The sequence below is a fragment of the Nocardioides sp. genome (assembly GCF_031397825.1).
Lineage (GTDB): Bacteria > Actinomycetota > Actinomycetes > Propionibacteriales > Nocardioidaceae > Nocardioides.
In genome coordinates this window covers 1-55,327 of the sequence record NZ_JANNML010000091.1, presented here as the reverse complement: position 1 = coordinate 55,327, position 55,327 = coordinate 1, and the positions used below count along the sequence as shown (strand labels likewise).

The 55,327-nt window shown below is 72.4% G+C and carries 57 protein-coding genes (1 of these 57 cut by a window edge); 17 read left to right on the top strand and 40 right to left on the bottom strand.

Annotated features, from left to right (window positions below):
- The 8 genes from treY to RMN98_RS08110 all read right to left on the bottom strand — a co-directional run.
- Window positions 1-64, bottom strand: partial view of a malto-oligosyltrehalose synthase gene (treY, locus tag RMN98_RS08145; RefSeq protein ID WP_309648313.1) — the 5' end (the start) only. It extends 2,234 nt beyond the left edge of the window; only the first 64 of its 2,298 coding nucleotides appear in the window; it begins with the start codon at window positions 62-64; the stop codon falls past the left edge of the window.
- A gap of 6 nt (window positions 65-70) precedes the next feature.
- Complete coding sequence (gene glgX / locus RMN98_RS08140; protein ID WP_309648312.1) at window positions 71-2,245, bottom strand: glycogen debranching protein GlgX; 2,175 nt, start codon at window positions 2,243-2,245, stop codon at window positions 71-73.
- Window positions 2,246-2,396: 151 nt separating this feature from the next.
- Entirely contained in the window at window positions 2,397-2,696 is a 300-nt protein-coding gene (locus RMN98_RS08135) for a hypothetical protein (protein ID WP_309648311.1), read from the bottom strand.
- Between the two features lie 104 nt (window positions 2,697-2,800).
- Entirely contained in the window at window positions 2,801-3,520 is a 720-nt protein-coding gene (locus RMN98_RS08130; protein WP_309648310.1) for a glycosyltransferase family A protein, read from the bottom strand.
- Entirely contained in the window at window positions 3,517-4,851 is a 1,335-nt protein-coding gene (locus RMN98_RS08125; RefSeq protein ID WP_309648309.1) for a bifunctional PIG-L family deacetylase/class I SAM-dependent methyltransferase, read from the bottom strand. Before RMN98_RS08125 ends, RMN98_RS08130 begins: the two co-directional genes overlap by 4 nt.
- Window positions 4,848-5,897, bottom strand: coding sequence for an acyl-CoA dehydrogenase family protein (locus RMN98_RS08120; protein WP_309648308.1), 1,050 nt, complete (start codon window positions 5,895-5,897; stop codon window positions 4,848-4,850). The genes RMN98_RS08125 and RMN98_RS08120 overlap by 4 nt, the downstream gene beginning before the upstream one ends.
- A 94-nt stretch (window positions 5,898-5,991) precedes the next feature.
- Window positions 5,992-6,651: a hypothetical protein gene (locus RMN98_RS08115; protein WP_309648307.1), complete on the bottom strand. Its 660-nt coding sequence runs from the start codon at window positions 6,649-6,651 to the stop codon at window positions 5,992-5,994.
- Window positions 6,652-6,654: 3 nt separating this feature from the next.
- Window positions 6,655-7,338: a hypothetical protein gene (locus RMN98_RS08110; protein WP_309648306.1), complete on the bottom strand. Its 684-nt coding sequence runs from the start codon at window positions 7,336-7,338 to the stop codon at window positions 6,655-6,657.
- 261 nt (window positions 7,339-7,599) lie between these two features.
- Here RMN98_RS08110 and RMN98_RS08105 point away from each other — a divergent pair, with 261 nt between their 5' ends.
- Window positions 7,600-8,193, top strand: coding sequence for an NUDIX hydrolase (locus RMN98_RS08105; protein ID WP_309648305.1), 594 nt, complete (start codon window positions 7,600-7,602; stop codon window positions 8,191-8,193).
- Window positions 8,194-8,261: 68 nt separating this feature from the next.
- Here the strand turns inward: RMN98_RS08105 and lepB are convergent, their stop codons facing one another.
- A complete protein-coding gene (gene lepB / locus RMN98_RS08100; protein ID WP_309648304.1) occupies window positions 8,262-9,002 on the bottom strand; it encodes a signal peptidase I in 741 nt (246 codons plus the stop codon).
- Window positions 8,999-9,580, bottom strand: a complete 582-nt coding sequence (locus RMN98_RS08095; RefSeq protein WP_309648303.1) for a sigma-70 family RNA polymerase sigma factor — start codon at window positions 9,578-9,580, stop codon at window positions 8,999-9,001. The genes lepB and RMN98_RS08095 overlap by 4 nt, the downstream gene beginning before the upstream one ends.
- A 357-nt stretch (window positions 9,581-9,937) precedes the next feature.
- Here RMN98_RS08095 and RMN98_RS08090 point away from each other — a divergent pair, with 357 nt between their 5' ends.
- Window positions 9,938-11,194: a DUF222 domain-containing protein gene (locus RMN98_RS08090; protein WP_309648302.1), complete on the top strand. Its 1,257-nt coding sequence runs from the start codon at window positions 9,938-9,940 to the stop codon at window positions 11,192-11,194.
- 11 nt (window positions 11,195-11,205) lie between these two features.
- Here the strand turns inward: RMN98_RS08090 and RMN98_RS08085 are convergent, their stop codons facing one another.
- From RMN98_RS08085 to RMN98_RS08055, 7 genes are all read right to left on the bottom strand, one after another.
- Window positions 11,206-11,841, bottom strand: coding sequence for a helix-turn-helix domain-containing protein (locus tag RMN98_RS08085; RefSeq protein ID WP_309648301.1), 636 nt, complete (start codon window positions 11,839-11,841; stop codon window positions 11,206-11,208).
- A gap of 67 nt (window positions 11,842-11,908) precedes the next feature.
- On the bottom strand, window positions 11,909-12,805 hold the full coding sequence (locus RMN98_RS08080; protein WP_309648300.1) for a universal stress protein: 897 nt from the start codon (window positions 12,803-12,805) through the stop codon (window positions 11,909-11,911).
- A gap of 73 nt (window positions 12,806-12,878) precedes the next feature.
- Window positions 12,879-15,224, bottom strand: coding sequence for a phosphoketolase family protein (locus tag RMN98_RS08075; protein ID WP_309648299.1), 2,346 nt, complete (start codon window positions 15,222-15,224; stop codon window positions 12,879-12,881).
- Between the two features lie 22 nt (window positions 15,225-15,246).
- Complete coding sequence (locus tag RMN98_RS08070; RefSeq protein WP_309648298.1) at window positions 15,247-16,188, bottom strand: universal stress protein; 942 nt, start codon at window positions 16,186-16,188, stop codon at window positions 15,247-15,249.
- Window positions 16,189-16,302: 114 nt separating this feature from the next.
- Window positions 16,303-17,208 (bottom strand): carbamate kinase, encoded by a 906-nt coding sequence (locus RMN98_RS08065; RefSeq protein WP_309648297.1) that lies wholly within the window; start codon window positions 17,206-17,208, stop codon window positions 16,303-16,305.
- A gap of 31 nt (window positions 17,209-17,239) precedes the next feature.
- Window positions 17,240-17,686: a pyridoxamine 5'-phosphate oxidase family protein gene (locus tag RMN98_RS08060; RefSeq protein ID WP_309648296.1), complete on the bottom strand. Its 447-nt coding sequence runs from the start codon at window positions 17,684-17,686 to the stop codon at window positions 17,240-17,242.
- A gap of 73 nt (window positions 17,687-17,759) precedes the next feature.
- Window positions 17,760-18,647 (bottom strand): B12-binding domain-containing protein, encoded by an 888-nt coding sequence (locus RMN98_RS08055; protein WP_309648295.1) that lies wholly within the window; start codon window positions 18,645-18,647, stop codon window positions 17,760-17,762.
- A gap of 167 nt (window positions 18,648-18,814) precedes the next feature.
- Between RMN98_RS08055 and RMN98_RS08050 the strand changes: the two genes are divergently transcribed.
- On the top strand, window positions 18,815-19,126 hold the full coding sequence (locus tag RMN98_RS08050) for a hypothetical protein (protein ID WP_309648294.1): 312 nt from the start codon (window positions 18,815-18,817) through the stop codon (window positions 19,124-19,126).
- Here RMN98_RS08050 and RMN98_RS08045 read toward each other — a convergent pair.
- The 5 genes from RMN98_RS08045 to RMN98_RS08025 all read right to left on the bottom strand — a co-directional run bounded on the left by RMN98_RS08045 (window position 19,092) and on the right by RMN98_RS08025 (window position 26,234).
- On the bottom strand, window positions 19,092-21,668 hold the full coding sequence (locus RMN98_RS08045) for an AMP-binding protein (protein ID WP_309648293.1): 2,577 nt from the start codon (window positions 21,666-21,668) through the stop codon (window positions 19,092-19,094). The two genes, RMN98_RS08050 and RMN98_RS08045, sit on opposite strands and share 35 nt — an antisense overlap.
- The gene (locus RMN98_RS08040; protein WP_309648292.1) at window positions 21,665-22,711 is read right to left on the bottom strand and encodes an ABC transporter ATP-binding protein; all 1,047 of its coding nucleotides are present in this window, start codon (window positions 22,709-22,711) and stop codon (window positions 21,665-21,667) included. Before RMN98_RS08040 ends, RMN98_RS08045 begins: the two co-directional genes overlap by 4 nt.
- On the bottom strand, window positions 22,708-24,183 hold the full coding sequence (locus RMN98_RS08035) for an iron ABC transporter permease (RefSeq protein ID WP_309648291.1): 1,476 nt from the start codon (window positions 24,181-24,183) through the stop codon (window positions 22,708-22,710). The genes RMN98_RS08040 and RMN98_RS08035 overlap by 4 nt, the downstream gene beginning before the upstream one ends.
- A gap of 116 nt (window positions 24,184-24,299) precedes the next feature.
- On the bottom strand, window positions 24,300-25,304 hold the full coding sequence (locus RMN98_RS08030; protein WP_309648290.1) for an iron ABC transporter substrate-binding protein: 1,005 nt from the start codon (window positions 25,302-25,304) through the stop codon (window positions 24,300-24,302).
- A 180-nt stretch (window positions 25,305-25,484) separates the two neighbouring features.
- The gene (locus RMN98_RS08025; protein ID WP_309648289.1) at window positions 25,485-26,234 is read right to left on the bottom strand and encodes a fused MFS/spermidine synthase; all 750 of its coding nucleotides are present in this window, start codon (window positions 26,232-26,234) and stop codon (window positions 25,485-25,487) included.
- 159 nt (window positions 26,235-26,393) lie between these two features.
- Here RMN98_RS08025 and RMN98_RS08020 point away from each other — a divergent pair, with 159 nt between their 5' ends.
- Window positions 26,394-26,828: an SRPBCC family protein gene (locus RMN98_RS08020; RefSeq protein ID WP_309648288.1), complete on the top strand. Its 435-nt coding sequence runs from the start codon at window positions 26,394-26,396 to the stop codon at window positions 26,826-26,828.
- 126 nt (window positions 26,829-26,954) lie between these two features.
- Here RMN98_RS08020 and RMN98_RS08015 read toward each other — a convergent pair whose 3' ends face one another.
- Together RMN98_RS08015 and RMN98_RS08010 are read right to left on the bottom strand one after the other, a co-directional pair.
- Window positions 26,955-28,508: a hypothetical protein gene (locus RMN98_RS08015; RefSeq protein ID WP_309648287.1), complete on the bottom strand. Its 1,554-nt coding sequence runs from the start codon at window positions 28,506-28,508 to the stop codon at window positions 26,955-26,957.
- A gap of 57 nt (window positions 28,509-28,565) precedes the next feature.
- Window positions 28,566-28,988 (bottom strand): hypothetical protein, encoded by a 423-nt coding sequence (locus RMN98_RS08010; RefSeq protein ID WP_309648286.1) that lies wholly within the window; start codon window positions 28,986-28,988, stop codon window positions 28,566-28,568.
- Between the two features lie 116 nt (window positions 28,989-29,104).
- On the opposite strand from RMN98_RS08010, the gene RMN98_RS08005 reads away from it, so the two are divergent.
- From RMN98_RS08005 to RMN98_RS07990, 4 genes are all read left to right on the top strand, one after another.
- Entirely contained in the window at window positions 29,105-30,295 is a 1,191-nt protein-coding gene (locus tag RMN98_RS08005; protein WP_309648285.1) for an ATP-binding protein, read from the top strand.
- Between the two features lie 127 nt (window positions 30,296-30,422).
- The gene (locus tag RMN98_RS08000) at window positions 30,423-30,737 is read left to right on the top strand and encodes a hypothetical protein (protein ID WP_309648284.1); all 315 of its coding nucleotides are present in this window, start codon (window positions 30,423-30,425) and stop codon (window positions 30,735-30,737) included.
- A 32-nt stretch (window positions 30,738-30,769) separates the two neighbouring features.
- The gene (locus RMN98_RS07995; protein WP_309648283.1) at window positions 30,770-31,201 is read left to right on the top strand and encodes a VOC family protein; all 432 of its coding nucleotides are present in this window, start codon (window positions 30,770-30,772) and stop codon (window positions 31,199-31,201) included.
- 98 nt (window positions 31,202-31,299) lie between these two features.
- Window positions 31,300-32,547, top strand: a complete 1,248-nt coding sequence (locus tag RMN98_RS07990) for an acyl-CoA dehydrogenase family protein (RefSeq protein ID WP_309648282.1) — start codon at window positions 31,300-31,302, stop codon at window positions 32,545-32,547.
- A 104-nt stretch (window positions 32,548-32,651) separates the two neighbouring features.
- Here RMN98_RS07990 and RMN98_RS07985 read toward each other — a convergent pair whose 3' ends face one another.
- Both RMN98_RS07985 and RMN98_RS07980 read right to left on the bottom strand, forming a co-directional pair.
- Window positions 32,652-33,299 carry a hypothetical protein gene (locus RMN98_RS07985; RefSeq protein ID WP_309648281.1) on the bottom strand — a complete coding sequence of 216 codons (648 nt, stop codon included), beginning with the start codon at window positions 33,297-33,299 and terminating at the stop codon, window positions 32,652-32,654.
- Window positions 33,300-33,341: 42 nt separating this feature from the next.
- Window positions 33,342-34,073, bottom strand: coding sequence for an SDR family NAD(P)-dependent oxidoreductase (locus RMN98_RS07980; protein WP_309648280.1), 732 nt, complete (start codon window positions 34,071-34,073; stop codon window positions 33,342-33,344).
- A gap of 61 nt (window positions 34,074-34,134) precedes the next feature.
- Between RMN98_RS07980 and RMN98_RS07975 the strand changes: the two genes are divergently transcribed.
- Window positions 34,135-35,151, top strand: a complete 1,017-nt coding sequence (locus RMN98_RS07975; protein WP_309648279.1) for a hypothetical protein — start codon at window positions 34,135-34,137, stop codon at window positions 35,149-35,151.
- Here the strand turns inward: RMN98_RS07975 and RMN98_RS07970 are convergent.
- On the bottom strand, window positions 35,115-36,002 hold the full coding sequence (locus RMN98_RS07970) for a pseudouridine synthase (RefSeq protein WP_309648337.1): 888 nt from the start codon (window positions 36,000-36,002) through the stop codon (window positions 35,115-35,117). The genes RMN98_RS07975 and RMN98_RS07970 overlap by 37 nt on opposite strands.
- A gap of 197 nt (window positions 36,003-36,199) precedes the next feature.
- Here RMN98_RS07970 and RMN98_RS07965 point away from each other — a divergent pair, with 197 nt between their 5' ends.
- Window positions 36,200-37,348 carry a CDP-glycerol glycerophosphotransferase family protein gene (locus RMN98_RS07965; RefSeq protein ID WP_309648278.1) on the top strand — a complete coding sequence of 383 codons (1,149 nt, stop codon included), beginning with the start codon at window positions 36,200-36,202 and terminating at the stop codon, window positions 37,346-37,348.
- A gap of 17 nt (window positions 37,349-37,365) precedes the next feature.
- Window positions 37,366-38,238, top strand: coding sequence for a helix-turn-helix domain-containing protein (locus tag RMN98_RS07960; protein ID WP_309648277.1), 873 nt, complete (start codon window positions 37,366-37,368; stop codon window positions 38,236-38,238).
- 84 nt (window positions 38,239-38,322) lie between these two features.
- On the opposite strand, the gene bluB is transcribed toward RMN98_RS07960, so the two are convergent.
- Genes bluB through RMN98_RS07940 form a run of 4 tightly spaced genes read right to left on the bottom strand, consistent with a single transcriptional unit; the run spans window position 38,323 to window position 42,137 of the window.
- Window positions 38,323-40,059, bottom strand: a complete 1,737-nt coding sequence (gene bluB, locus RMN98_RS07955; RefSeq protein WP_309648276.1) for a 5,6-dimethylbenzimidazole synthase — start codon at window positions 40,057-40,059, stop codon at window positions 38,323-38,325.
- Window positions 40,060-40,104: 45 nt separating this feature from the next.
- Window positions 40,105-40,869: a hypothetical protein gene (locus tag RMN98_RS07950; RefSeq protein WP_309648275.1), complete on the bottom strand. Its 765-nt coding sequence runs from the start codon at window positions 40,867-40,869 to the stop codon at window positions 40,105-40,107.
- 1 nt (window position 40,870) lies between these two features.
- Window positions 40,871-41,488: a SatD family protein gene (locus RMN98_RS07945; RefSeq protein ID WP_309648274.1), complete on the bottom strand. Its 618-nt coding sequence runs from the start codon at window positions 41,486-41,488 to the stop codon at window positions 40,871-40,873.
- A gap of 31 nt (window positions 41,489-41,519) precedes the next feature.
- The gene (locus RMN98_RS07940) at window positions 41,520-42,137 is read right to left on the bottom strand and encodes a response regulator transcription factor (RefSeq protein ID WP_309648273.1); all 618 of its coding nucleotides are present in this window, start codon (window positions 42,135-42,137) and stop codon (window positions 41,520-41,522) included.
- A 217-nt stretch (window positions 42,138-42,354) separates the two neighbouring features.
- On the opposite strand from RMN98_RS07940, the gene RMN98_RS07935 reads away from it, so the two are divergent.
- The 3 genes from RMN98_RS07935 to RMN98_RS07925 all read left to right on the top strand — a co-directional run bounded on the left by RMN98_RS07935 (window position 42,355) and on the right by RMN98_RS07925 (window position 44,678).
- The gene (locus RMN98_RS07935; protein ID WP_309648272.1) at window positions 42,355-43,218 is read left to right on the top strand and encodes a hypothetical protein; all 864 of its coding nucleotides are present in this window, start codon (window positions 42,355-42,357) and stop codon (window positions 43,216-43,218) included.
- A gap of 78 nt (window positions 43,219-43,296) precedes the next feature.
- Complete coding sequence (locus tag RMN98_RS07930; protein ID WP_309648271.1) at window positions 43,297-44,067, top strand: DsbA family protein; 771 nt, start codon at window positions 43,297-43,299, stop codon at window positions 44,065-44,067.
- Entirely contained in the window at window positions 44,064-44,678 is a 615-nt protein-coding gene (locus RMN98_RS07925) for a vitamin K epoxide reductase family protein (RefSeq protein ID WP_309648270.1), read from the top strand. Before RMN98_RS07930 ends, RMN98_RS07925 begins: the two co-directional genes overlap by 4 nt.
- Window positions 44,679-44,731: 53 nt before the next feature.
- Here the strand turns inward: RMN98_RS07925 and RMN98_RS07920 are convergent, their stop codons facing one another.
- Window positions 44,732-46,390, bottom strand: a complete 1,659-nt coding sequence (locus RMN98_RS07920) for a bifunctional 3'-5' exonuclease/DNA polymerase (RefSeq protein WP_309648269.1) — start codon at window positions 46,388-46,390, stop codon at window positions 44,732-44,734.
- Window positions 46,391-46,507: 117 nt separating this feature from the next.
- On the opposite strand from RMN98_RS07920, the gene RMN98_RS07915 reads away from it, so the two are divergent.
- Window positions 46,508-46,630, top strand: a complete 123-nt coding sequence (locus RMN98_RS07915) for a hypothetical protein (protein ID WP_309648268.1) — start codon at window positions 46,508-46,510, stop codon at window positions 46,628-46,630.
- A 41-nt stretch (window positions 46,631-46,671) separates the two neighbouring features.
- Here RMN98_RS07915 and RMN98_RS07910 read toward each other — a convergent pair whose 3' ends face one another.
- Complete coding sequence (locus RMN98_RS07910; RefSeq protein WP_309648267.1) at window positions 46,672-48,111, bottom strand: HAD-IB family hydrolase; 1,440 nt, start codon at window positions 48,109-48,111, stop codon at window positions 46,672-46,674.
- Window positions 48,112-48,114: 3 nt separating this feature from the next.
- A complete protein-coding gene (locus RMN98_RS07905; protein WP_309648266.1) occupies window positions 48,115-49,923 on the bottom strand; it encodes a 1-acyl-sn-glycerol-3-phosphate acyltransferase in 1,809 nt (602 codons plus the stop codon).
- Between the two features lie 111 nt (window positions 49,924-50,034).
- On the opposite strand from RMN98_RS07905, the gene RMN98_RS07900 reads away from it, so the two are divergent.
- Window positions 50,035-50,859 (top strand): ceramidase domain-containing protein, encoded by an 825-nt coding sequence (locus RMN98_RS07900; RefSeq protein WP_309648265.1) that lies wholly within the window; start codon window positions 50,035-50,037, stop codon window positions 50,857-50,859.
- Between the two features lie 49 nt (window positions 50,860-50,908).
- On the opposite strand, the gene RMN98_RS07895 is transcribed toward RMN98_RS07900, so the two are convergent.
- From RMN98_RS07895 to RMN98_RS07885, 3 genes are all read right to left on the bottom strand, one after another.
- On the bottom strand, window positions 50,909-51,250 hold the full coding sequence (locus RMN98_RS07895; RefSeq protein WP_309648264.1) for an HPF/RaiA family ribosome-associated protein: 342 nt from the start codon (window positions 51,248-51,250) through the stop codon (window positions 50,909-50,911).
- A gap of 125 nt (window positions 51,251-51,375) precedes the next feature.
- On the bottom strand, window positions 51,376-51,837 hold the full coding sequence (locus RMN98_RS07890) for a hypothetical protein (RefSeq protein WP_309648263.1): 462 nt from the start codon (window positions 51,835-51,837) through the stop codon (window positions 51,376-51,378).
- A gap of 78 nt (window positions 51,838-51,915) precedes the next feature.
- Window positions 51,916-52,692 (bottom strand): DinB family protein, encoded by a 777-nt coding sequence (locus RMN98_RS07885; protein ID WP_309648262.1) that lies wholly within the window; start codon window positions 52,690-52,692, stop codon window positions 51,916-51,918.
- A gap of 211 nt (window positions 52,693-52,903) precedes the next feature.
- On the opposite strand from RMN98_RS07885, the gene RMN98_RS07880 reads away from it, so the two are divergent.
- Complete coding sequence (locus RMN98_RS07880; protein WP_309648261.1) at window positions 52,904-53,029, top strand: hypothetical protein; 126 nt, start codon at window positions 52,904-52,906, stop codon at window positions 53,027-53,029.
- A gap of 62 nt (window positions 53,030-53,091) precedes the next feature.
- Here RMN98_RS07880 and eis read toward each other — a convergent pair whose 3' ends face one another.
- The 3 genes from eis to RMN98_RS07865 all read right to left on the bottom strand — a co-directional run.
- A complete protein-coding gene (gene eis, locus RMN98_RS07875) occupies window positions 53,092-54,285 on the bottom strand; it encodes a GNAT family N-acetyltransferase (RefSeq protein ID WP_309648260.1) in 1,194 nt (397 codons plus the stop codon).
- Between the two features lie 155 nt (window positions 54,286-54,440).
- Window positions 54,441-54,884 (bottom strand): PA2169 family four-helix-bundle protein, encoded by a 444-nt coding sequence (locus RMN98_RS07870; protein ID WP_309648259.1) that lies wholly within the window; start codon window positions 54,882-54,884, stop codon window positions 54,441-54,443.
- A gap of 172 nt (window positions 54,885-55,056) precedes the next feature.
- A partial coding sequence (locus RMN98_RS07865; protein ID WP_309648258.1) for a hypothetical protein occupies window positions 55,057-55,327 on the bottom strand: 271 nt, incomplete at its 5' end.

Here is a 55,327-nt window from a genome sequence, read left to right as displayed (position 1 = left end):
CGAGCAGGTCGAAGTCGGCCGTGACCTGGAAGCGGTAGGTGTTGCGGGGAGCCCGAGCAGCCATCGCGCGTCAGCCCCGGTCGGCCTGGGCGGCCAGGGACGCAGCGACCGAGTGGTCCGGCTCCGCCTCGGGCTCGGCGTACTCGCGCAGGACCACGAGACTGCGGTGCTCCAGGGGCAGCGTCGAGCCCGCGGCGTAGGGCGTCTTGGTGTCGACTCCCCCGGCCGTGTCGACCACGACCTCCCAGGCTGCGGAGTACTCCTCCGGGGGCAGGGTGAGCTCGGTGCGCCCGTCGGCGTTGAAGTAGAGCAGGAAGTGGTCGTCGATGATCTCGCCGCCGCGGGCGTCCTTGCCGGCGATGCCGTGGCCGTTGAGGTACATCCCGATGGCCTGGTTGCCGCCGTCCCAGTCGCTGTCCTCCATCGGGCGGCCGTCGAGGTGCAGCCACACGATGTCGTTGAGCCGGTCGCCGTCACCGCCGGGGATCTCGGTTCTCACGCTGCCGCCGGTGAAGAAGCGCTTGCGGCGGAAGGTCGGGTGGTCCATGCGCAGCTTGATCAGCGCCGCGGTGAACTCGACGAGTGGCTTGTCCGCGTCGTCCCAGTGCATCCAGGCGATCTCGGAGTCCTGGGCGTAGGTGTTGTTGTTGCCGTGCTGGGTGCGACCCATCTCGTCACCGTGCAGCAGCATCGGCACGCCCTGGCTCAGCAGCAGCGTCGCGAGGATGTTGCGCTGCTCGCGGGCGCGGAAGCTGCGGATCTCGGGGTCGTCGGTCGGCCCCTCGACACCGTGGTTCCACGAGCGGTTGTGGCTCTCGCCGTCGTTGGAGTCCTCGCCGTTGGCCTCGTTGTGCTTCTCGTCGTAGGAGACGAGGTCGGCCAGCGTGAAGCCGTCGTGGGCGGTGACGAAGTTGATGCTCGCGACCGGGCGACGACCGGAGTGCTCGTAGAGGTCCGCGGAGCCCGCGAGACGCGAGGCGAACTCACCGAGCGACGGCTCGCCGCGCCAGAAGTCGCGCACGACGTCGCGGTAGGCGCCGTTCCACTCGGTCCACTGCGGCGGGAAGCCGCCGACCTGGTAGCCGCCGGGGCCGACGTCCCACGGCTCGGCGATCAGCTTGACCTGGCTCACCACCGGGTCCTGCTGCACGAGCTCGAAGAAGGTCGCGAGCCGGTCGACGTCGTAGAACTCGCGCGCGAGCGCGGAGGCGAGGTCGAAGCGGAAGCCGTCGACGTGCATCTCGGTGACCCAGTAGCGCAGCGAGTCCATGATCAGCTGCAGCGAGTGAGGGTGCCGGACGTTGAGGCTGTTGCCGGTGCCGGTGTAGTCCATGTAGTACTGCGGCTCGTCCTCCATCAGCCGGTAGTAGGCCGGGTTGTCGATGCCCTTGAAGCTCAGCGTCGGGCCCATGTGGTTGCCCTCAGCGGTGTGGTTGTAGACCACGTCGAGGATGACCTCGATGCCGGCGGCGTGCATGGCCTTGACCATGGACTTGAACTCCTGGACCTGCTGGCCGACCTGGTCGGTCCCGGCGTACTCCGCGTGCGGGGCGAAGAAGCCGAGGGTGTTGTAGCCCCAGTAGTTGCGCAGGCCCTTCTCGAGCAGCGTGCTGTCCTGGATGAACTGGTGGACCGGCATCAGCTCGATCGCCGTCACCCCGAGGCGCTTGAGGTGGTCGGTGATGGCCGGGTGGGCCAGACCGGCGTAGGTGCCGCGGATGTCCTCGGGCAGGTCGGGGTGCAGCTGGGTCATGCCCTTGACATGAGCCTCGTAGACCACGGTCTCGTTGAGGGGGTAGTTGAGCCGGCGGTCACCCTCCCAGTCGAAGAAGGGGTTGATGACGACGCCGAAGGTCATGTGCGGCGCGGAGTCCTCGTCGTTGCGCGAGTCGGGATCGCCGAAGTCGTAGCCGAAGAGGCTGTTGTCCCAGTCGATCTCGCGCGTTGTCGCCTTGGCGTAGGGGTCGAGGAGCAGCTTGGCGGGGTTGCAGCGCAGTCCCCTCTCCGGCTCCCACGGACCGTGCACGCGGTAGCCGTAGCGCTGGCCGGGCTGCACGTGCGGGAGGTAGCAGTGCCAGACGTAGGCGTCGACCTCGCTGACCTCGACGCGGGTCTCGGTGCCGTCGGCCTCGAAGAGGCAGAGCTCGACACGGTCGGCCACCTCGCTGAAGAGCGCGAAGTTGGTGCCGGAGCCGTCGTACGTCGCTCCGAGGGGGTAGGCGTGGCCAGGCCAGGAGTCGTGCACGGTGCCTCCGATGATCAGTCAGCTGGAAGGGGTGACTCGTCCTCGTCGACGACTCGTCCGCGGCCCAGTACCCCGGTCGCGGCTCTGCACGCATCATCCACCATCGACCCCGACGTGGGCTCCGGCACATGCCTCCGGGGCACGGAGTGCGTCAGCCGCGCGGGACCAGGCTCAGGTGGCGGCGCGGCGCGACCGGCTCGTCGGCCAGGAGCGCGAGCACGACCTTCTCCAGCAGCAGGAGGCCGACCTCGAGGGGGACGTCCTCGGCCTCGATCCAGGGGAGCGCGCGCTCGACCAGTGCGCGGAGGCGCTGCTCGTCGAGCTGCTCGGGACCCGCCGCCAGACGGCTGACGAAGATCCGCGCACCGATGCTCAGCGCTGTGGGTGGTCGGGCCGATGATGTCGCAGATGCTGTGTCCGGCGACGACGCTCGGGACCCGCTCGTGAGCACTGGTCCCTCCCTCGTCGCCGCCGGACCGGCCCCCGGACCGATCCTCCGGTTCTACGGCCGGCGGGCGGCTCGCGTCCACCCGCTCTCCCCCAGATCGGGGAGGCTCAGGCCTCGACCCGCCGTCCCTCGTCGAGGTCGCGCAGGTAGCCGGCGAATCCGCCGGGGGTGCGCCCGACCAGGCGCGCCGAGGTGACGACGGTCGGCGCGACCCCCTGTCGTACGCCGTGCGCCCGGAGCGCGCGGACCAGGGCGACGTCCTCGTGCTCGGCGAGCGCCGGGAAGCCGCCGACCGCGCGGTAGGCGTCGAGACGGAAGCCGAGGTTGGCCCCGTGGACGTGGTCGCCGGCCAGGGCGCCGCGGTGCCGCTCGCGCCACAGTCGAGCGACCGCCTCGTCGCCGTCGACCGGGTCGGGCACGACGGGCCCGACGACCAGCTGGACGCCGGCGCCGGCCTGGAGGACCTGGTCGAGCAACCACGTGGCCGGGACGACGGTGTCGGCATCGGTGCAGGCGACCCAGGTGGACCCCGGCCGGTCCGGTGAGCTCAGGACGGCGTGCTCGATCCCGGCGCGGCGCGCCGCGCCGACGTTGCCCCAGTGGGAGGAGACGACGTCGACGGCGAAGCGGCTCGCGACGGCTGCGGAGGCGTCGGTGCACCGGTCGAGGACCACGGTGACCCCGACGCGGATCTCGGGCCGTGCGTCGCGGAGGTGGCGCACGGCCCGCTCCACGGAGCGCAGGCAGGCGCCGAGGCGCGCCTCCTCGTCGCGGGCCGGGATGACGACCTGCACCCGGGAGATGCCCGTGGGGTGGTGGCCGGTCATCCGGTCGGGTCCGGCCGCGTCGTCTCCGCGCCGAGGACCACGATCTCGACGTCCCGGTCGGTCCAGCGCCCGAGCTCGGGTCGCAGGCCCGCAGCGCGTACGACGTCGTGGGCGTGCGGCCCGTCCATCGGCCAGCCCTCGACGTGGTGGCGCCAGTGCGCGAGGACGACGGTACCGTCCGGGGTCAGGCAGCCACGGATCCGCTCCACGAGCTCCTCCAGGGCGACGGGGCTGAGGAAGTAGGCCACCTCGGAGACGACCACCAGGTCGAACTCCCCCGCCGGCCACTCACGGGGCACCTGCGCCTCACGCACCTCGACGGTGGCAAGGTCGCTGAGCGCCTGGCGGGCCAGCTCGACGGCGCGCGGCGAGGCGTCGAGGGCGAGCACCTGCTGGGAGCGCGCGGCGAGCGCCCGGGTCAGGGTCCCGCGTGAGCAGCCGACCTCGAGCGTGCGGCCGTAGGCCGGTCGGGGCAGCGCGGCCAGGGTCAGGTCACGCTTGCGCTGCTCGAACCACCGCACCTGCGTGCCCCACGGGTCCTCGTCGCGCCCGTGCAGGTCGTCGAGGGCCGGGTCGGTCGGGGGCTGGGTCACGAAGACCTCGACGTCGCCCCCGAAGTGCTCGAGCAGGTCGTCGGAGAGCAGCACCTCGTCGCCGGGCAGCTCGGAGAGCCGCTGCACCTGGGTGACGTGCGCGGCGATCGCCTGCTCCTTGCGGCTCCTGGCGCCCTCGTCCAGCCCTACCGCGCCGAGGAGGTCCCACGGGGCGGAGTCGGGCGAGGACCAGTGCCAGAACCAGACGGGGTACTCCAGCAGGCGTGCACCCGTGCGCACCGCCACCGCGGCCGCCACGTGCCCGGCGGCCTCGTGGTCGGGGTGGCCGTCCCCGCGCCAGGGCGCGACCAGCAGCGTGCGCCGTGCGTCCCCGAGGACGTCGACCACTCGTCGTACGACGCAGGTGTGGTGGGCGGCGACGTCGCCGTCGGACAGCCCCAGGCGCACGACGTCGCCGGTGACGCCGAGGGCCCGGGCCGCGGCCTCGCCCTCGGTGCGGCGGCGTCGGGCGAGGAGCTCGGGGGTGTGGGTCGGCGAGCCGGGGTGGCTGCCCTCGCCGTCGGTGAGCAGCAGCAGGTCGACCTGGAGGCCGCGTCGGGCTGCCTCGGCGATGAGCCCGCCGGCTCCGAGCGACTCGTCGTCGGGGTGGGCGGCGAGGACCACGACGCGGTCCGGCTGGGTCTGCCAGAGGTCGAGCCGCGGGATCGACGTCCAGCGCGGGTGCGTGTGCCACTCCTTGGCGGAGGTGCCCGGGGTGTCGTGGGTGAAGTCGGTCATCGGGTCGCCTCCGGGGGCTGCGTGAGGGCGCGGCCGAGGACGGCGGCGTCACGCTCGGCGTGGTGCTGTCGGACGTAGAGCTGGAGGTCGGCCACCCGACGCGCGTGCTCGGCCTCCACGAGGGGCGCCGGGCCCAGCGCGTGCGCGGCGTGGAGCAGGACCGTCTCGACGGCGTCCGCGACGACCTGGCGGACCCGCAGCGCGGCGACCTGCCCGGCCGGCCCCGTGACGAGACCGGCGTCGATGGCAGCGGCCGACTCGGCGAGCACCCCCCGCGCGCCGTGCAGGCACGCGTCGGTCGCCCCGAGGTGCGCCAGCCCGACCTGGTCGGGCGCCCGGTCACCGGCCGCGCGGAGCATCCGTCGGTGGAGGGCCACCGCGCCGCCGTACCAGACGGCGGCCACGCCGATGCCGCCCCAGCTGAAGCCGTCGCGTCGCAGGTACCAGCCCGGTGCTCCGACCGGCTGGACGGTGACGTCGGCGAAGGCGAGGGGGCCGCTGTGGATGTCGGGGAGGCCGGTCGGTGCCCACGCGTGTGCCGTCTCGGCGGGACCCACGCGCGCGTCGGTGAGGTCGACGGCGAACATCGCGCGCCGCTCACCGTCGACCCAGGCCGTGACGAGGGCACGCTCGAGCTGCGAGCCGAGCGAGCACCAGGGCTTGGTGCCCGCCAGGGTCCAGGTGCCGTCGTCGTGCTGACGCGCCTCGAGGCGTACGCCGGGCCCCTCGGCCGCGAAGACGCCCCACCGCAGTCCCGGGCCGGCCAGGTCACCGCGGCCGGCCTCGTCGAGGATTGCCAGCGCGTCGAGGTGCGGCTCGGCGGCGCGGGCCACCTGGAGGTCGTGGGCACCGAGGGTGGCGAGGACCTCCCACCGGAGCAGGGTCTCCCCCGCCCCCGGTTGCGGCACGCCGTCGGTCAGGCCGTGGACGAGGGGCTGGAGGGGCCCGGTGGCGGCCGGGGTGGTGTGGAGGACGGTGCTCACGCGGTCGAGCAACGAGACGGTGCCGAGGTGCGAGGTGAGCCGGACGTCCTGGCGATCGGTCATCCAGCATCGATCGGCGTGTGCTCACCCATGCCGTCGAGTATGGGAGCCCCGGGGCCTCCTCCGGCTCGCCCCTACGGGTGGAAGCCTGTGTGACCTACCCCGGGTCCAGCTCGCAGCGGGCCTCGCGCTCGGCGGCGCAGACGTCCTGGCCCGCCAGTCCGAAGGCGCGGTCGAAGCCGGGTCCCCCGACGAGCGTCTCGCGGTAGGGATTGGCGCCGGTCAGCCGGTCGTTGCCGCGCTGCCCGATCGCGACGGCACTGCGGTCCTCGGGTGGCGGGCGGGAGAACTCGTCGAACGCCAGCGGGCTCACGTCGATGACGTCGGGACCGGAACCGCCCGTGACGAGCACGTCGCAGCCGTCGCCGGTGAGCCGGTTGGGGCCTGCGTCACCCATCACCCGCACCACCGGCGCGAGGACGTCCAGACCCTCGAAGGTCGTGCACGTCCAGGACGTCGCCGATGGCGACGGCAGGGGTGCTTCCCGCGCGGGGAAAGTCGTCCTGACCGTGCCGGCCGACAGGGACGCGACGAGACGCGCGAGGTGGTGGGGATTCTCGATCTCGAGCAGGTCGGTCCCGGCACCGCCGGAGATGCGCCTGCTCACCCCGGTCGTGGTGGCCGAGAGGAGGAGCTCGTCGTCGCCAGCGCCGAGGTCGGGGCTCGGGTCCCGGCGCTCCTCCATGACCACCCGCTCCGCAGCGGGGCCACCGAGGAAGGTCTGCCGGGTCCCGCCGAAGCCGCTCAGGAAGAACACCTCTCACCCGGACCAGGTGAGCCTGGCCTGTCCGTCCAGCGTGGCGCGACCGGCGACGTTGTCGATCAGCCAGTCGCCGGGGGTCAGATAGGCCTCACCCGACGACGTACGCCGAGCGTCGAGCGAGTCCTCGCCCGCCCCACCGTCGAGGCTCGCACCTGCTTGGTCCTCACCTGTCAGGAACAACCGGTCATCGCCGTCGCCGGGATCGACGACGTCGACGTTCGGCTCACCCTCGATCCCGGTGGTGACGACGTCGTCACCACCGCCCGTCGCCACCGTGTCCACGCCGGGTCCGGCTTCGACGGAGTCGTGGTGGTCCCCCGCCGCGGCCTCGTAGGTGTCGTCGCCCTCCCCGAGCCGGATGATGTTGTAGCCACCCGCACGGTCCTGGACCCGGTCGTCACCTGGTCCGGCTTCGACGGAGAAGCCTCGCACGCTGTCGTCGAGGCAGATCAGGTCGTCGCCGCCCAGCGCACGCACCGGCCCACCGCGGAGCGCCAGGATCACGTCGTCCCCCTCGGTGCCGTCGACGCCGCCCGAGCCGGTGATGGTCGGTGTCTCGCCCTGGCAGGTGGCAGCGACAGCCGCCCCAGGTCCCGCGGCGAGCCCGACACTCGCGGCGACGGGACCGGTCGCGTGCACCGCGCCCAGCGTGAGCAGGACAGACGTCAGGGTGCGTCTCATGCGGGTCCTCCGAGGCGGGAGCGGTCCCTCACTCAAGACGCCGGATATCGCGCTCACGGGATGCCGGCCGCGGCAGCGTCGGCCGCCTGGGGGCTTCCGCCGGTTGGCGAAGTCATTCGAAACACGCCCACCTCGGCGACAGGCCGGCCCCAGGTCGCCTTTCTCGCGACGAGCGCCACCTGTCCCGGGAGCAAGCATGCGCGGCGTCCATCTGCCCTGGCGGTCTGATGCGCTCGTGCGAACCGCGCTCATCGCAGCTAGATGAGTGCGTTCGATGCTGCCCAGCACATGCGATGCAACTACGGTGGCGACATGCCTTGGCCAGTCGTGTCGACCAAGAACACGTACGAGAATCCTTGGATCACAGTGCGCGAGGACGTGGTCATTACGCCGGATGGCGGTGAGGGCATCTACGGCGTTATCACCGTTCGGCACCCGGCCGTGTTCGTCGTCGCCCTCACTGAGGACGACGAGGTGCTGCTCGTAGAAGTCGATCGGCACACCGTGGGGCCTTCCCTCGAAGTCCCTTCCGGTGGGTCAGACGGCGAGGATCCACTTGCTGCCGCCCAGCGTGAGCTGCTGGAGGAGACCGGCCACCGGGCAGGGCGATGGGCACAAATTGGCCGACTCCAAGCCCTCAACGGGATCTGCGAGGCGCCCGAGCACTACTTCCTCGCCCGAGATGTGGCGGTCGTGAGTCGAGACCGATCCGCGCAAACCGCGGAGGGCATCACCGCCGTGCACCGGCTGCAGGTCTCTGAAGTGCTCTCGCGAATCGCTCGGGGAGAGATCAACGACGGCGAATCGGTCGCCGCGCTGATGCTCGCACTCAACTACCTCGGTCGTATTCGCTGAGGCGCACGGACATCCGGCTCTCGGCGGATCCCAGTCGACCTGATCGCGGCTAGATCCGGTCGATCTGATCAGCCCTGAGTCGAGGCCGGCGGGACCGGGGCCTCGAGATCGACCTCGTAGTCGTCCGGGATCTGGTGACCAGGGGCGCCCTCGACCGGCCACGCCTTGCCTCCCTGGTTGACGACGGCGACCACGACGCCGTTCACATCCGAGGCAGGCACTGGCCCGAGTGTTCGTGAGTCGACGGCGATGTTGCGCGCATCGCCGAGCAGGAAGAGGGCATCGTTGGGGACTGTCACCGTGTTGAAGGGCCGGGTACGCAGCCCGGCCACGTAGGGGTCGGCGATCGGTCGACCGTTGACGGTGACCGTGCATGATGACGGTGAGTCCGATGCGGGGCAAGCGACAGTGTCACCCGCGCTGGCGACAACTCGAAGCACCGATTGCACGTCCCGGCCGTCGATGTCGAGGGTGACCTGAACGACGTCGAGAGCTACGGGCGCGAGATCGCGGTTGACCACGACCGACGACCCCGTTGGCACTGCGGATTCCATAATCGCGCTCGGCTGCCGGTACTCGTAGTAGGGCCCTCCGCCGACGGTCGCCGCGGCAACGGATCCGGCGAGGACTGTGCCAATGGCGGCTGCACCAACCAGGCGGCGGCTCCGCAGGCGCTTCGCCGCGCGTTGCAGCACCGTGGCGGCTAGCCTCGGCGAGGTCGCGCTCTGCGAATAGGCCGTTCCAGCCAAGTCTCGAAGAGCCTGCTCGGCGTCGCTGCCGGGCTTCTCGATGCTCGTGTCGGCGCTCATGCTGAGGCTCCTTCGTACGGGTCGCGACAGTCGACGGGTTGGTGGTCGGTGGGTCGGTGGTCGTCCGGGTCGGGGCCCTCTTGATCAGCTCGATGCCGCTCGTGGTTGGCGCGGAGGCGTTCAAGTCCGCGCGCGAGGTTGCTCTTGACCGTTCCGGGTGCGCACCGCATCAGTACCGCGGTCTCCGCCTCCGAACAGCCCTCGACCACCCGGAGGACAACCGCTACCCGCTGGCGCGGCGGCAGACCGGCGAGGAGTTCCTCGATCGACTCACGCACAATCAACATGGACAGTTGGTCTTCAGCCGGGTGCTCCACGGTACGTCCGGACGTGGTGAGCATCGGGACCAGATGCCGGCGTCGCGCACGGTCGCGGGCGATGTTGACGAGCGTCCTGCGGACGTAAGCCGTGGGGGCGTCGATCTCGCGATGCCAGTGCCGGGTCAGCCGCATCAGCGCAACCTGGAGTGCGTCCTCGGCCTCTCCGCGATCGCCGATCAGCAGTTGCGCGAAGGCGAGCAGGCGCGGGCTGGAACTCGTCACGAACTCTGCGAACGCCTGCTCATCGTCCCTGCTCATGACCCCTTTCAACGAGATCCTTCCTGGATCGGTTGCACTGCGGATGCAACGACTTCAAAAGAGATGGTCCGCGATGATGACGGTCGACATGGATTGGCGCCGACTGGACCAGCTGTGCAAGTTGACCGGGGCTCGGAGGGAGACCCCTGCCTTCGCCTACCGCGTGAGGTGCACAGCCAGCTCGATTGAGCTCGGCCGACTCGCCTGTGGTAGCAAGCCCGTCGGCATGATCGGACGCCCGCACATCGGCTAGATCCGGTACCTGGCGTCGCCAATCGGGACTCACCCAGTCAGATGGGGCAACCCGCGCGTCTTCAGTGGGTCGGACTGTCGGTGGTCCCTGTTTCGATAGGTCCCATGACCAGCACCAGTCAGCTCGTGGACCGGGGACGCCCGGTCGTCGTGGGCTTGGGGCACCTCAAGGACCGGGTCGCGTTGCTGGGGCAGGGGCCGGTGTGGTCGATGCGCGACGCGGAGGTCCGCCAGGCGGTCCTGGACCTGACCCAGCTCGCCTCCCAGCTCGCCTCCCAGGTCGCGGCCCTCGAGGTCACGCTGTTGGCCCACGCGCGCCGCACGGGTGCGGTGGAGGAGGTCGGGGCGACGTCGGTGGCGGCGTGGTGGGCGCACGAGTCCCGGTTGACGGTGGTGGAGGCGCACCGGCGGGTCAAGCACGCGGTGGCGGTCGAGGACCGCCACACCGAGGTCGGCGTGGCGTTGGCCGCGGGTGGTCTGCGTCCCGAGCAGGCGCGGGTGGTCGTGGACGCGGTCGACGCACTGCCCGATGTCGTCGACCCGCGGGTGGTGGAGCAGGCGCGGGCGCACCTGCTCGCGGAGGCGGCGCACCATGACGCGAGGGCGTTGCGGGTCCTGGGCAAGCGGGTCCTGGACGTGGTTGCCCCCGAGGTCGGTGAGGCGCGGCTCGCGCAGCAGCTGGATGCGGAGGAGAAGGCTGCGGAGGCGGCGCAGCGGTTCACGATGCACGACGACGGTCACGGCAGGACCTATGGCCGGTTCACCCTGCCGACGTGGAAGGCCGACGTCCTGCGCAAGGCACTGCAGGCGCACGCCTCGCCCAAGCGTGGCTGCCGCGGTGGCGGGGGCGGTGCGACTCCGGAGGGGATGGGGAGAGCGTTCGGTGACTACGTGACGCGCTACCCGGTCGACAAGCTCCCGAACGCCGGTGGGGTGTCCGCGACCGTGGTCGTGACGATGGACCACGAGGCGTTGATGGGCGGTCTGGAGGCTGCCCAGCTCGACACGGGCACGATGATCAGCCCCGGCCTGGCGCGGCGGCTGGCCTGTCAGGCGGGGGTGATCCCCGTGGTGCTGGGCGGGGACTCGCAGGTCCTCGACGTCGGGAGGAGGCGCCGCTTCCACTCCGAGACCCAGCGGATCGCTCTCGGGGTGCGTGACGGGGGCTGCACGACGGTGGGCTGTGACAGGGCGGCGTCCTGGTGCGAGGCGCACCACGAGGTGCCATGGAGTCGTGGCGGCGGCACGTCGGTCGACGACGGCCGCCTGCTGTGCTCGCGACATCACCACCTCGCCCACCATCCGGCCTACGAGATGACGCACCACCCGGGCCGGAAGGTCTCCTTCACCAGGCGGGAGTGAGGAGGTCGCGCTTAGCCGGAGAGCGAGACACCGGGCCCGTCGACGCACACCGGCAGCCCGTAGCCGAAGAAGGTGACCGGCTCCCGTTGCTGCCCGTCGTCGCGAGTGATGCCGCCCAGCCACTCCTGGACGGTCGCGTCCAGGCGCTCGAGCAGGGCGGCGAGCTCCGGGGCGGTGGCGCGCGTCGTCACCTCGGTGGAGAAGGCTGCACGGCGCCACTCGGCCTCGTGCTCGCCCTGCCGGGCGGCCCAGGCGTTCAGCACCTGCCCCTGGTGGCGAGCCGCCAGGCGCTGGGCAGCCCGGGCCCGGTGCCGGTCGGCGGGCTGGTCGAAGTCCTCCGGGGACCAGTGCCAGGTGCGGTCCACCAGACGCCACCAGGACGTGCGGCCGTCGGTCGCCAGCTCGGGAGCGGGCTCGACGAAGCCGGCTCGCTCCAGGGTGCGCAGGTGGTGGCTCACGCTGCCGACCCGGAGGTCCAGCGCCCGGGCGAGGCTCGTCACCGTGCTCGGGCCGTGGCCGGTGAGGACGTCGACGAGGCGGCGCCGGACCGGGTCGTGGAAGGCGACGAGGTCGCTCAGGTCAGTGGTGTCGCCCGTGGTGTCGCCGATGGTGTCGCCCGTGCTGTTGCCTGCGGTGTCGTCGCTCATGCAGCGACGGTAAGGAGGACCACAGGAGCCGGCAAGGCCTCTTGTACATCTCCCCCGGCGGGCCGGATCAGCCGGACTCGGCGTCGCGGACGACGGCGACGGGACACACCGCGTGCTGGAGGACCCCGTGGCTGACGGAGCCCAGCAGCAGACGCTGGAAGCCTCCCAGGCCGCGGTGCCCGACCACCAGGAGCTGGGCCCCGGTGCCTGCCGCCACGAGCGCGCCGACGGTCGGCGCCATGGGGACGGTGACCCGGACGGTGACGTCGGGGTACTTGTCGGCCCAGCCCACGAGCGTCTCCGAGACGGCCAGGCGCTCGGTGTTCTGGAAGTCGACCTTGAGGTCGTGGAAGAGTCCGGCGCTGGAGGTCCACCACGCCTTGAGGACATGGAGGTCGCAGCCGCGGGCGGCCGCCTCCTCGAAGGCGAAGCCGACAGCTGCCTCCGCGCCCTCGGAGCCGTCGACGCCCACGACCACGCCTCCGGTCACCGCGACCGGGGAGCCAGCCGGGCCAGGAGTCCGGACCACGACCACCGGGCACGACGCGTGCGCCGCGACCTGGTGGGCCACCGAGCCGAGCAGGGCTCCGACGAGGACCCCGTGCCCGCGGTGGCCGACGATGATCGTGTCGGCGTGGGCGGAGTGCTCGACGAGCACGCCGGCGGGTGAGCCGAGGACGCTCTCGCGGGTGACCTCGAGCTCCGGCCAGCCGTCCTCGACACGGCCGGTCGCGGCGTCGAGCGCCCTCTCCGCGCGGGCGATCGCGTCGGCCTCGGCGAGCTGGAGGATCTCGCCGACGTAGAGGGCCGCGTCGCCACCCGGCAGCTCCCGCTGCCCCACAGCACACAGGTGGAGACGACGCCGACGGCGGACCGCCTCAGCGGCAGCCCAGTCCAGGGCTGCGTCGGAGGAGGGCGAGCCGTCGACGCCGACGACGATGCTGTTCTTCACGTGAATGGTCATGCTCCGATCGTGCTCCCGGGGCGGACCCCGGAGCAGGGTCCAAGGGCCCGACCTGGCCGGGCCTTCGCCCCGCTCAGCGTGAGCCGACGCGCCAGTCGCTGATCTCCGGGAGGTCCTCGAGGTGCTCACGAACGTAGGCCCGGTGCCGGTCGAGCTGGTCCTCGCACCAGGCGTAGAGCTCCTGGGCACCCCGCGGGGTCGTGCGGGCGTTGTTGAGGGCGTCCATGACGAGGTGGTAGCGCGAGATCTTGTTGAGCACCGTCATGTCGAAGGGCGTCGTCGTGGTGCCCTCCTCGATGAAGCCGCGCACGTGGAACCGGTCCGCGTCGGGGCGTCCGTGCACGAGCTGGTGGATGGCACCGGGGAATCCGTGGAAGGCGAAGACGACGTCCGCGGTGTCGGTGAAGAGCTCGGAGAAGCGCAGGTCGCTCATCCCGTGCGGGTGGCTGCGCGGGCGCACCAGCGCCATCAGGTCGACGACGTTGACCACCCGGGTCCGCAGCTGGGGCACCCGCTCGCGCAGGATCTGCGCGGCGGCCACGGTCTCCAGCGTGGGGGTGTCCCCCGCGCAGGCGAGGACGATGTCGGGCTGCGCCGTGCCGTCGTCGTGCCCTGCCCAGTCCCAGACCCCGGCACCGGCTGCGCAGTGCGCGGCGGCCTCCTCGATGGAGAGGTACTGCAGCTGCGGCTGCTTGTCGATCACGATCAGGTTGACGTAGGAGCGCGAGCGCAGGCAGTGGTCGGCCACCGACAGCAGGCAGTTGGCGTCGGGCGGGAAGTAGGCGCGCGTGACGTCGCCGCGGTGGGTGAGCATGACCTGGATCAGGCCCGGGCCCTGGTGCGAGAAGCCGTTGTGGTCGTTGCGCCACGCCGTCGACGTCAGCAGGATGTTGAGGCTCGGGACGGGGGCCCGCCAGGGCAGGGACCTCGCCTCCTCGAGCCACTTGCTGTGCTGCACCGTCTGCGAGGCGCTCACCATCGCGAACGCCTCGTAGGTGGCGAAGAGGCCGTGCCGTCCCGTGAGGGTGTAGCCCTCGAGCCAGCCGTGGCAGTTGTGCTCCGAGAGCACCTCCATCACCCGGCCGTCCGGCGAGAGGTGGTCGTCGCCGGGCTCGACCCGCTCCATGAACGCCCGGTCGGAGACGCTGAGAACGTCGCCGAGCCGGTTGCTGTTGGTCTCGTCGGGGCAGAAGAGCCGGAAGGTCTCCGGGTTGTCGCTGTAGACGTCGCGCAGCAGGTGACCCAGGCGTCGCGTCGACTCCACCCGCTCGCCCCCGGGGCTCGGGACCTCCACGGCGTAGTCACGGAAGTCGCGCAGCACCAGGTCCTGGGTGAGCACCCCGCCGTTGGCATGCGGCGACGCGCTCATGCGCAGACCACCTCCCGGACCGAAGCCGGTCGTCGTCGGGCGGCCGCGCTCGTCGAACAGCTCGTCAGGTCGGTAGGACCGCAGCCAGGACTCCAGCCGGGCCAGGTGCTCGGGGTTCTCGCGTACGCCGGACAGCGGGACCTGGTGCGAACGGAACGTGCCACCGACCTGCACGCCGTCGACGACGTCCGGCCCGGTCCACCCCTTGGGGGTGCGCAGCACGATCATCGGCCAGCGCGGACGCTCGCCGGACCACCCCCCGCTGCGAGCAGCGTCCTGGATCTCCCGGATGCGGCGCCACGCCCCACCGATGGCGGCGGCGAAGCGGTGGTGCATGCCCGGCAGGTCGGAGCCCTCGACCTCGATCACCTCGTAGCCGTGGCCCTCGAAGAGCGAGCGCACCTCGGCCCGGTCCTTGCGGCCCAGGACGGTCGGGCCGCTGATCTTGGCGTCGTTGAGGTGCAGGACCGGCAGGACGGCACCGTCGCGCGAGGGGTTGAGGAAGGAGATGCCCTTCCAGGACCCCTCCAACGGGCCGGTCTCGGCCTCGCCGTCACCCACGACCGCGATGGCCAGCAGGTCGGGGTTGTCCATGACCGCACCGAAGGCGTGCACCAGCACGTAGCCGAGCTCGCCTCCCTCGTGGATCGAGCCGGGCGTCGTGACCGACACGTGACTCGGGATGCCACCCGGGCTGGAGAACTGCCGGCACAGGCGCCTCAGCCCGTCCGCGTCCTGGGTCACCCCTGGATAGGTCTCGGTGTAGGACCCCTCGAGCCAGGACGCCGCGACCAGGGCGGGCCCGCCGTGACCGGGGCCGGCGAGGTAGATGGCGCGGTCACCCGTCTCATGGACGAGCCGTGAGGCGTGGGCGTAGACGAAGGCGAGGCCGGGGCTGGTCCCCCAGTGCCCGAGCAGCCGCGGCTTGACGTGCTCCGGGCGCAGCGGCTCACGCAGGAGCACGTTGTCACGCAGGTAGATCTGGCCGACCGTGAGGTAGAGGCTGGCCCGCCACCAGGCGTCCAGTGCCTCGACCTCCACGCCAGTCATGGCGCTGAGGTCGCGCCGCACCTCAAGCATGGGCGCCGGTCCGCTGCTGCTGGACCTCCCGCTGTGCGGCGCCGTGCCACAGGTGGGAGGTCCCACCGGGCACCGGGAGCAGCACGGGGCAGGAGGCCCGCGCGACGACGGACCGGGCCACCGGCCCGATGCGCGAGCCGCGAGGGACGAGCGGGTCGTGACGCCCGACCACGAGCAGGTCGGTGCCGTGCGAGGCGTCGACGAGGAGGTCGGCAGGACGCGCGTGCTGGACGTCGACGGTGACCGGCACTGCCGCCAGACGTTCATCGCCGGCCACGATCGTCGCCACGACCCGCTCGAGGTCGCCACGCACCGAGCGCGGGTCGATGCCGTTGGTGGTGGCTCCGGTGTGGTCGTTGTCGCGCGCCATCCACCAACCGCAGACGATGCGCAGCCCCGCGCCGCGGCGGCTGGCTGCGGCCAGGGCCTCTCGGAGGGCAGGCTCGCTGGTCTCGGCGTGGTCGACGCCGACGGTGACCGTCGTGGCGCCCTCGACACCGTGCCAGTCGTGCGGGACGCAGACGACCGGGACGCGGGAGCGCGCGGCCACCTTCAGGCAGACGGCCGGGGGCTGTCCTCCGGACGTGAGCGGTGGCCGGCTACGCAGCACCAGCAACGCCGCCTCCTGGCCCGCCTCGAGCAGGCCGGGGATGACCTCGCCGTGGAAGAGCTCGCTGGTCACCAGCACGCCCTCGCCGGCGAGGGAGCGCGCGTAGGTGACGGCGTCCCACAGCGTCTCCTCGCCCATCCGGGCGCGCCGCTCCGCCACCCCCAGCACCGCTGGCTCGCGCCACGGCACCAGGTCGATGACGTGCACCAGGTGCACCGTCGTACGGCGACGGGCGGCTTCGGCGACGCCGTAGCGGACGGCGGACTCGGAGCCGTCGCCGGCGACGGCGACGAGGACGGGGCGGGACTCGGTGGTGTCGACCATGGCTCGACTCTGGCCCCCGTCGCACCCGGGCCCTAGTGCCGAAGGTCCCAGGGCACCAGTGACCTCGGCCCGCAACCAAGGACCACGGCCTGGGTGTCCGCTGCGGTGGGCGACTCAGTCGGCGCGGACCTGGGTGCCGGCGGTGCCGGCCACGACCGCGGCCGCCTCCGGCAGCGAGCCGATGGCAGCCCGCCCGCCGGTGCGGGTGGCGAACGCGCAGGCCGCCTCGACCTTGGGCCCCATGGAGCCGGCAGGCAGGTCGAGAGCGTCGAGATCGGCGACGCTCACCCGGTGCAGCTCCCGCGCCTGCGGCGTGCCGTAGCCCGTCTGCACCGCGCTCACATCGGTCAGCATCACGAGCAGGTCGGCGCCGAGCGTCTCCGCGACCAGTGCTGCGACGTAGTCCTTGTCGACGACCGCCTCCACGCCCACCAGCCCCCGCGGTGTGCGCACGACGGGCACGCCGCCGCCCCCGCCGAGCACGACGGTGGTGCCGTGCTCGAGCAACGAGCGCGCGATCTCGATCTCCACGATCCCGCTGGGGCGTGGCGACGCCACGACCCGACGCCACCCGGCGCCGTCCTGCTTCACCGTCCAGCCACCCGCCACGGCGAGCTCGCGGGCGCGCGACTCGTCGTAGACGCTTCCGACGAACTTGGTCGGGTCGTCGAAAGCCGGGTCGTCGGCCTCGACGAGGGTCTGGGTCACGAGGGTCACCACCGGGGTCGCCAGGCCGGCGTTGGCGAGGCCCTGCTGCAGCCAGTAGCCGATGACGCCCTGGGTCTCGGCGACCAGGTCGCTGAACGGGTAGGGCCTGGTCAGGGTGGTGTCCGCCGCGCTCTCGAGGGCGAGCATCCCGACCTGCGGGCCGTTGCCGTGCACCAGCACGAGCTGGTGGTCACGAGCGATCCGCGCGAGGGCGGGCGACGCCTCGGCGACGTGCTCCTGCTGGATCGCTGCGTCCGGCTTCTCCCCCCGGCGGAGCAGCGCGTTGCCCCCGAGGGCGACGACCAGGCGCACCCTCAGGTCCCCGGCATCAGGAGGTGGGCGATCACGTCGCGAGGGTACGCCGGTAGACCGCCTGCGCCTTCGGGTCCCAGCCTCGACCGAGGGTGCGACCGGTCACCTCGCTCCACGGGATCCGGATCACGAGCGGCCGGTTGCCACCGGCCCAGGGCCGGGGTGGCCACACGGCCTCGATGTGCTCGAGCTCTGCGGGCTCGGTCACGACCTCGGCGCGGCCCCGGACCACCACGCTCCAGCCGTGCTGCTGCTCGAGGTCGAGGTGGTCGACCTCGAAGGCGACGACCTTGTCCCGCGCGAGCCGGCCCAGCACGCTGTAGGACGTCGTCCGGAGCAGGACCTGGTCGTCCACGACCGAGTAGTTGACCGGCACGAGGTGCGGTCCGTCCTCGGTGCAGACGGCAACCCGGCCGACGACCCCGATGCGCAGCAGGGCCTCAGCCTCGGGTCGCGACATCTCGATGGACTCCAGCACGACAGCCTCCTCCGGGTGGACTGCCTCCAGCCTCGCCCGGGGCCGGCTCGTCCGGTAGGGCCGTTGGTCCTGCTCAGGCCGGCAGCAGCCGTTGGCAGAGGGTCGCGGCTGCTCCGGTGAGCGTGGCGCCCAGGTAGGTCCCCGGGACCCCGTCACGCGAGTCGGGGAAGAGGAACGCGTTGCCGGCGTAGAACACCAGCGGCCCGGTCCCCACGACCGCGGTCAGCGCCTCCACGGCAGGACGGCGTTGGGTCGAGAGGTGGGACACCACCACGACCGCAGGCGCCTGCGTCGCGGCGACGGCGGCGACCAGCGTCTGCTGCGACGTCCGGGCACCGAGCAGCCGGGTGGCCAGGCCCTCCTGCGCGCGCAGCGCGGCGAGCGCCTCGAGGCCGAGGGTGTGCAGGTCGCGTGGTCCGCACGCAAGCAGCACCGGGGCGGCCTGCGCCGGTGGAGGGGCGTGGGAGATCAACCAGGAGAGCCAGGCCCGGGCCGCCTCGGTCGTGAGGTGCTCCTGGGCGATGTCGCAGTGGCCGCTCTCCCACCAGCTGCCGATCTGGCGCATGCTCGGCATCAGGACGTCGTCGATCGTGGCGCCCAGGCCGAGCGCGGCGCGGGCCTCCTCGAGGACCTCGCGCACGGCCTGGGGCTCGAGCTCGTGCGAGGCAGCGAGCAGTCGCTGGATCCGCGCCTGGGCCGGTTGGTCGGTGTCGAGCAGCGCCCGCACGGAGCGGGCAGCGTCCGACGCCTTGCGGCCGCGCGCCACCTCGTCGCGCATCAACCGCAGCTCGTGCAGTGCCGCGGCGGAGTAGCGACGGTGGCCACCGTCGCTGCGTGGCGTCGCGGGGATGCCGTAGCGGCGCTCCCAGGAGCGCAAGGTGGGAGCCGGCACCCCCAGCAGGTCACTGACCTGCTGGATCGCCAGGCCTCCCGGCACCGGGTCGCCGTCGTGCGTGCCCACGCTGCTCCTCGTCCCCCATGGACCGGGCCAGCAAGTCCCGGGCGCCATTTCCTCACCTCGCCGACAACTTGTGCAACCTTCTCAGAGTTTTGCATAAGTTTGGACCTGTCGCTGCCGATCTCCCACCCCCAGGCTGAACCTGCAGCCCGAGAGCACCAAGGAGACCGATGTCTGAGCACCGACTGCGCGTCGTACCGCCGCTCGACCCGTGTGCCGGCCTGATCTCCGCGCTCGTGCTGCGTTGTGCCGGTGGCGAGCGTGACGCCCTCGGCACGCTCGTCGACCTGTTCTACGCGCCGGTCCTCGCCGCGGTGGCACCCCAGGGCCACAGCGACGCGGACGCCGACCAGGTCGTCGAGGTCTTCCACGAGGTCTGGCGGCGCGCCCCCGGCTTCGAGGCCGGCCACGATCCCGTGACCTGGATCCTGGACGTCGCGCGCGACGTCAAGCCCCTGACGCCGGTGCCCGCCGCCTCCTGAGCCACGCTCGGACCAGTCCGGTCCCGGGCGTGCGGATGCGGGTGTCGACAGCGTGGGCCGCGATGCCGACGACGAGCGAGGCCAGCACCGCGAGGTAGGGGTGCCCGGCATCCTCCAGCGGCGGGTAGACCTGCCAGTGGGTGAGGTAGATCCAGAGGCTGGCGGCCGAGACCACGCCGACCATCAGCGCGACGGCACGCGGCAGCAGGACGGGTCGGTCCAGCAGCAGGACCAGCACGCCCGCGACCACGACCGCCTCGCGCTGGCTGTCGGCAAAGAAGCCCGCCGTCGCGACGACCGCCAGGACGGCGACCACGGCGTGCTGGAGCCGGCCACGAGCCGCTGCGGCCGCCCAGCCGAGCGCCACGCACCACAGCACCACCGCCGCCGAGTAGCGCTCGGACGGCCCGGCCTCCACCCCGATGGTCGCGTAGCGCACGGCCAGCGTCACGGCGAGCACCACCAGCACGGCGCCGAACGGTGCACGTCGCTGCCACCGGTCGAGCGCCGGCACCGCGAGCAGCGCGGCGAGCGCGAGGTAGCCGAGCACCACGGCCTCGATGAACCAGAACTGCCAGTTGTCGTCCCAGGAGTCGCGCCCCAGGAAGCCGTTGAGCAGGAAGACGGTGGAGGTGTCGTAGGCGCTGGTCGCCGCCGCGACGGCTCCGATCCAGCAGAAGGCCGGCAGCGCGACGTGCCACGCCCCGCGCAGCACCCCCCGGATCCGGTCACCCCGATCGGTGAGCCCGAGCTGGAAGCGCGCCAGGTTGTAGCCCGCGACGGCGAGCAGCACGTGGGCTCCCCCGGCCACCAGCACGATGTCGGCGTGGGTGAGCAGCACCAGCAGGATCGCGACGGCCCGGAGCACGGCGGAGGCGTCGACGCGCACCAGGAAGCGTCGTGGCCTGCGGGCCGAGGCCGCCAGCTGCGTCGGGGTCAGGTGCGCCCATCCCGCCGGCAGCTCGCCCAGCAGCGCACTCAGCCGCATCGACACCTCGACGTAGGACAACGAGTCACCGCCCAGCGCGGCGAAGCTGTCGTCGGTCGAGGCCTGCGGCCGCCCGAGCAGCACGGCGTAGAGGTCGCGCACCGCGCCCGGCGAGGCGGTGGTCGGTACCCCCTGCGAGGTCGGGTCCGGCTCCGACGACCGCAGCCGCCTGAGGTGCCCGGCCAGGGCGACGAGGTCGGGCTTGCCGGTCGGCGTGAGGGGCAGCGACGCCAGCCGCTCGACCCGCAGCGCCCCCGGCGGGAGCGTGGTGACCTCGGCCAGCGCCTCGCGCACGCGGGCCTGCACCCGGGGCCGGTCGACGAACGCGCAGACGACCCCGTCGTCGGCGATCACGCGGGCAGGCAGGCCACGCTCCTCGAGCAGCCGCTCGACCCGGTCGAGGTCGATCCGCAGGCCGAGGACCTTGGCGACGCGGTTGCGTCGACCCACCACCTCGAGGAGGCCGTCGGCGGCGCGCCGACCGAGGTCGCCGGTGCGCAGCTCGGAGACGGTGGCGCCCAACGCCAGGTCGCCCGGGTCCTGGGCGTAGCCGAGCATGACGTTGGGGCCGTCGTAGACGAGCTCGCCCACGCCCTCCTCGAGGCCCTCGAGCGGCTCCACGCGCAGCCGGCCACCCGGGACCGCCACCCCGATCGCGTCGGGTCGCTCGGCGACCAGGTCGGGGGGCACGTAGGCCATCCGGGCGGTCGCCTCGGTCTGGCCGTACATCACGAACAGGTCGAAGCCGCGACGGCGGCCCAGCTCGGCGAACGCGCGGACCCGATCAGGGTCCATCCGGCCACCGGCCTGGGTGAGGTAGCGCAGGGAGGGAGCCTCGCGGCGCTCGAAGCCGCTGGCCTCCAGCAGCTCGAAGGTGTGGGGGACCCCGCTCAGGCTGGTGATCGCGTGCGTCCGCACCAGGTCCCAGAAGCACTCGTCGGCGACCGACAGGTCGGAGAGGACGACGCCCGCTCCGACCAGCAGGTGGCTGTTGAGGACCGACAGGCCGTAGCAGTAGTGCAGCGGCAGCGAGGTGACCGCGCGGTCGCTGGCACGGACCGAGAGGTAGTCGGCGATGCTCCGGGCGTTGGCCACGAGGTTGGCCAACGAGAGCCGGACGAGCTTGGGCGAGCCGGTCGATCCCGAGGTGCTGAGCAGGAGGGCGAGGTCGGGGTGCAGGTCGTGGGCCGTGCCCTCGCGGAGCTCCCTCAGGCCGGCGCCGTCCTGGACGACGTCGGGGCGGTAGGCGTCGACGAGGTGGGCCGAGCGCCGGAGCTCCCCGGGGCCCAGGAGCAGCACCGGGTGCCGACCGGCCAGCGCCGCGAGGTAGGTCACGACGCTGTCGACGTCGTGGGCGGCCTCGAGCAGGACGAGTCGTCGTACGCCGCCCAGCTGGTGGCCGCGCGCCTCGACGAGGCGACGGAGGTCGGCATAGGTGACGTCGCCGTCCGGAGCCACGAGCGCCGTCGCGTGGTCGGGGCCGGACAGGAAGGGCAGCGTGTCGAGGTCGTCCGAGGTGGTGGGCGACCGGTGGCCCGTCAGGTCGGCCGTCACGTCAGCCCCGCGGGGAAGGCGATCACCGATCCCGAGACGGTGAGCGAGACCCGGCTGCCGACCGCCGGCACGACGTCGGCGGGGACGCGCGCCGTGACGACGGCGCCGCGGTCGCCGACCGAGGTGCGCACGGTGGCGTCGTGACCGAAGTAGCTGACCTCGAGCACCTCCCCGACCTCGGGTCCGCTCTGGTCGCCGGCGGGGCGCACCTGGACCTGCTCCGGCCTGATGGCCAGCAGCACCGGACCGGTCATGGGCGTGCGCAGCCGCACCACCCCCAGGGTGGAGGTCGCGGTGTCACCGGTGGCGTCGGCCTGGACCAGGGCGGCGTTGCCGACGAAGGCGGCGACGCCCGGGGTGGCCGGCGAGAGGTAGAGCTCGTCGGGCGTGGCCACCTGGAGGAACCGACCGGCGGCCATCACCGCGACCTGGTCGGCGAGCGAGAGCGCCTCGCCCTGGTCGTGGGTGACCAGCCGGGGGGTGGCGTTGCGGGCGCGCAGGGCCCGCGCGACGGCACGACCGGTGTCCTCACGCAGCGAGGCGTCGAGCGAGGAGAACGGCTCGTCGAGCAGCACCACCGCGGGGTCGGACGCGAGCGCCCGGGCGAGGGCGACGCGCTGCTGCTGGCCGCCGGACAGCTCGTGCGGGAATCGCGAGGCGGCGGCCGCCGGCAGCTCGACGAGCTCGAGCATCTCCTCCACCTTGGCCTTGCCGCTCCTGCGCTCGCGCCGGGGAAGGCCGAAGGCGATGTTGGCCCGCACGTCGAGGTGCGGGAAGAGCGCACCCTCCTGCGGCACGTAGCCGATGTGGCGCTCGTGCGCCGGGACGGTGCGACCGTCGCCGACCAGGGCCCGGGTGCCGAGCCGGACCGAACCGGCGTCGGGGTCGAGGAAGCCCGCGATGATGCGCAGCAGCGTCGTCTTGCCGCAGCCAGACGAGCCGAGGACCGACGTGATGCCGACCGGCACCGTGAGGTCGACGCCGTTGAGCACGCGGGTCGCGCCGTAGGACTTGGTCAGCCCGGTGATCCTCAGCTCGCTCATCGGGCCTCCCGGGTGGCGGCGCGGGCGAGCAGCACCGTCGCCGGGACGGACAGCAGGATCATCAGGACGGCGTACGGCGCCGCGGCACCGTAGGCGACCGACGCGGCGCGCTGCCAGAAGTCGGTGGCGAGCGTCGAGACGCCGGTCGGCGCGAGCAGCAGCGTGGCGGTGAGCTCGGTGCTGATCGCGAGCGAGACCAGGGCCATGCCGGAGGTCAGTCCGGGGAGCAGGAGCGGCAGCGTGACGCGGCGGGCGACCTGGCGCCCGGAGCAGCCGAGCGACCGCGCGACGTCCTCGAGCACCGGCGGGGCCAGCTCGAAGGTCGAGCGCACGCTGACGACCGCGCGCGGCAGGAAGAGGATCGCGTAGCCCAGCAGCAGCACCGGGAGCGTCTGGTAGAGCGCCGGGACGACCCGGATCGAGATCGTCACCAGGGCGAGGGCCACGACGATGCCCGGCAGTGCGTTGGCGGGGTAGATCGAGCGCTCGACCAGCGTGCCGAGCGGGCGCCGGTGACGCACCGCCAGCCACGCGACGGGCACGGCGGCGGCGGTTGCGAGGGCTCCACCGAGGACCGCCAGGCCGAGCGTCGAGGTCGCCGACGCCCACAGGTCGCCGGCCGGGAAGCGCGTGGAGCTGCCGCGCACCATCCAGCGGGTCAGGCTCAGCACGGGGATGCCGAGTGCCAGCACCAGCACCAGCATGAGGGCGCCGACCGACGGGAGCCGCAGCCGGCCCAGTCGGTGCCGCATGGGGCTGCGGGTGACGCCGGCGCCGACCCGGGCGTGGCGACGACGCCCGCGCACGAGGAGCTCGAGGCCCAGCAGGACCAGGCAGAACGCGACGAGCACGAGGGCCAGCAACGTGGCGGCCGGGCCGTTGAAGGTGGAGGCGTACTGCGCCAGGATCGCGGTCGTCAGGGTGGGGTAGTTGAGCAGCTGGAGTGCGCCGTACTCCCCCAGCAGGTGCAGGCCCACCAGCAGCGAGCCGCCCAGGACGGCCGGGCTGATCGCCGGCAGCACCACGCGGAAGAACGCCGAGACCGGCCGGTGACCGAGCCCGGCTGCAACGTCCTCGACGCTCGAGTCGAGCCGCCGCAGCGCGGCCACGGCCGGCAGGTAGACCAGCGGGTAGTAGGACAGGCTCACGACGAGGACGGCGCCCGGGAAGCTCTGCACCGCGTGGGTCATGGAGACCCAGCCGAAGCCGTTGACGAACGCCGGCACCGCGAGCGGGGCGCACAGCAGACCGTGCCACAGCCCGGGCTTCGGCAGGTCCGTGCGGACGACCAGCCACGCCGACCCGACCCCGATCGCGGCGCTCAGCAGCACCCCGCCGACCAGGAGCCTCGTGGTGTTCCACAGCAGCTCGCCGATGCGCGGACGCACCAGGAAGTCGATCGCCTCGCCGGGCGGCACCTGCGCTGAGGAGAAGATCACGAAGCCCAGCGGCATCAGGCTGAGCCCGGCCACGACCAGGCAGGTCAGGACCAGGGAGACCGGGGCGCGGGTGGTGGCCTGGTCGGCGGGACGGAGCCGGACCGGGCGGGACGTGGGGCGGGTGTCGCGGACCGGGGGCTCGACCAGGCTCAGAGGAACCCGGCTTCGGTCATCAGGTCGACCACGGTGTCGCCGTCGAGGTCGGACACGTTGACGACCGGCGGCTGGAGCTCGCTGAGCGGCTTGACCGGCGGGTCGAGCTGGACCGCGGGGTTGAGGGGGTACTCCAGCGCATAGCTGTCGGCCAGGGCCTGCTGGCCCTCCTCGCTGGTGAGGAACTCGACGAACTGCTCGGCCTCGGTCGGGTTGTCGCTCGAGGCGAGGACGCCGGCGCCGGAGACGCTGAGGAAGGCGCCGGGGTCCTGGTTGCCGAAGAAGTGGAGCTCGGTGTTGTCGCTGACCTCGCCGCTCTCGGCCTGGTCGCGGTCCCAGTAGTAGTGATAGGCGATGCCCATCGCGGACTCACCGGCGTTGACCGACTCGAGCACCACGTTGTTGCCGTCGTAGACCGTGCCGTTGGCCTGGAGGCCGGCCAGCCACTCGCGGGTGGCGTCCTCACCCTCGAGCTCGAGGACGGCGGCGACGATCGCCTGGAAGTCGGCGCCCGTCGGGGAGAAGGAGATGAGCCCGTCGTAGGCCGGGTCCGCGAGGTCCAGGATCGACTCCGGCAGGTCCGCCTCGTCGACAAGGTCGGGGTTGTAGAAGAGCACCGTCGAGCGGGCGACGAAGCCGGTCCACAGGCCACTGGTGGGACGGTACTGCTCCGGGATCGGGGCCGTCGCCTCGTCGCCCAGCTCGGCGAAGAGTCCGGCGCGCTCGACCGCGGACATGGCCGGGGAGTTCTCGGTGAGGAAGACGTCGGCGGGTGAGGCGTCGCCCTCCTGGACCAGCTGGGCCGCGAGCTCGGAGTCCTTGCCGTTGCGCAGCTCGACCTCGATGCCGGTCTCCTCCTCGAAGAGCGGCGCGATCTCCTCGAGCAGCTGCTCGTGCTGTGCGTTGTAGACCACGATCGAGGGACCGTCGTCACCGGAGCACCCGGCGGCGGCGACCGAGGTCAGCAGCAGGAGGGACACGACGGCAGCGGAGCGCTTCACAGATGGTTCCTATCCGGGACAGAGTTCGTTAGGACAGGCTTACCGTACTAGGTGAGGCACCGGGAGCCGAAGCGGTCTCGACCGGTCAGGCTCCGCTCGCCGCGGGGGACGTGACCGGTCTCACTCCCCTGACGGGTGCGTGAGCGACGCGGCCGACCTGTCGCGGTCGCCGGGCGTCGCTCATTCCGTCAGGACCGCCCCGCCCCCGAACGAGTCGCTCACCTGCGCAGCGTCCAGCACCTTGTACGGCGCCGGCGAGCGCGCCGCCCGCGTCCGCAGCGCCGCCACGGGCACCGGCGCGCGGGACGCGAGCACGAGCAGGTTGCCGTCGCGGCGACCCCGCAGGGTCGCGGGCTCAGCTCCCAGCGCGACGTCGGCGAAGACCGCGCGCAGTCCGGCCAGCACGCGGCGGGTGTGCGCGAAGGGCGCACGGTCGGAGAGGTTGAGCAGGTAGAGACCCTCGGGCGTCAGCGCGCGCGCGACCTCCTCGAAGTGCGCGACGGTGACCAGGGACGCCGGCACCCGCCCGTCGTCGTAGGCGTCGAGGACGAGGAGGTCGACCTGCGCGTCGCGCAGCCCCGCCACGCCGCTGGCCCCGTCGACCGGGCGCACCTTGATCCCGCTGCGGCGCGGCAGCGGCAGCTCGGCACGCACCAGCTCGGTGACCTCGGTGTCGGGCTCGAGCACGACCTGCGCCGACGTCGGACGCGTCGCCGCGACGTAGCGCGCCAGGGTCATCGCGGCCCCGCCGACGTGCACCACGCGCATCGGGACGCCGACCGGGGCGGCGGCGTCGACCACGTCGCCCATGCGGCGCACGTAGTCGAACGCGAGGTAGGTCGGGTCGTCCAGGTCGACGTGCGACTGGTCGCGCCCGTCGTGGCTGAGCACGAAGGCACGGGGACGCTCGGTCGCCGCGATCTCCCACATGCACGCCAATCTCGCACGCCGATGACGAGCCTGCCCGGCGAGGTCGTCCGAGCGCGCGGGTTTGCGGATGTCGGTGACGGGTCACCGGACCGGACCTGCCCCCACCGCCGACCAGTTCCCGACCTGACCACCTGTTCGACCAACCAGAGGAGACACCGCATGCCGAGCGTCGAGCGCACCGTCACGACCGACCAGCCGATCGAGAAGGTCTGGGCCTACCTGTCCGACTTCACCACCACCGAGCAGTGGGACCCGCCCACCGTCACGACCACCCGCACCGCCGGCGACGGCGCCGTGGGCACGACGTACACGAACGTCTCGAAGTTCCTCGGCAACGAGAGCGAGGTCCACTACGTCGTCACCGAGCACGTGCCGCTCGAGCGGCTCCAGCTCAAGGGTGACGCCGGGGACTCCCTCAGCCTGCTCGACACGATCACCTTCGCCCGCGAGGGCTCCGGCACGGCGGTGACCTACCACGCGGAGTTCGAGCCGCACGGCGCCGCCAAGCTCGCCGAGCCGCTCATGCCGCTGGGGCTCAAGATCCTCGCCGACAAGGTCGCGAAGAGCATGAAGGAGCACCTCGACGCGCTCTGAGCGCGGCGTTGCACCGGTCCGCGCCGGGGAGCGCCGGTCCGCGCCGGGGAGCGGTGAGGTGTGGGAGTTCTCATACGGGCCGGACCGCCCACCGCCCGCTCGCTCGTGGGCCCGAGGGCGGACCTGTCAGCCGCCGTCGACGACGCGCAGCAGACCACCCACGACGCCGACGTACGCCGTGCCGTCCGGGCCAAGGCTGACCGGCGCGTAGTTGTTGTTGTGGCCCAGGTTGCTGCCGGCGTAGCGCGACCAGACCTCGCGCCCGGTCCGGGCGTCGATCGCGGTGAAGAAGAAGGCGTCGGGCGCGATCTCGCCCGGGGTGGGCGCCGTCATCGGGACCTCGTGGGCCGCCGGATGCGTGTAGGTGTAGATCAACCCGGAGCCGCGGCTGAGCTTGCTGACCAGGCTCGGCACCCGCACACCCGAGTTGCTCCACGCGACCCGGCAGCCGCCGTCGCGGAAGTCGACCGCGACCTTGACCATCCCCGGCACCGTGTCGGCGGAGCGACCCGAGGTCACCTCGGGCAACGGCCCGGTGTAGCCGTAGTTGTTCTCCACGACCAGACCGCCCGGCACGGAGATGAGGCTGTTCTCGGTGTTGCCACGGTCGGCGGGGAAGACCGGCTGCCGGCACACGGGGCGCCGCCCCGGTCCGGCCTCTCCCCGCCGGAAGACCAGGACGTGCATCCGGGGGTCGGCGTTGTCGGTGATCGCGATCGAGCCACCACCCGGCGAGTCGGCGCGACCGATGAGGGTGGGGGTCGTGCCGCTGCCGCGGCTCACCTGGCCGGGCTTGAGGCGGCTGCCCCGGTCGTAGACCTGTCGCCAGCTCACCTGCGGCGCCCCGCGTCGTACGTCGAAGCGGTAGAGCGCGTGCGTCGACACGACGAACACGCCCCCGGACTCGTCCATCGCGAAGCTGTTGGCGATCGTCTCGGGGCGCGGCAGCCTCAGGTGGCGCACCTCGCCGCCGCGCGTCACGAAGCCGACGACCCCGGAGACGGTGACGAACCACAGCCGGCCCGACCAGTCCGGCAGCGCGCTCTGGATGCCCGAGCCGTCCACGACCCGGCTCAGGTCGACGTCGCGCACCACGCGGAAGGTGTCGCCGGCACGGGCCAGCGTCAGGACGTGGCCGGTGAAGGTCGACACCACCGCACGGTCGCGATGGTCGAGGTAGAAGTAGCCCCCACCGGAGAAGCTGCTGAACGAGAAGCTGCCGACCTCGCGCGGCGGCAGCTCGTAGGACGCCAGCGTCGACAGGTCGTCGGGGTCGATCATCCGCAGCGTCGCACCCGTCGGTGAGACGCACACGGTGACGATGCGCCCCTGCCGGTCGAAGGTCACCGACGCGCACTCGGCCCCCACCATCGTGGTCGAGACCTGCAGGTCACGACCGAGCGGTCCGGCCACGTCGTAGGAGTCGGACTGGTAGCCGTCGTTGTGGATGTTGCTGCCCCCGTTGGCGGCCATGAACGGGTTCTGCGGCAGCCGTTGCGGCGCGAAGGGACGAGCGGTCGCCACCTCGCCGGTGAACGGCACCACCAGCGCGTCGCGCGGGTCCGAGGGGATGGGCACGGCCGGGGTCGCGGCCCAGGCTGTGAGGGAGGCGGTCAGGGAGCCGGACAGGACCAGGGCGAGGGTGACGGCGAGGAGCCGTCGGAGCGGGGGCGCGATCACGGGTCCACAACGACCCCGCCCCCGCTCAGGTCACGCCGGCCACTCACGACCGGCCCGTCACAGGTGGTCGGGCACGACCAGTGCGTCGGGGTCCTGACGCACCGGCATCCCGGCCACCGCCACCCGGGTGAGCTCGACGGCGGTGGCGAGGACGCGACCGCGGCGCCTGGCCGGCAACGCGTCCCACGCACCGGGCTTGCGGTGCTCCATGACGTCACGGCTGGCTGACCGCGCCGCCTCGGTCAGCTCGGTGTCGGTGAACTCCGGTCGCGCCCCCACCGTGGGGCGCTCGGGCAGCGCGGTCAGGACCGGCAGCACGACCTCGCCGGCCCTCACCTTGAGCCGCCACTTCGTCATCCGCTCCAGCGCGTCGTACGCCGTGCCGGCGTCACCGCGGCGCCACGGCGGGCGGGTGGCGGCGTGCAGCCGTCGGGCCACCGCGTCGACGGCCACCGTCATCTCGTGCTCGGTGAACCTCATGGGGACCATGGTCCCAAACCCGGTAGTCACAACGGGCCAGGGAGGTCCCCTCCATCGGGTGATGCTGCTGGCTCCCCGCCGGGAGGATGATGGTCGTCAGGTGAGGAGCCGCGGCCATGGAGGACGACGAAGCACAGCTGATCCACGACATGCGCAACACCACCCTGGTCCTGAAGGGTGCCGCGCAGCAGCTGCACGAGCACCATGACGCGATGACGCCTGCCATGCGTGCCAACCTGACGGCCATGCTGGTGCGGCGCAGCGACATGTTGGCCCGCCTGCTGACGGACCTGACCACCAGCCACCAGGTGGAGCGCGACGACCTCGCGCTGGCGATGCAACCGGTGTCCCTGGCGACCCTCTGCCGTGAGGTCCTCGAGGAGGGCGAGCTCCCGGTCGCCACCCAGGTGGTCCTGGACCTCCACGACGACGCCGTCGTGCTCGCCGACCCGCTGCGCGTGACCCAGGTCCTCGACAACCTGGTCACCAATGCCCTGCGCTACGGCGGCGCCCAGGTGCGCGTCAGCGCCACCCGCGCCGGCAGCGTGGTCCACCTGGCCGTCAGCGACGACGGTCCGGGGGTGCCCGACGACCTCGTCGACACCCTCTTCGACGCCTACGTCCGCGGTGCCTCATCCCCCGGGCTGGGCGGCAGCGGGCTGGGGCTGCTGATCGCCCGCCAGCTCTGCGAGGCCATGGGTGGCAGCCTTTCCTACGCCCATCACGGCGGCGCCCGGTTCACCGCCACCTTCGCGGCGCTGCCCACCTCCGACGTGCCCGTGACTGGTCGGGACGTGGCCCACGCGGGCCACTCGGTCGCCTTCTGGACGGCGACCGACCGGATGGCGCGCGACCTCACGGACTACGTCGCCCACGGCCTGCTCGCCGGCGAGGCGGTCGTCGTGGCGGCGACCGCCGCCCACCACGACCTGCTCCACGAGGGCCTCACGGCCCTCGGCATCGACCCGCACGGGGCGATCGCCTCCGGACAGTACGTCGCGCTCGACGCCGACGAGCTGCACCTCGACCTCGCCCCCCACGACCACATCGACCCGGAGCGCTTCGCGAGCCTCGTCGCGGCGCCCGTCACCGCGGTCGCCCGGCGGTGGCGCACCGTGCGGGTCTACGGCGAGATCGTCGACCTCTACTCGCGCCGCGGCGACGACCAGCTCGCCCTGGAGCTCGAGGCGTGCTGGAACGAGCTGCGCCGCGACATCTCGTTCCCCCTGCTCTGCGCCTACGAGCTGACCCCCGACGAGGTCGTCCCGTCCTTCTGCGACTGCCACGACGCCGTCGTCGCGATCTGAGGTTCTCGGCCCGGGCGGACCGACTTCCCTCAGTTCCCGGCCCGGTGCGCCGATGTTCATCGTGACGAGGAGGTCACGACATCCGCGTCAGCCACGATGACGACGACGTCGAGCCGAGGAGCGGACCATGGACCCCCACCCCCTGACCGTCACCACGACGGTCTCCTTCCGCACCCACGACACGTGGACGCCCACCGACACCACCCTCACCGGGGTGCTCAGCGACGGTCGCGAGGTCCAGGTGGTCACGCACAACGACCACACCGTCGGACCCGGCGAGCGCATCATCGCCCACCGCGCCTGGCTCGAGGGCAGGCTGCTCGTCACGCCCGGCCGGGCCGCTCCCCCGCGCCTGGTGGTCCCGCTCGACGAGCTCACCGAGCGGTCGCTCGCCGAGGCCGTGCGTCGGTGGCTGCTGCACGACGTACGTCTCACCGCCTGAGTGATGCGTCACGGCGCGGGTACCGGTCTGGCATGGCACTCATCGACAGCACCGGCTTCGCCCACGTCCGCCTCACCGTCACCGACATCGCGCGCTCCAAGGCGTTCTACGACACCGTCTTCGGCTGGCCCGCCGCGATCGACGCCTCCGAGCACGTCGAGGAGCCCGGGGTGACCGAGTCTCCCGAGCAGTTCTACGGCGGCGTCGTCTACCAGACCCCGCAGGGCACCCTGTTCGGCCTGCGCCCCGTCGGCTCGCAGACCTTCGACTCGAGCAGCACCGGTCTCGACCACGTCAGCTTCCAGGTCGACGGCCTCGAGGCGCTGAAGCATGCGCAGACCAACCTCGACGGGGCCGGCATCGCGCACGGCGAGATCAACGTCCTGGAGGACGCGGGCCTGGCGATCCTCTCCTTCCAGGACCCCGACGACATCAACCTCGAGCTGACCGCCGCGCTCGACTGACCGGTGGCGGGCGGCCCGCCCTTCTTGCGGGCCACCTGGGCCAGCAGGGATAGTGCAGGGATGCCCGAGCGATCGCTCGGCCCTAGTTCAGGAGACCCGTGACCGACCTGCGCGACCACACCATCCCCGCCCCGTCCGCCCGTGCGCAGGAGCTGCGCGCGGGCATGGAGGGCTTCATGCGCGACCGGGTGCTGCCCGGCGAGGCGGAGTACGCCGCGCACCGCGCTGCCGGCGGTCCCCACGACCACGCGGTCCCTCCGGTCATCGAGCGGCTCAAGGCGGAGGCGCGCGAGCTCGGCCTGTGGAACCTCTTCCTGCCCTCCGAGTCCGGGCTCACCCAGCTCGAGTACGCCCCGATCGCCGAGCTCTCCGGGTGGAGCAACGACCTCGGTCCCGAGGCGATCAACTGCCAGGCACCCGACACCGGCAACATGGAGCTGCTGCACCTGCTCGGCACCGAGGAGCAGAAGGCGACGTGGCTCGAGCCGCTGCTCGCCGGGGAGATCCGCTCCGCCTTCGCCATGACCGAGCCCGACGTCGCCAGCAGCGACGCGACCAACATCGCGACGCGCATCGTGCGCGACGGTGACGACTACGTGATCAACGGCCGCAAGTGGTGGACCAGCGGGGCCATGGACCCGCGCTGCTCGGTCCTGATCGTCATGGGCAAGACCGACCCGGAGGCCGCCACTCACCGCCAGCAGTCGATGGTGATCGTGCCTCGCGACACCCCCGGCGTGACGGTCGTGCGCGACCTGCCGGTCTTCGGCCACCACGACCAGCACGGCCACGCGCTGGTGACCTTCGAGGACGTGCGCGTCCCCGTCACGAACGTCATCGGCGAGGAGGGCGGTGGCTTCGCGGCCGCCCAGGCCCGTCTCGGCCCGGGTCGCATCCACCACTGCATGCGGGCCCTCGGTGCCGCCGAGCGCGCGCTGGCCCTGCTGGTCGAGCGCGCCGAGTCACGTGTCGCCTTCGGGGCCCCGCTCGCCGACCAGGGCGTCGTACGTCAGCAGATCGCGGAGTCGCGCCTGGAGATCGAGCAGGCCCGCCTGCTCTGCTACCGCGCCTGCCAGGTCATCGACACCGAGGGCAACAAAGCCGCCAAGGACCTCGTCGCCATGGCCAAGGTCGCCGTCCCGCGTGCTGCCACCAACGTCATCGACCGTGCGATCCAGGTCCACGGCGGCGCCGGCATCACCGACGTCACTCCGCTGGCCGCGATGTACGGCTGGCACCGCGCCATGCGGCTCTTCGACGGCCCCGACGAGGTGCACCTGCGCTCCATCGCGCGCTCCGAGCTCGGTCGTACGCCGGTGCTGCCGCCCGGCGCCGTCGTCGTCTGACGGGTCGGCGCTTCACCAGCGCCGGGTGGCCAGCGCGGGACGTCATGCGCAGCGTGGAGGCGACTCCACCCTCCGTATGACGTCCCGGACCCGGCAGCCGGCTCTCAGGGCCGGGCGGTCACCCGCTCGGCCAGCCGCACCGCGGCGTGCTGGACCAGCGCGGCGTGCTCGGCGTCGAGCACGGCCCGCTCCGGCACCAGGCCGCCGAGCAGCGCGGCGGGCCGGGTCAGCCAGGCCCAGGCGCGCCAGGGGTCCATGCCGGCGGCGAGCAGTGGCGCGAGCACGGGTGCGAGCTCGGGTCGCGGCTCACCGGTGGCGTCGAGCTGGAAGGCCGGGACGACCGTGCGGAGGTCGGTGGCCAGCACCAGCAGCCGGTGGTCCGCGCCGGCCCTGTGCACGGCGAATCGGGTCGCGTTGACCGACGCACCGCGCACCTGCGCGAGATCCTCGTAGCCGAACCACGCACTGCTCAACAGCTCCTCGCGCAGCCTCGCCTGTCGCGCCATGAGCACCAGGGCGACCGGGACGGCGTGCTCGGGCTCGGCGCCCTGCTCGTGCAGCAGGCGGTCGAGCTCCTCGAGCTGGTCGGCCGCCAGGGGTGACCCGGTCAGCGGGTCGGTCCACACCGCGCGTCCGTCGGCCTCGTCACGCACGAAGGTCGGCAGCCCGGCCGCGGCGAGCTGACCGGTGAGGTCGAGGTCCTCCAGCCAGGAGGCGAGTCGCTCCCCGAGCGGTGCGTCGTCGGCGGTCATGGGACCAGCCTGCCGCACCGGGCTGGCCACGCCGGCACTGCCTCAGCAGGCGGTGCCGCGGTCCACGGACAGCACGGCGCCGGTGACGGAGGCCGCGGCGTCGGAGGCGAGGTAGGCCACCGCGTCGGCGATGTCGCTGGCCGGCATGAAGCCGTAGCGCGCCCCGGCGGTCTCCATCAACAGCCCCCAGTCGAGGTCGCTGTCGGGATGCTCGGCCGCGGCGTTGGTCGGCAGGTCGGTCTGGACCCCTCCGGGACAGATCGTGTTGACCCGGATGCCGTCGGCGGCGAGCTCCAGCGCCAGCGACTTCATCAGCAGGACCACGCCGCCCTTGGACGCGCAGTAGGCCGCCTGGTAGGGCTGCGCCCGCAGCCCCGCGATCGAGGCGATGGTGACGATGTTGCCGCGCGACTCCCGCAGGTGCGGGAGCGCCGCGTGGCTGACCAGCATGGGCCCGGTCAGGTTGACGCCGAGGTGACGCTGCCAGGTGGCGACGTCGAGGTCCTCGAACCTGCGGAACTGGTCGATGCCGGCGACGTTGACCACCACGTCGAGCCCGCCCAGCCGCTCGACCGTCGCGGCGACGGCAGCACGCACGGACGTCTCGTCGCTGACGTCGCAGGCCAGCACCGTCGAGCCCGACTCATCGCCGGGCGCCAGGTCGAGCCCGACCACCGCGGCCCCCTCCGCCTCCAGCAGCTCGACCGTCGCGCGGCCGACACCGCCCGACGCCCCGGTCACGAGGACCCGCTTCCCGTCGAACCGTCCACCCATGACCAACCTCCATAAACTAGAACACGATCTAGTTCTGCAGTGTGGCACTAGGTTCTCCCTCGTGCCGACATCGACCCTCGCCCAGCAGCTCCTCGACGCCCAGGTGCGCTTCCACCTCGACCGGCTCACCGGCGAGGACCTCGGTCCGACGGTCGCGGCCATCGCCGACAGCCTGCTCGACGCCGCCGGCACCCACCAGGTCGCCGACCTGGTGGACCGCGGGGCGGTCAAGGACATCGTGACGCGCTCGCTCGCGAGCGTCCCGAGCAGCGCCGCCGTCAGCGCCATCGTCGAGCTCGCCGTCCAGGTGGTCCACGACGGCCCCGACGAGGCCTACCCGCTCGGCGACGTCGTCGACCGCGACCAGGTCGAGGTCCTCCTCGACGAGCTGCTCGCGCTGAGCCCGGTGCTGGAGCGCGGCCTCGAGCGGCTGACTGCGAGCCCCCTGGTCGGCACGATGGCCTCGCGCTTCATGGGACGCGTCGTCGCCGAGGTGCTGCAGGCCAACAAGGCCGTGGCCGACAAGGTGCCCGGCCTCGGCTCCCTGATGTCCTTTGGCACCAGCGCCGCCAGCAGGATGGTCGGTGCCGCCGACAAGCAGCTCGAGGGGCTCATCGGCGACACGGTCGGCAAGGGCGGCACCTTCGCCGTACGACGCCTCAACCGGATCATCATCGAGACCCTCCAGGACCCGACGACCCGCGAGGCCTTGCTGCAGGTCTGGGACCTGGTCGCCCAGGAGCCGGTCGCGGGCCTCGGCGAGCACGTGAGCGCCGACGAGGTGTCTGGCGTGGTCGACGCCGCCCACGACCTGGCGATCAGCACCCTGGCGCACGAGCGGGTCGCCCGGCTCTCCGACGCGGTGGTCGAGGCGTTCTTCGAGCGCTTCGGCGGCTACACCCCCACCGAGCTGCTCGCCGAGCTGGACCTCGAGCGCGCCGACCTGGTCGCCGACCTGGTCCGGATCGCGCCCGGGGTGGTCGGCGCCCTCCAGGAGTCCGGCGACCTCGAGCGGCTGCTGCGCGAGCAGGTGGCGCCGTTCTACGACTCCCCCGAGGTCGCCGCACTGCTCGGCTGAGCACCGCCGCCCTGCGCCACCAGCGGCAGCCGTCGGTCACTGACGAACTCCCTCGTGGTCCCGTCGACGGGGTCGGTGAAGGACAGCTCGGCCGCCAGCAGCTGCAACGGCCGGCTGAAGTCGTCCACCGAGGTCTCGCGCACGACGGGGTAGAGGGGGTCGCCCACGATCGGGATCCCGAGACCGTGCAGGTGCAGCCGCAGCTGGTGGGTGCGCCCGGTGCGCGGAGTGAGCCGGTAGAGCGCCAGGTCCTCCTCGCCGAGCCCGCCACCCGGCAGCCGCGACTCGAGCTCGACCAGGGTCTCGGCGTTGGCGGGAGCACCGGGCACGACCTCGGCCTGCCACGCTCCGCGGACCTTGCGGAGGTGGTCGTGGACGGTGCGCGGCAGGTCCAGGTCGATCCGCCACGGGGCGAGGGCGCGATAGGTCTTGCGGACCGTCCCGTGCTCGAACATCACCTGGTAGGGCCCGCGCCAGCGCTTCTCGGTCGCCAGGAGCAGCAGTCCCGAGGTGATCCGGTCGAGCCGGTGCAGGGGTGAGAGCTCCGGCAGCCCGAGCTCGTCGCGCAGCCGCACCACGACGCTCTGACGCACGTGCTGGCCGCGCGGGATGGTGGAGAGGAAGGCGGGCTTGTCGACCACCAGGATCCGGTCGTCGCGGTGCACCACCCGGATCTCCCCCGGCACCACCACCTCCTCACGCAGGTCCCGGTGGAACCAGACGAAGGTGTGGGGCCGGTAGGGATCGTCGTCCGCCACCGGCCGCAGGTCGTCGTGGACGAAGCGCCCGGCGCCGAGCATCTCGTCGACGTCGGTGTGCCCACCCAGCTTGTCGCGCAGCCAGTCCCCCATCGTCAGCCAGGTCGCCGGCGGCCCGCCGGGCCGCACCCGGTCCGGCGTACGCACCCAGGCAGCGCTCAGCCCGTGGCGCGGCGGGAGCGGGGAGCGCGGGGGCACGACGTCAGGCTAGGGGGCCGAAGGATCCCGGCCGTCAGATCCCACCCACCCGGGCGAGGACGCGCGGCGGTGTCCCGGCGTAGAATTCTCAAGTGCACGAAGTCTCGGTCATCGCCTACTTCGCCGACGACCCCACCCGGACCTACCAGCTGGTCCAGTGGCTCCCCGTCCTCGAGGTGCTCCACCCTGCCCACCCGGTCGGCATCGTCGTCCGCGACCCCGAGTCCGCGGTCGTCCTCCGGGCCCGCACGACCCTGCCCGTCTTCGAGGCCCCGACGTTCCCCGAGCTGACCGACCTCTACGCGCGCCTCGACGCCAAGGTCGTCCTCTACTGCAACAACTCGATCCTCAACTTCCAGTCGCTGATCGACGCCCGCCTCCTGCACGTGCACATCAATCACGGTGAGAGCGACAAGCAGTCCATGGCGAGCAACAACGCCAAGGCCTACGACCGCGTCTTCGTCGCCGGCAAGGCCGCCGTGGAGCGTCACGTCGCCGGGCTGATGGAGTTCGACACCAACTGCCTGGTCCGCATCGGGCGCCCCCAGCTCGACCTGCGCCCCGCTCCCCTGCTCGCGCCCAGCACCCGTCGCACGGTCCTCTACGCCCCCACCTGGGAGGGCGACGCCGACTACAACGACTACACCTCCCTGGACACCCGCGGCGTCGACCTCGTGCGCGCGATCCTCGCCGTCCCCGACGTCCGGCTGGTCTACAAGCCCCACCCCAAGGTCGTCACCAGCACCACGCCCGCGGTCGCCGCTGCGCACCTCGACATCCTCGCGCTGGTGGGTGACGCCGCGCACCGTGATCCCGACGCCGGGCACGTGGCGGTCACCGTCGGCGACATCCTGGCGATCATCCCCGACTGCGACGCCATGGTCACCGATGTGTCGTCCGTGGGGCTCGACTGGCTCTACCTGCGCACCGACAAACCGATCTTCATCACCGACCGGCACCACGACGCCGAGCGGCTGCGCCGTGACGTGCCCGTCAGCCGCTGCGCCGACGTCGTCGACAAGCAGGACCCCTCCTCGCTCACGGAGCTCGTCGCGGCCCGGCTCGACCACGACGAGCACCACCTCGCCCGGGTGGCCATGCGGCACCACTACTTCGACGACCTCCAGGTCGGCGACAGCACCGTGCGGTTCCTCGACACCGTCTCCGCGCTGGTCGCGCGGCGCGACCGGCTCCTGGGCGCCACGACGACCGACGGCGAGAGTGACCCCATCACGGCGTGACGCGCGATGATGGCGTCATGACCTCGACCCCCACCGCCGCCCACCGGGCAGCCCTGGGGCGCGGCCTGAGGGACGTGCGCGCCGAGCGGGGGCTCACCCTGCGCGACCTCGCAGACCTGCTCCAGGTCAGCCCGGCCACGCTGAGTGCCATCGAGAACGGCCGCACCGGGGTCACCACCGACCGCGTGGAGCGCCTCGCCGCGGTCCTGGATGTGACCGTCGACCGGCTCTTCGGCCAGACGAACGACGTCGCCGGCGTGGCACCGACGCTGCCGATCACGCACAGCGAGCAGAGTCACTGGCGGACCTTCGCACCGCTGCTCCTCGACCCTGCGCTGGAGGGCGCGCTGCTGTCGTTCGTCGACCTCGGCTACCACGGCGCCCCGATGCGCACGATCGCCGAGCGGGCCACCCTGTCCGTGCCCGGGCTCTACCACTACTACGCCAGCAAGCAGGAGATGCTCGTCGCCCTCCTCGACCTGACGATGTCCGACCTGGGGGCCCGGTGCGAGGCAGCGCGGAGCGAGGGCACCGACCCCGTGCAGCGCTTCGCCCTCGTCGTGGAGTGCCTCGCGCTCTACCACACGCACCGCCGCGAGCTGGGCCTCGTCGGTGCCTCGGAGATGCGCAGCCTGGAGCCCGAGGCGCGGGAGCGGCTGACCGGACTGCGGCGCGACGTGCAGCACCTCGTCGACGCCGACGTCGAGGCCGCCGTCGCGGCCGGGCAGTTCCTCACCACGCAACCGCACGAGGCGGCCCGCGCGGTCGTGACCATGTGCACCGCGCTCGCGCAGTGGTTCCGGGCCGACGGACCGGAGCCCGCCGAGCACGTCGCGCGCCAGTACGTCGACTTCGCGCTCGACCTGGTCCGGTGGGTGGGGCGGGCCTGAGCCCCGGCGCGGCGCTCCCGGCGCGGACGTCATCCGGTGGGTGGAAGCGACTCCACGATCCGCATGACGTTGCGCCTGTCGGCCTCAGCGGTGGGTGGTGGCGCTCGTGCGACCCGTGCGACGTCGTACGTCGATCGCGGTGAGCAGCATGCCCGTCGCCAGGGTGGCACCCACTCCCTCGCCCGCGCGCAGCCGGAGGTCGAGCAGGGGCTCGAGCCCCAGGTGCTCCAGCACATGAGCATGCGCGCGCTCCCGGCTGCGCTGGCCGGCCACGAGGTAGGCCGCAGCGCCGGGCTCGAGCTCGACGGCGACGAGGCCGGCGACGCTCGTGGCGAGTCCGTCGAGCACGGTGACGGTGCCGTGGGCTGCGGCGCCGAGCACCGCACCGGCGAGCAGGCAGGTCTCAGGGCCGCCGAGCGCGGCCAGCGCCTCGGTGGCGTCGAGGCGGCGGGCGCCGGCGTGTTGGTGCCGTGCCCGGGCGAGGGCCTGGTCGACGACCCAGGTCTTGCGGTCGAGGATCGCGGAGTCGGAGCCGGCGCCCAGCCCGACGACCTCGGTCGCGGGCAGGTCCAGCAGGGCGGCGGCCAGGGCGGCCGCGACCGTGGTGTTGCCGATGCCGGCCTCACCCAGCGCGAGCACCGCGTGGTCCCGGGCGATCTCGGCACCGACGCGGCGCCCGTGCTCCAGGAGCTCCTCGACCCGGGCCGGGCCGAGGGCGTCGGTGTGCACCAGGTCGCCCGTGGAGGTGCCGGCGTCGACGACCCGGAACGCCAGTCCGGTCGAGCGCGCGGTGGCGGCCCCGATCGACTCCCCGGCCAGGCTGGCGGCCAGCACCTCGTCGGTGACGTCGTCGGCGAACGCCGAGACGCCGAGGGTGGTGACCGGGTGGCGGCCGACCGCCAGGAGCAGCTCACCGCTCGGTGCCCCGGGTCGGTCCCGGTCACCGTCAGCGCGGTGCCGCAGCACGGCCTCGACCCGGTCGACGTAGCGGTCCAGCACCCCGAGCGAACCCGGGGGCGTGAGGAGCGCGTCGGCCTCGTCTCGCACCGCCACGACCTCGCCGCGGTCGGGCGCGCGCAGGTGGGAGATCGGCGGCGCGGAGGCGTCCTCGCTCCAGCGCTCGGCCAGCACGACCTCGCTCAGCGGCCGCTTGTGCGACCACCCGGCGCGCTGGAGGCCGGGGGCGGGCGGGCGCTCGTCGGGCCAGCCGAGGCACAGCCACCCCAGGGTCACGACGCCATCCGGCAGCCCGAGCAGTCCCTCGAGCTCCACGGGGTCGAAGAGCGTCACCCAGCCGACCCCGAGACCCTCGGCGCGGGCCGCCAGCCAGAGGTTCTGGATCGCCGCGGCGCAGGACCAGAGGTCGGAGTCGGGGAAGGTGGCGCGGCCCAGCACCCCGGCCGCGGGCGTACGCCGGTCGCAGGCCACCACGATCCCCAGGGGTGCCTCGCGGATGCCCTCGAGCTGGAGGTCGAGGAGCCGCCGCGCGGCGTCGGGGGCCAGCCCCCTTGCCTGGCGCAGGCGGTGCTCGTCGGCCATCCGCGCGGCCCGGTCGCGGGTCTCGGGGCGGGAGACGACGATGAAGCGCCACGGCTGGCTGTGGCCCACCGACGGCGCGGCGTGCGCCGCCGACAGCACCCGCTCCAGTACCTCGGGGTCGACCCCGTCGGGTCGGAACCGGCGGATGTCGCGGCGCGCGGCGAGCACCTCGTAGAACGACCCGCGCGCCTCCTCGGGGAACGCCCAGGCAGCGACGTCGGCAGCCCGCTCGGCTGCCGTCGTACGGTCGCCGACGAGGGGCACCGGCCGCTTCCAGGTCATGGTCGGCGAGTGTAGGGCGGTCCTCCTCCCGGGCCGGTGCTGGGATCAGGCGAGGTAGATCAGCGCGGCTCCGCCGAGCGCGAGCAGCCAGCTGGCGAAGCTGCCGATGAGGAAGTACTCGGTGACGTCACTGGGCCCGTCCGTCGGCAGCGTCTGCTGCTGCTGGGCGCGCTGCAGCTCGGGGAAGCGGAGCAGCCCCTTGGCGGCGACCACGATCGCGGCTGCGGTGAGCTCGCCCAGGGCACCGAGACCGACGATGAAGATGCGCTCCATCGGGCCGAGCACCCGACCACCCTTGAGCTGCTTCTCGTTGGTCGTGGCCGGCACCCCGACAGCGTCGAGCAGGAGCCGCACCACGATGTTGGCCGTCACCAGCTGGGCAGCCACGACACCGAGCGCGACCACGAGGTCGGAGGCGGGCCACCTCGACGCGATCGTGCGGTCGACGAAGCCGGGCCAGGTCAGCGGGTCGTCGACCAGCTGGACCCCGAGCAGGGCCGTCACCGCGCCGGTGCCGAGCGCGGCGAAGGCCGCCGCCCGGGCGAGGTCACGCTCGCGAGCGCTGCGCCGCGGGTCGAGAGCCGCGGTGGAGGCAGCCAGCCAGGCGGCCAGGAGGGCGCCGAGCAGGACGAGGAGCAGCAGCCCCCGGGCGAAACCGGGCTCGAGCAGCACCAGGCCCAGCAGGAGCACGGCGACGGCCGCACCGAGGCAGCCAGCGAGCCGGCGCAGCGTGACCACGTCGTGGGAGGCGCGCAGGAGGTCACCGACCCCGATCGAGGCCAGCCACAGGCCCACCAGCACCAGGCTCACGTCAGTCCTCCTCGAGATCGGCGGCGAAGCTGCGATGAGCATCGCGCACGGCACCGACACCGCGCGCGAACTGCTGGCTCACCGCCGACTTGCTGATCCCCTCGGCCGCCGCGATCTCGGTCTGGCTGGCGCCCGACAGGGCCGACGCGAGCAACCGCCAGCCCCGATCGCCGAGCCGGTCGACCAGGGCGTCGCGCGTCAGCAGGAAGGCGTTGACACGGCCGGCGTCGGGACCGACGTACCAGGTCCGCTGCGCGGCGCGGCGCGGCCGGCCCAGCACGTCGAGGGCGTCGCGCGCCGCCCACCAGCCCGGACCGTCCTGGAGCAGGGGCCGTCGTTGCCGGCCGTGCACCGTCACCTCGCCGTGACCGAGGCCGCAGCGCACGTCGGCGTCGGGCAGCAACGCCAGGCGCACCAGCAGCGCGGCCAGCGCCGCGTCCGCGACGGTGGTGAAGGCACCCTGGAACTCGTCACCGACGGTCGTCTCGAGCGCCTGGGCCGGGGAGACCAGCGCGGAGACGTCGTCGAGCACCTCGGCGAGGCGGACCTGGAAACCTGCCCGGTCGGCGATCGCACGGGATCCGACGACGTCGCCGATGAGGGGGTGAAGGACGGGCACGAGTTCAGGTTATACCTGAACTATCGCAAAGTTAAGCATTCATCCGGTGCCGATCGGTCTCGACCGACCGGGTCGAGAAGCCGCGTTGGAGCGCCCACCCCACCGCCTGGCTCCGGGTGGCGACCCCCATCTTGCGGTAGGCGGTGCGCACGTAGGTCTTGACCGAGTTGATGCTGAGGTAGAGCCGCGCGGCGATCTCGTGGTTGCTCAGGCCGAGGGCGATCAGGCCGATGACGTCGACCTCGCGTGCGCTCAGGCCGCCACTGCGGTCCAGCAGCTGGAGCCGCCCGTCCAGCGCGCCGTCGACCCGGTCACCCTCCGGCGTGAGCGCGGCGGCACAGATCTTGCGCACCAGCTCGTCGCTGGTCACCGAGAGGAACACGATGCCCTCGCTGCCGGCAGGCGTGGGCCGATCGCCGGGAGCGCGCTGCACGTGCGAGGCCAGCACCACCACGGCGGGACGTACCCCCTCCGGCGACGTCGGCAGCACGAGCTGCGGTCCGTCGTAGGCGACGGCATCGAGCACGACCACGTGCACGTCGGCGTCGGACAGGCCGTGGTGTCGGTCCAGGACCTCGACCCGATCACCGTGGGCGGCCAGGAGCCCCACGAGGCCATGGAAGATCAGGTCCCGATCGGAGACGATCACGGTACGCACCGGGCGGCTCGACATGAGAGTGGCACCTTACCGGTGTGGTGACCTCGCGGCACCACCGTTCCCGTCTCGGTCGACGGGAACGATGACCCACGCGCACGAGGCGGTGGTGATCCGTCCTCGAGGACGGTCACCCCCACGACGTGACACCCCACAGTGACAGGTCTCACGGCCCTTGGGAACCTCGGACTGTCAAGAGGTGAACTGATGCATGTGCGGTCGGGATCTCGGGCTCGGCACCACCGGCACGAGCGCCCTGTTCCTGCTGGTCAGCCTCGGCTCCGTCGTCTGCCTGCGTCGGCTGCTTCCCCCCACCAGGACCGGGCCCCCACCCACGCCTGAGAGCGCCTTCAGGAAGCTGTGGGAACTTGATGCCGTGGTGACCCGGGTCGATGCAGCCGTGCTGTGGCTGCGCGCGCTCGCGGTCGCCTCGGCCTTCTTCTTCCTCGGCGTCGCGGGCCACGTGACAGCGGACGGTCGGCTCCCGGGTGTGCCGGTGCTGACCGCCTTCTTCGCCGTCTCGGTGCTGCTGAGCGTGCCGATGCTGACCCGCCCGGCCTCGACCGCCCGCGTCGTGGTCATCGTGACCGTCGGCCAGACAATGCTCCACGTCCTGCTCGGGGCCACCGCCGGGCACGTCGGTGACGCCGCCCGCGCAGCCACGACCAACCTCGGCACGACGGCCCCGGGCGCGACGGGTTCCCTCCCGCTGGTCGATGGTCGTCGCCTGGGCTCGCTCCAGGACGCCTACGCGCCGGCCGTCGGGGTGGAGGCTCCGACACCGGCCCTGCCCGTCGGGCAGCTCCTCGACGACGTCCAGGCCGACGCGCCGATGATGGCCGCGCACCTCGCCGTCGCCGTGCTCGTCGGGCTCTGGCTCGCCTGCGGGGAGCGCGCCCTGTGGACCCTGGTCGCGCTGGCCGGGCGGCAGGTCGTGCCGGCTGTGGTCGTCCACCCCCCGGTCGGTCTCCCCGCCCGCGTCGTCCCGCTCCCGGCGCACCGGCTCCCGGTCCGCACGACCGACCACCTCACGGCACCGCGCTCCCGACGCGGGCCACCGCTCCTCGCCGCCTGACCTCATCACCCACTCCTGCCCGCGCCACCGTCCCTCCCGACGCTCGCGCGGCACCCCGTCATCCGCGAAGGAATCCGCATGTCCCAGAACAAGAAGAAGCAGCCCCACCTCCCGCCCGTCCCCGGCGCCGGCCGGCACGACCGCAGCGAGCAGCGCGCCGCAGCCGCTCGCCTGGTGCGCGACCAGGCGAAGCGCGCCAAGCGCCGCACCCTGCTCATCCAGTCAGGGATCGGCGCGATGGCCGTCATCGTGGTCGTCGCGACCACCGTCGGGATCCTCGCCACCCGTGGCTCCGACGAGCCTGCGGCGACTCCCCCGGGCCTCACCGGCGACGGCGCGGTCCGCTTCGGCGCCGACGACGCCACCGTGACCATCCAAGCCGTCGAGGACTTCCAGTGCCCGGCGTGCCGCGAGTTCGAGTCGGCCTTCGGCGACCTGCTCGCGCAGTACCGCGACAGCGAGGACGTCGCCGTGGACTACCGCCCGATCGCGTTCCTCGACCGCGCCTCCACCACCGACTACTCCAGCCGGGCGCTCAACGCCTCGATGTGCGTGCTCGAGGACGCCGGCGCCGACGCGTGGATCACCATGCACGAGGCGCTCTTCGACCAGCAGCCGCCGGAGGGTGGCGCCGGGCTGAGCGACGACGAGCTCACCCGGATCGCCACGGACGCCGGGGCAGGCGACGTGTCGACCTGCATCGCGGACCGCCCCTACGACGACTGGGCCGCGGACACCACGCAGGCCGTGTTCGACGAGGGCGTCACCGGCACCCCGTCCCTCTTCGTCAACGGCGAGCCGGTCGAGGCCGCGCAGCTCGAGGCGGCCGTCGACGCGGCCCTGTCGTGACCGACCTCGAGACGAAGGTCCCCGAGAAGGCGCGCGCGCACGTTGTGCCGACGCGCGGCTTCGGCCTCGGGCTGGCCGTGCTCGGCGCGATCGGCCTGGCAGCGGCGTTCGCGCTCACCGTCGACAAGATCCGCCTCCTGGAGGACCCGACGTTCACGCCGTCCTGTGACCTCAACCCGGTCCTGTCCTGCGGCTCGGTCATGGTCACCGACCAGGCGTCGGCGTTCGGCTTCCCCAACTCGCTGCTGGGACTCGTGGGCTTCAGCGTCGTCGTCACCGTCGGCGTGCTGCTGGCCATGGGCGCCCGGCTCCCCTCGTGGGTCCTCGTCGGCCTCGCGGGCGGTGCGGGCCTCGGGCTCGCGATGGTGCACTGGCTCGCCTTCCAGAGCCTCTACCGCATCGGCGCCCTGTGCCCCTGGTGCCTGGTGGTCTGGTCGGTGACGATCCCCATCGCTGTCTGGTCGGTGCTGGTCGCGCTGCGGACCACCACCGAGAGCCGTGTCGTCGACGCGCTCTGGTCGGTCCGCTACCTGCTGGTGCTCGGCTGGTACCTGCTCGTGGTCGTGCTCGCGCTGGTCCGCTTCTGGGACTACTGGAGCACGCTGGTCTGACCGGTCCAGAGGGTGACGGCGGCTGCCGGGTTGCGCCCGCGCGGCCGTCGCGCTCAACCGGGGCTGACCGCCGCGCCGGCCTTGCCGGCGTCGGCGTAGGACGGCACGACCGAGACGGTGAGTGGGAAGTCGATGCTCAGGTCGCGGAAGAGCAGGCGTCCGGCCGTCTCGGCGGCCTGCCGGGTCTGCTCGACCACGGCCTCGGCCAGCGCCACCGAGGTGTGCACGACGACCTCGTCGTGGAGGAAGAAGACCAGGTGCGGCCGCTCGGTGAGTGGGCCGTCCCCACCCAGCCCCCACAGCCGGTTGCGGAGGTCCGCGATCCAGCACAGCGCCCACTCGGCGCCGGTGCCCTGCACGACGAAGTTGCGGGTGAAACGGCCGTAGGCCCGCCGGTGGCGGGTCTGGCTGTCCGGGTCGGCCGGTGGGTCGTCGGGATCGCGGTCCCACACCTCCCCCGGGCCGGGCGAGCCACGGCCGAGCAGGGTGCGCACGACCTGCCCGCGCTCCCCGGCGCGGGCCACCTCCTCGACGAGCCCGAAGGCGTCGGGGTAGCGCCGGGTCAGTCCCGCGACCAGGCGGCCGCTCTCACCGCTCGTGGCGCCGTACATCGCGCCGAGCAGGCCGAGCTTGGCGTGGGTGCGGCTCGCGACCGCACCGTCCTCGACCATGCCCTGGTAGAGGTCGGCGCCCCGGGCCGACCGGGCCAACGCGCGGTCACCGCTCATCCCGGCCAGCACGCGCGGCTCGAGCTGCGCGACGTCGGCGACGACGAAGGTCCAGCCGTCGTCGGCCACCGCCGCGGGACGCACCTGCACCGGGAACGACAGCGCTCCCCCGCCGTTGCTCGACCAGCGGCCCGTGCTCGAGCCCGCTGGTTGGTACGACGGACGGAACCGGCCGTCGCGCACCCAGCGGTCGCTCCAGGCCCACCCGTTGGTCTGGAAGAGGTGGGAGAGCTGCTTGTAGCGCAAAAGCACCGGGATGCCTGGGTGCTCGAGCGCCCGCAACGACGACGCCCGGGTGTCGGCCACCTCGAGCCCGGCTCGCTGCAGCGCCGAGAGCAGCTCCGGACGCGAGTCAGGGTTGAGGGCCGGGGCGGCGAAGGCCTCCCGGACCTCGGCCACCAGCGCCTCCAGCACCTGCGGTCGTGCGCCACGAGGCGGGCGCGGACCCAGCAGGTCGACGAGCAGCCGCTCGTGGACGTCCGTCCGCCACGGCACACCGGCGAAGGTCATCTCCACCGCCACCAGGGCACCCGCCGACTCCGCCGCGAGCAGCAGCCCCAGCGCCGCCGACTCGGCAGACGTGGCCACGACTGCCAGCTGACGAGCGTCCTCGAGGTCGGCGCGCAGGTGCTCGGCGGTGTCGTCGACCGAGAAGAGCGCCGGGTCCGACGGCGCGCTCGGCCCGAGCCGGTCCCAGTGAACGCTTTGCACCCCCTCCAGCAGTCGCGCGTCGGCCGCCGGTGCGCGCCGCAGCAGGTGGTGCCCCAGCCGCAGGTCGTGGCACCGCTGCACGCGCACTCCGGCCGCCAACAGGGCCGGCGCCCACCGGGCCGTGTCGTCCCAGACCCACCGCAGCCCGGGCGTGTCCTCGGCCTCGCGCGCCCCGACGTACGACGGGAGGTCGGCTGCTGCCAGCACGTGCTCGTCGCCCTCGACCACCAGCACGCGCTCGCCCGGCAGGCGCGACAGCGAGACGCGGTTCACGAGGACACCCTGACACCTCACGGTGGAGATCTGGCGCGGCCGTGGTCGGGCGAGACCGGTGACCACCGGCGACCTCGAGGGCCGGCCGACCGGCCGTCGTCCTCGTGGGCGGCGCCGATGGCGACGAACGCGGTGCACCGGACGAGCAGGATTCCGACGAGCGGCAGCACGAACCGCGACGACGAGAACGTTGACCAGCTGGTGCAGGCGCCGTCCGCGACCCGCGACGAGCTCGGCTGAGCGGACCGGGCTGGGGTCTCAGGGAGCCTCCGACGGCGGGGTCACGCTGGTGGTCGGTCCCAGTCGTCCAGGGTGTCGGCGAACAGCTGCTCGACCAGGGCGACCTGCTCGTCGAGGTTGTCAGCGGTCCAGCCGGCGGTCGGCACAGGGGCGAGCACCCGCACCTGGACGGTTCCCGGCGTGAGGATCATCGAGTGGGCCGGCATGATCTCACCGGCGTTGCGCAGGACCACAGGCACCATCGGCACCTGCGCCTGCATGGCCAGGTGGAAGGCCCCTTTCTTGAAGGGGAGCAGCCGTGCCGTGGGCGAGCGGGTTCCCTCCGGGGCGATCACCAGGGACGTGCCCGACCTCAGGCTCTCGAGGGCCGGCGCGAGGGCTTCGCGGGCGGCGATCCGGTCGGTGCGGTCGACGTAGGCGACATCGGCGAGCCAGCCCATCGCGGCGAAGGTGGGGTCCTTGGCAAGCTCCTTCTTGGCCACACCGGTGAAGTCGCGACGCAGGAGCGCGGCGAGGACCACGACGTCGAGCTGGCTCTGGTGGTTGAAGACGAAGACCGCGGGGCGCGAGAGCCAGAGGTTCTCCTGACCCTCGACCTCCAGTGAGACACCGGCTGCGGCCAGGGCGAGCTCGGAGCTGATCGCAGCGGCAACCGTGAGCGCCGTACGTCGGTCCCGGTTGAGCAGTCCCATCCCCAACCCTGCGGCGACCCCCGTGGCCAGACCCGCGAAGGACGCAGCCGAGCGGACCACGTTGGCAGCAGTGAGACGCCGTTGGCGATGCAGCCGATGCACCGGCCAGCCGCGCTCCGCCGCCGCCTGGGTCAGGGTGCTGTCGGCGTTGAGGGGTCGGGGTCGCCCCACGGTCTCGAGGTAGAAGACATCCTCTCCCCCGTTGCCGTAGGCGTAGGACTCCCCGAGGTCCAGGCCTTGGGTCTCGGCGAAGGCCTCCACGGCCGCTGCCTTGCCGGGTCCCCAGAGGATCGGCCCGTCGACGCGTCCGGTGACGATGCCGTCGAGAGCCTCGACCTCGGTGACGAGCAGGTGCTCGATCCCGAGATCCTGCGCGGCAGCCTGGGCCTGGAACCTCGTGGCCGAGGAGGCCAGGGCAACCGTGTGGCCGGCGCGCAGGTGGGCCCGGACCAGACGGCGGGCGTCGGGGTAGAGCCGGCCCGAGATCCGGGACCGGAAGAGCTGCTGCCCCATCTCCTCCAGGTCGGTCAGGGCGCTGCCGGTCAAGGCGCCGAGGCCGACGCCCACCAGGCGCGTCACATCGTGTCCGCGCTGCTGCATGTTGAAGACCTCGACGATGGTCCCGATGAGCTCCTGCGGGCTCACCGCCCTGCTCGCCAACCGCTGTCGGAAGTAGAGGGCCGCCGAGTAGCCGTGGATCAGGGTGCCGTCGAAGTCGAAGAAGGCACCGACGTCGGGGCCCTGCGGGCCCGCTGCGACGGCGGCCAGGAGGTCGTCGATGTCGGCCACGGATCACTCCTCCAGCGCGAGGGAGCGGACGACGGCGATCGCGTCGACCGCCGCGACCAGCTCATCGGCGAAGCGCTGGCGCGCCTGGCGCAGCTCGTCGCCCCCGGGCCCGAGGAGGTCGCGGTTGCCGGCGAGCTTGAGCGCGCCACCCATGAGGTCCTTGGAGATCGACTCCGGCGAGTGGAGGTCCTGCTGCAGCCACCGCTGGTGCGCGACCCCGAGGCTCTCGGCGATCAGTCCGTCGCTGTCCAGCGGGGCAGCAGGCTCCCGGGTGACCAAGCGTTCGGCCACCACGGAGTAGGCCTCCAGGAACGGACCGATCACCCGGTGGGCGAGGAGCAGCTGGGTGCCCGAGAGCAGCTGGGTGATCTCGCTCGTGGTGGCCCTCTCCTCGGCCCAACCGGGACGCACCAGGTCGGTCTCGTAGCGCATCTGGGTGTCGAACTCCCGCTTGGTGGCGAAGAAGAACTCATACTTGAGCAGGTCGCGCAGCGCCAGGGCGCGCGTCCAGGTGGCCGCGACGACGTCGACGTCGGCGGCCGCATCCTCGGCGGCGGCCTGGACGAGTGCCACCTCGAGGATGGCGCGGTCGATGAAGTAGTGGGTGACGGTGTTGCGATAGAACGCCGCCTCGTGCTGTCGATCGGGCGCGATCGCGTAGACGGGCTCCAGCCCGCCGGCGTACTCGACCACCACGCCCTCGCGCACCAGGGTTGCCAGCGCCCTGCGAAGGCCCTCGGGGCGCCCGAGATCGACATCGGCGGTGAGCGGCAGCTGGCGGCGACGTACGTAGGCGACCAGCGGTTCCAGGACGCCGAGCGTCTCGGCCAGGGTCATCGCCCGACCGTCGTTGTCGAGCAACCCGAAGGTGACCAGGGCCGACGGTGTGATCGGGGTCGCGGCGTTGATGCGGTGGGCCACCTCGAACGCGACACGGGGCACCACCGCGGTGAGATCGTCGGACTCGGCGCGCGAGCCGGCATCGGCCAGGGCCTCGCGCAGTGACAGCGGAGGACCGAACCGCACGTGGACGCGCCCGCGACGCCGCCCCTGGGCTCGAGCGAACCGGTAGAGCCAGGTCAGGCTCTCGGGCGCCTTGGTCCCGCCGCTCTCCTCGCGCGAGAGGGCCGAGACCTCGTGCTGCTGGTCGTAGACGATGGAGACCGGCACGAGATAGGCGTCGTCGGCGTCGTCGCCGTTGGCGCGGAAGGCGTCGACCAGGTAGCGCAGCACCCCCATCCGCGGCGGGCGGAGCTTGCCGGTGCGGGTGCGCCCCCCTTCGAAGTACCACTCGAGGTTGGCACGCTGACGCAGCAGGAACCCCAGGTAGAGACGGAGCATGGCCGGGTAGACCGGGTCGTCGCGGCTCGAGCGGCGGATGAAGATCAACCCGCTTCGCTTTCCGAGCTCCGAGAACGGCCACATCGCGAGGTTGATGCCGCCGAGGGTGTAGTTGCTGGGGAAGCCGTGCCCGGTCGTGGCCGCCCGCAGGACCAGCGGGTCGAGGTAGGAGCGGTGGTTGGGAAGGAACACCAACGAGTGCTGACGTCCCAGCTCGGCCAGCTCCTTCAGCCTGCTGGTGTCGACGTCGACCTCGTAGGAGCGCGTCAACCACCGACCCATCCGGTCCCACACCCGCGAGGCCGACTCGTCGACGTACGCCGACATCTCGACCAGCGCGGTCTGCGAGTCGTCCCTCAGGTCGGCCTCGGTGCGACCGGTCCGCTCCACGAGAGCGTCGAGCGTCTCGGAGTAGTGGGTCGTGCCCATCACCAGCTCGACGGCCCGGCGTTCACGATCGACATTGCTCATCCGCGCAGCCTAGTGGCGCGCGTCACAGCAGGACCGAGCATGCTGCCGCGCACGTCGATCCGGTCGCCGAAGTCTCGCGCGCTCGACTCCGCGTGCCGCTAGATTCACCAGGTGTCCGCCGACCGTGATCCCCGCCCCCTGGTGGCGGCGCTCGCGACGTCGGCCGCGTCGATCGGGCTGCTCGTCCTGGGTGTTCGCTTCGGATGGCTGGGCGCGGACACGGGCCGTGGTGCCAACTTCTGCGAGGCCGCCCGCATCGGGTGGGTCAAGCAGCCGGCGAACGCACTGTCCAACGTGGGGTTCGTCGTCGCCGGGCTGGCCATCGCATGGCGGGCTCGTCGTCCGGAGCTGCTGGGCGACACGCTGCCGCGGTTCCCCGGGCTCGTGACAGGACTCGCATGCATCGTGGTTCTCCTCGGACCGGCGAGCGCGGCCATGCACGCGACCCAGTCGTCGCTGGGCGGTCTGCTGGACGTGACCTCGATGTATCTCGTCGCGGGCTTCGCCGCGGCCTACGCCTCGACCCGCTGGTGGCAGCGAGACTCGGTGTTCTTCTGGCAGCTGTTCCTGCTGCTCGTTGCCGGGTGCGAGCTGATCGGCCTCTGGGACCGGGAGATCCCGGTGGTGCACTTCGCCGGCAACGCCGCGTTCGGCCTCCTCCTGGTGATCGCTGTGGGAGTGGAGACACGGCTGTGGCGGCGCGGCCGAGCACGTGCGGACCTGAGGTTCGGCTCGGCCGCGTTGGCCTCGATGCTCCTCGCGTTCACGATCTGGAACCTGTCCCAGCACGGCTGGTGCGACCCGGACTCGCTGCTCCAGGGCCATGCGGCGTGGCACCTGCTGGGGGCCGTCGCGGCGTACTTCTTGTTCCGCCTGTATGCGAGCGAGCGGACCTCGGACGTCCCCGTGGGCGGGGCGTCGCCGGCAGGTCGGTGAGCAGCCGCTCGTGGACGTCCGTCTGCCGGGGCACCCCGGCCGGGTACAGCTAGCGGCCTCGGATAGTCGCCCGCAGCCGGGTGGCGCCCACTCGGTCGAAGACGTGCTGCAGGCGGGCCTCCAGCTTGTGACGGGCTCCCACGAGGGCCTCGGTCGCGGTCGCGGCAATGGCCTCGACCGTCACGGGCTCGCGTCCCGAGGGTCGTGCCTCGAGCAGGCACCTGATGTGGGGGCCGACGGCCCGCACCGGGCTGTCGTCGCGGAAGTGGACCTCGACCCGGGTCACCGTGTGCTCGACGTGCGCGAGCACGCTGTCCAGCTCCTCCCGGACACGGTCCCGGAGCTGGTCATCGACGGCGACGTGCTTGTCGGCGTTGATCTGGATCTCCACGTCATCACTTCCTCGGCTGGGTGCCGGAGTCGATCCTCCGACTCCTCCCAGCAGAGCACCGTCCGGGCTGCCGGAGCAGGGACCAACGTCCCGATCACGCGGGCCGACGACGGCCGTGGCGGTGGCTAGGTGACCGAGATGACCGCGACCACGTCGCCCGTGTCGTGGTCCTCGACCTCGACCTGGCCGGGCACCTCGATCACCAGCTCCTGCTGCGACGCGCCGGCCTCGAACTCCACGTACTGCTCGGGCTTGGAGTGGACGTGCAGCTCCCCGCCCCGGTCGGTGTCGAAGGAGATCAGGACGGGCTCTCCGCGACCCACCGAGATCTCGACGGCGTTGGGCGACACCTCGTCACCCGCGATGACGATCGCGAGGTCGGCCTCGACCGGCGCCTCGCTGGTCGGTGCCTCCGTCGGCTGGTCGGTCGCGGCAGGGGCCGACGGGCTGGCGCTCGGCGTCTCGGTCGCCTGGGTGGACGGCGCGTCCACCGGGGCTGCGTCCTCGTCGGCCGCACCGGAGCACGCGCCGAGGGCGAGGACCGCCGTCAGGGCGGCGGCGGAGAGGGTCAGGGGGCGGAGCGTCATGACAGGTCCTCACGTGGGTGCCGGGCTGGTCGTCCCATCCTCTCCGGAGCGCCCCAGCACCCCGGACTCGGCCCCGGACTACGTCGAGCGCGTCTCGAGCACGGCCAGGTCGCGCTCGGCATAGGTCCGGTGCCACCACTCCTCGTTGAGCACGATCGACAGGCAGTCCTTGACCGAGAACGGCCGGGCCGGCGGCCAGCCCTCGTCGTCGGGCGGGGTGTGCTCGGAGGCGAGCACCTCCGCGGTGAGGCCCTCGACCACGTGACGTACGTCGGACTGGCGGGCGCGACGGACCTCGAGGACCTCGTCCAGCGACGGCCTGACCGAGCGGTCGCGGGGGAACCCCCGACCTTCGGGTGCCTCGTCCCACGGCAGGTCGAGCGGGTGCCACGGGGCCGGGTCGCCCTCGATGGCGCGGCCGACCCACGCGGCGGTCGCGAAGGAGAGGTGCCGCAGCGTCTCGACGAACGACCACTCCCCGTCGACCTGCTCGTGCAGGAGCTCCGGATCAAGCCCCCGGGCCCGCTCGACGGTGCCGTCCCAGCGCCTCTCGACCAGGTCCCAGGCCTCGCGGAATCCCGCGGGGTCGTCGGGGCGCATCCTGGCCAGGTCGGGCTCGCGGCGCAACACCTCCTGCTCGACGTAGTCCGTCACGTCGACGCCGTTGATCCGCAGGCCCTGGATCTCACCGGTGATGTCGACATCCCAGAGCTCGACGCCGCTCATCTTCACGTGGTGCAGGTCGGTGCCGCGGATCGTCACGTTGCTGAGCGACGCGGCGCGGAACGTCGACCCGCTGAGGTCGGTCCAGTCGAAGGTCGAGCCACTGAGGTCCTCCTCGCCGAACTCAGCCATGCCGCACCGCCGAGTCTTCCGCTCTCGGCTGCCGGCCGGGCGACGGGACGAGTGCTGGATGGGTCGTCTCGAGTGTCGTCATGGCCCCGAGCGTAGAGGCCGTTCCGGACGAATCTGCGTCGGAATCCTGCCAACAGGAGCCTCACCCTGCTCCAGGGCTCGAGTCAGAACGCCCTTCTGACCTGCACGTCCGCACGCCAGGGGCAGCACGATGCGCACGACGAGCCGTGCCTCGACCATGTCCTGGGCGCCGTCCGCCCTGGCCACCGACGTGGGTGGCCTGGGCACGAATGCCACCGCGGTCCTCGAGTCCGGAGTGTCCGACCGCGAGTTCTAGCCCGACGGTAGCGGCCGAGGTCGAGGACGAGGACCACCAGCAGCTGACCTTCCCGTCACGTCTCAGAAGTAGTCGCGGATGTGGATCGGCCGGGGCGTGAAGACCCGGTCGAGCGCGGCCTCGGCCTCAGGCGTGCCGTCGGAGAGGTGCCCGGCCATCCGCAGGTTGGCGCAGGTCTGGGCGCCGGCCCACGCCAGCGCGAGCCCGCCGGGGGTGAGGACGGGAGCGTCGGCCGCCGTGGTCGGCGTGCACGTCGCCTTCCCCTGGTCGATGACCAGCTGCCAGCTCCCGTTGGTCGTCCCGACGTGGTCGCCGGACACGGAGAACGACACGTCGCCGTCCACCGGCCAGTCGCGGGCCGCGAAGGCGCCCGGGACGTCGTGGACCCGCAGCATGTAGGGCTCGCGCGCCTTGACCGCCCAGTGCGCCGACGGGAGCGCCAGCCGGGCGACGTCGTGACCCGAGGTGCGCACCCGCACCTGGCCGACCACGCTGCCGAACGACCCGAGCACGCTCCACAGGGCCCGGTAGGCGTCGCCGCTCAGTGCGAGCAGGTCGGAGACCTCGAGGCTCGAGGAGTCGCCGTACCCCTGGCCGCGCTGCCAGCTCGCGAAACCGACGACGTCGCCGGCTTCGTCGACCGCGAGCGTGACCCCGGTGAACGCGTCGATGAATGTCTTCGCGTCGGCGGGGAACGACGGCCCGCGACGCGTCAGTGGCCCGTTCTGGGCGGCCGCCCAGGTGTCGTAGACCTCGTGGACCGCGTCGATGTCAGCAGGCGTGGCCCGGCGGGTGCGCACGCCGACCGGAGGACGGATCCGGGCCAGGGTCGCCGAGGGGACCTCGACCTCGTCGTAGGAGCAGAGCAGCTCGTAGCCGAACTTGCGGTAGATCCCGGGGGCGGTGCAGAAGAGTGTCGACACCACCTCGCCGCGCTCCCGGAGGCCGTCTGCGAGCACCACCCGGAAGAGCTCGTCGAGGAGCTTCTCCCCCCGCCGCTCGGCCGTGACCGCGACGCCGGCGATCCCGCCGGTGGGGACGGTGCCGCCGCCAAACCACGAGTGGTACTCGCGGGTCACCACCCGCGCCACCAGCTGGTCGCCGTCGAAGGTGCCGAACGCGTGATATCCGGGCCGCGGGAAGCTCTCCGGTGAGGGTGGTGTCGCTCCCGGCGGAAGGTCTCCGAACGCCTCGCGGCTGAGAGCCATCGACTGCTCGAAGTCGTCCCGGGTCAGGCGGCGGGTGGTCAGGGACATGGCCGCAGCCTAGAAGGCGCGGCCGCCATGTGCTTGCCGGTGCTCGTGATGACCTCTCCGGACCGGGGGTGTCCGCAGGCACATCCTGCGCCTCCCCGTGAGGTATCCGTGAGAGCAACGAGTGAGAGAAGCTCGCCCGCAGCGATCGGCGAAGGTCAGTCGACGCTCTGCAGGGCCTTGACCTCGTCGCGCGCGGCGAGGACCGCGACGTGCTGTCGGCTCACGACCTCGCGGAAGCCGGGGCTGAGGTCGCGCTCGAGCGCCTTCTCGTACTCCGATACCGCGTGGTCCTCGCCCGTCGCGGCGGCGGAGAGGACGGCGCCGGCGTCGTCGCCGCTCACGGCGTCCTTCAGCGAGATCCACCCACGGTGCAGGGCCGCGGCGACCGAGCCGCTCTCGTCGACGTCGTCGCCGTACTCGTGACCCAGCTCGACGATCTCGCGGCAGAAGCCGGCGCGCTGCTCGGAGAAGCGTTGCAGCGTCGCCGCCCACGTCGCACGGTCGCTGTCCCTCACCTTCTCGGCGGCGCGGGCGAAGCCTCGCTCACCGTCCTTCAGCGTCTCGACCAGTTCCTTGGCAACCTGCGCGTCGTCCGTCATGTCCGCTCCTTCGATTGAATGGGTTGCCGAGCGGTACCCGTAGGTCAGGACAGCAAACCGCGTCCAGCTCAGAGCTCGAGCACCCCCGGAGCGAGGCGGATCAGGAGCTCTTGTTCGTCGGCTGCCTGCCTCGCGAGCTCCCTGGTGAGCATGCGAGCCGATTCGCCGGCCATCAGGACCACGGACCTTCTCGGAGGCCGTTGAGGTCAGGGTGCTGGATGGCCACGTCGAGGTTGAGTTCGAGGTTGAAGGTGCGGATCGATTCGGCGTCGTCGATCAGAGGATTGAGCACCACGCGGTCCTTGAGCCAGGGCAGCGACTGGGCGCTGACGAGCATGGTGACGTTGGTGGTCCGAGTGACCCAGGCGTCGCGTCGCCAGTCCGCGCGCTGGCCGCAAGAACTTTCAGCCCGAACTTTGCCCGAACAGCCGTCGATTTCTGAG

Excerpts from the sequence above, each read along its gene's own strand:
- RMN98_RS08130 (WP_309648310.1), bottom strand. The coding sequence starts at position 3,520 with ATGACCGGCCACCACCCCACGGGCATCTCCCGGGTGCAGGTCGTCATC.
- RMN98_RS08125 (WP_309648309.1), bottom strand. The coding sequence starts at position 4,851 with ATGACCGACTTCACCCACGACACCCCGGGCACCTCCGCCAAGGAGTGG.
- RMN98_RS08120 (WP_309648308.1), bottom strand. The coding sequence starts at position 5,897 with ATGACCGATCGCCAGGACGTCCGGCTCACCTCGCACCTCGGCACCGTC.
- RMN98_RS08110 (WP_309648306.1), bottom strand. The coding sequence starts at position 7,338 with ATGAGACGCACCCTGACGTCTGTCCTGCTCACGCTGGGCGCGGTGCAC.
- RMN98_RS08105 (WP_309648305.1), top strand. The coding sequence starts at position 7,600 with ATGAGTGCGTTCGATGCTGCCCAGCACATGCGATGCAACTACGGTGGC.
- lepB (WP_309648304.1), bottom strand. The coding sequence starts at position 9,002 with ATGAGCGCCGACACGAGCATCGAGAAGCCCGGCAGCGACGCCGAGCAG.
- RMN98_RS08095 (WP_309648303.1), bottom strand. The coding sequence starts at position 9,580 with ATGAGCAGGGACGATGAGCAGGCGTTCGCAGAGTTCGTGACGAGTTCC.
- RMN98_RS08090 (WP_309648302.1), top strand. The coding sequence starts at position 9,938 with ATGACCAGCACCAGTCAGCTCGTGGACCGGGGACGCCCGGTCGTCGTG.
- RMN98_RS08085 (WP_309648301.1), bottom strand. The coding sequence starts at position 11,841 with ATGAGCGACGACACCGCAGGCAACAGCACGGGCGACACCATCGGCGAC.
- RMN98_RS08080 (WP_309648300.1), bottom strand. The coding sequence starts at position 12,805 with ATGACCATTCACGTGAAGAACAGCATCGTCGTCGGCGTCGACGGCTCG.
- RMN98_RS08075 (WP_309648299.1), bottom strand. The coding sequence starts at position 15,224 with ATGACTGGCGTGGAGGTCGAGGCACTGGACGCCTGGTGGCGGGCCAGC.
- RMN98_RS08070 (WP_309648298.1), bottom strand. The coding sequence starts at position 16,188 with ATGGTCGACACCACCGAGTCCCGCCCCGTCCTCGTCGCCGTCGCCGGC.
- RMN98_RS08050 (WP_309648294.1), top strand. The coding sequence starts at position 18,815 with ATGTCTGAGCACCGACTGCGCGTCGTACCGCCGCTCGACCCGTGTGCC.
- RMN98_RS08040 (WP_309648292.1), bottom strand. The coding sequence starts at position 22,711 with ATGAGCGAGCTGAGGATCACCGGGCTGACCAAGTCCTACGGCGCGACC.
- RMN98_RS08025 (WP_309648289.1), bottom strand. The coding sequence starts at position 26,234 with ATGTGGGAGATCGCGGCGACCGAGCGTCCCCGTGCCTTCGTGCTCAGC.
- RMN98_RS08020 (WP_309648288.1), top strand. The coding sequence starts at position 26,394 with ATGCCGAGCGTCGAGCGCACCGTCACGACCGACCAGCCGATCGAGAAG.
- RMN98_RS08010 (WP_309648286.1), bottom strand. The coding sequence starts at position 28,988 with ATGAGGTTCACCGAGCACGAGATGACGGTGGCCGTCGACGCGGTGGCC.
- RMN98_RS08005 (WP_309648285.1), top strand. The coding sequence starts at position 29,105 with ATGGAGGACGACGAAGCACAGCTGATCCACGACATGCGCAACACCACC.
- RMN98_RS08000 (WP_309648284.1), top strand. The coding sequence starts at position 30,423 with ATGGACCCCCACCCCCTGACCGTCACCACGACGGTCTCCTTCCGCACC.
- RMN98_RS07995 (WP_309648283.1), top strand. The coding sequence starts at position 30,770 with ATGGCACTCATCGACAGCACCGGCTTCGCCCACGTCCGCCTCACCGTC.
- RMN98_RS07985 (WP_309648281.1), bottom strand. The coding sequence starts at position 33,299 with ATGACCGCCGACGACGCACCGCTCGGGGAGCGACTCGCCTCCTGGCTG.
- RMN98_RS07980 (WP_309648280.1), bottom strand. The coding sequence starts at position 34,073 with ATGGGTGGACGGTTCGACGGGAAGCGGGTCCTCGTGACCGGGGCGTCG.
- RMN98_RS07970 (WP_309648337.1), bottom strand. The coding sequence starts at position 36,002 with ATGGGGGACTGGCTGCGCGACAAGCTGGGTGGGCACACCGACGTCGAC.
- RMN98_RS07960 (WP_309648277.1), top strand. The coding sequence starts at position 37,366 with ATGACCTCGACCCCCACCGCCGCCCACCGGGCAGCCCTGGGGCGCGGC.
- bluB (WP_309648276.1), bottom strand. The coding sequence starts at position 40,059 with ATGACCTGGAAGCGGCCGGTGCCCCTCGTCGGCGACCGTACGACGGCA.
- RMN98_RS07935 (WP_309648272.1), top strand. The coding sequence starts at position 42,355 with ATGTGCGGTCGGGATCTCGGGCTCGGCACCACCGGCACGAGCGCCCTG.
- RMN98_RS07930 (WP_309648271.1), top strand. The coding sequence starts at position 43,297 with ATGTCCCAGAACAAGAAGAAGCAGCCCCACCTCCCGCCCGTCCCCGGC.
- RMN98_RS07915 (WP_309648268.1), top strand. The coding sequence starts at position 46,508 with ATGGCGACGAACGCGGTGCACCGGACGAGCAGGATTCCGACGAGCGGC.
- RMN98_RS07905 (WP_309648266.1), bottom strand. The coding sequence starts at position 49,923 with ATGAGCAATGTCGATCGTGAACGCCGGGCCGTCGAGCTGGTGATGGGC.
- RMN98_RS07890 (WP_309648263.1), bottom strand. The coding sequence starts at position 51,837 with ATGACGCTCCGCCCCCTGACCCTCTCCGCCGCCGCCCTGACGGCGGTC.
- RMN98_RS07885 (WP_309648262.1), bottom strand. The coding sequence starts at position 52,692 with ATGGCTGAGTTCGGCGAGGAGGACCTCAGTGGCTCGACCTTCGACTGG.
- RMN98_RS07880 (WP_309648261.1), top strand. The coding sequence starts at position 52,904 with ATGCGCACGACGAGCCGTGCCTCGACCATGTCCTGGGCGCCGTCCGCC.
- eis (WP_309648260.1), bottom strand. The coding sequence starts at position 54,285 with ATGTCCCTGACCACCCGCCGCCTGACCCGGGACGACTTCGAGCAGTCG.
- RMN98_RS07870 (WP_309648259.1), bottom strand. The coding sequence starts at position 54,884 with ATGACGGACGACGCGCAGGTTGCCAAGGAACTGGTCGAGACGCTGAAG.